41 protein-coding genes, 12 pseudogenes and 1 riboswitch (1 of these 54 cut by a window edge) are annotated in these 57671 nt (G+C 66.6%); of the genes and pseudogenes, 34 read left to right on the forward strand and 19 right to left on the reverse strand.

Features of this window, described 5'->3' with window-relative positions; genetic code table 11:
• Positions 1-36 precede the first annotated feature (36 nt).
• Positions 37-1242, forward strand: coding sequence for a TonB-dependent receptor (locus ACSJDS_RS19360; protein WP_473035084.1), 1206 nt, complete (start codon positions 37-39; stop codon positions 1240-1242).
• Positions 1243-1275: 33 nt separating this feature from the next.
• Here ACSJDS_RS19360 and lhgO read toward each other — a convergent pair.
• From lhgO to ACSJDS_RS19380, 4 genes and pseudogenes are all read right to left on the reverse strand, one after another.
• Positions 1276-2471 (reverse strand): annotated as a pseudogene (lhgO, locus tag ACSJDS_RS19365) (L-2-hydroxyglutarate oxidase).
• A gap of 110 nt (positions 2472-2581) precedes the next feature.
• A complete protein-coding gene (gene glaH, locus ACSJDS_RS19370; protein WP_473034650.1) occupies positions 2582-3562 on the reverse strand; it encodes a glutarate dioxygenase GlaH in 981 nt (326 codons plus the stop codon).
• A 202-nt stretch (positions 3563-3764) separates the two neighbouring features.
• A pseudogene (gene gabT, locus ACSJDS_RS19375) lies at positions 3765-5049 on the reverse strand (4-aminobutyrate--2-oxoglutarate transaminase).
• Between the two features lie 37 nt (positions 5050-5086).
• A pseudogene (locus tag ACSJDS_RS19380) lies at positions 5087-6539 on the reverse strand (NAD-dependent succinate-semialdehyde dehydrogenase).
• A 140-nt stretch (positions 6540-6679) separates the two neighbouring features.
• Between ACSJDS_RS19380 and ACSJDS_RS19385 the strand changes: the two are divergent.
• The 7 genes and pseudogenes from ACSJDS_RS19385 to ACSJDS_RS19415 all read left to right on the forward strand — a co-directional run.
• Positions 6680-6841 (forward strand): annotated as a pseudogene (locus tag ACSJDS_RS19385) (aminotransferase-like domain-containing protein); the annotation flags it as partial.
• Between the two features lie 206 nt (positions 6842-7047).
• Positions 7048-8103: an aminotransferase-like domain-containing protein gene (locus ACSJDS_RS19390; RefSeq protein WP_473034651.1), complete on the forward strand. Its 1056-nt coding sequence runs from the start codon at positions 7048-7050 to the stop codon at positions 8101-8103.
• A 397-nt stretch (positions 8104-8500) separates the two neighbouring features.
• Positions 8501-9520 (forward strand): TRAP transporter substrate-binding protein DctP, encoded by a 1020-nt coding sequence (gene dctP / locus ACSJDS_RS19395; protein WP_473034652.1) that lies wholly within the window; start codon positions 8501-8503, stop codon positions 9518-9520.
• The gene (locus ACSJDS_RS19400) at positions 9513-10058 is read left to right on the forward strand and encodes a TRAP transporter small permease subunit (RefSeq protein WP_473034653.1); all 546 of its coding nucleotides are present in this window, start codon (positions 9513-9515) and stop codon (positions 10056-10058) included. The genes dctP and ACSJDS_RS19400 overlap by 8 nt, the downstream gene beginning before the upstream one ends.
• Before the next feature lie 79 nt (positions 10059-10137).
• Positions 10138-11457, forward strand: a complete 1320-nt coding sequence (locus tag ACSJDS_RS19405) for a TRAP transporter large permease (protein ID WP_473034654.1) — start codon at positions 10138-10140, stop codon at positions 11455-11457.
• Between the two features lie 144 nt (positions 11458-11601).
• Positions 11602-11880 (forward strand): XRE family transcriptional regulator, encoded by a 279-nt coding sequence (locus ACSJDS_RS19410; protein ID WP_473034655.1) that lies wholly within the window; start codon positions 11602-11604, stop codon positions 11878-11880.
• A 244-nt stretch (positions 11881-12124) separates the two neighbouring features.
• Positions 12125-12387 (forward strand): annotated as a pseudogene (locus ACSJDS_RS19415) (DUF5362 family protein).
• 106 nt (positions 12388-12493) lie between these two features.
• Here ACSJDS_RS19415 and ACSJDS_RS19420 read toward each other — a convergent pair.
• Positions 12494-14512, reverse strand: a complete 2019-nt coding sequence (locus ACSJDS_RS19420; RefSeq protein WP_473034657.1) for a diguanylate cyclase — start codon at positions 14510-14512, stop codon at positions 12494-12496.
• A gap of 107 nt (positions 14513-14619) precedes the next feature.
• Positions 14620-14781: pseudogene (locus ACSJDS_RS19425) on the reverse strand (hypothetical protein); the annotation flags it as partial.
• A 308-nt stretch (positions 14782-15089) separates the two neighbouring features.
• On the opposite strand from ACSJDS_RS19425, the gene dsrO reads away from it, so the two are divergent.
• Genes dsrO through ACSJDS_RS19450 form a run of 5 tightly spaced genes read left to right on the forward strand, consistent with a single transcriptional unit; the run spans position 15090 to position 20161 of the window.
• A complete protein-coding gene (dsrO, locus tag ACSJDS_RS19430) occupies positions 15090-15869 on the forward strand; it encodes a sulfate reduction electron transfer complex DsrMKJOP subunit DsrO (protein ID WP_473034658.1) in 780 nt (259 codons plus the stop codon).
• Complete coding sequence (nrfD, locus tag ACSJDS_RS19435; protein WP_473034659.1) at positions 15850-17076, forward strand: NrfD/PsrC family molybdoenzyme membrane anchor subunit; 1227 nt, start codon at positions 15850-15852, stop codon at positions 17074-17076. The genes dsrO and nrfD overlap by 20 nt, the downstream gene beginning before the upstream one ends.
• A gap of 30 nt (positions 17077-17106) precedes the next feature.
• The gene (locus ACSJDS_RS19440) at positions 17107-17190 is read left to right on the forward strand and encodes a hypothetical protein (RefSeq protein ID WP_473035085.1); all 84 of its coding nucleotides are present in this window, start codon (positions 17107-17109) and stop codon (positions 17188-17190) included.
• Positions 17175-19997 carry a molybdopterin dinucleotide binding domain-containing protein gene (locus tag ACSJDS_RS19445; protein WP_473034660.1) on the forward strand — a complete coding sequence of 941 codons (2823 nt, stop codon included), beginning with the start codon at positions 17175-17177 and terminating at the stop codon, positions 19995-19997. Before ACSJDS_RS19440 ends, ACSJDS_RS19445 begins: the two co-directional genes overlap by 16 nt.
• A 23-nt stretch (positions 19998-20020) precedes the next feature.
• Positions 20021-20161: a hypothetical protein gene (locus tag ACSJDS_RS19450; protein ID WP_473034661.1), complete on the forward strand. Its 141-nt coding sequence runs from the start codon at positions 20021-20023 to the stop codon at positions 20159-20161.
• A gap of 109 nt (positions 20162-20270) precedes the next feature.
• On the opposite strand, the pseudogene ilvD reads toward ACSJDS_RS19450, so the two are convergent.
• Positions 20271-21877 (reverse strand): annotated as a pseudogene (ilvD, locus tag ACSJDS_RS19455) (dihydroxy-acid dehydratase).
• Positions 21878-22213: 336 nt separating this feature from the next.
• Between ilvD and ACSJDS_RS19460 the strand changes: the two are divergent.
• From ACSJDS_RS19460 to ACSJDS_RS19500, 9 genes are all read left to right on the forward strand, one after another.
• On the forward strand, positions 22214-22642 hold the full coding sequence (locus tag ACSJDS_RS19460) for a hypothetical protein (protein ID WP_473034662.1): 429 nt from the start codon (positions 22214-22216) through the stop codon (positions 22640-22642).
• 82 nt (positions 22643-22724) lie between these two features.
• Positions 22725-23117, forward strand: coding sequence for a hypothetical protein (locus ACSJDS_RS19465; protein WP_473034663.1), 393 nt, complete (start codon positions 22725-22727; stop codon positions 23115-23117).
• 149 nt (positions 23118-23266) lie between these two features.
• Positions 23267-25042 (forward strand): hypothetical protein, encoded by a 1776-nt coding sequence (locus ACSJDS_RS19470; RefSeq protein ID WP_473034665.1) that lies wholly within the window; start codon positions 23267-23269, stop codon positions 25040-25042.
• A 569-nt stretch (positions 25043-25611) separates the two neighbouring features.
• Positions 25612-25854 carry a hypothetical protein gene (locus ACSJDS_RS19475; RefSeq protein WP_473034666.1) on the forward strand — a complete coding sequence of 81 codons (243 nt, stop codon included), beginning with the start codon at positions 25612-25614 and terminating at the stop codon, positions 25852-25854.
• A gap of 498 nt (positions 25855-26352) precedes the next feature.
• Entirely contained in the window at positions 26353-26535 is a 183-nt protein-coding gene (locus tag ACSJDS_RS19480) for a hypothetical protein (RefSeq protein WP_473034667.1), read from the forward strand.
• Positions 26536-26550: 15 nt separating this feature from the next.
• Positions 26551-27108: a sigma-70 family RNA polymerase sigma factor gene (locus ACSJDS_RS19485; protein ID WP_473034668.1), complete on the forward strand. Its 558-nt coding sequence runs from the start codon at positions 26551-26553 to the stop codon at positions 27106-27108.
• A gap of 268 nt (positions 27109-27376) precedes the next feature.
• Positions 27377-27667, forward strand: coding sequence for a hypothetical protein (locus ACSJDS_RS19490; RefSeq protein WP_473034669.1), 291 nt, complete (start codon positions 27377-27379; stop codon positions 27665-27667).
• Between the two features lie 210 nt (positions 27668-27877).
• Positions 27878-28456, forward strand: coding sequence for an anti-sigma factor family protein (locus tag ACSJDS_RS19495; protein WP_473034670.1), 579 nt, complete (start codon positions 27878-27880; stop codon positions 28454-28456).
• A gap of 457 nt (positions 28457-28913) precedes the next feature.
• Positions 28914-29933 carry a S8 family serine peptidase gene (locus ACSJDS_RS19500; RefSeq protein ID WP_473034671.1) on the forward strand — a complete coding sequence of 340 codons (1020 nt, stop codon included), beginning with the start codon at positions 28914-28916 and terminating at the stop codon, positions 29931-29933.
• An 86-nt stretch (positions 29934-30019) separates the two neighbouring features.
• Here the strand turns inward: ACSJDS_RS19500 and ACSJDS_RS19505 are convergent, their stop codons facing one another.
• The gene (locus ACSJDS_RS19505; RefSeq protein WP_473034672.1) at positions 30020-30715 is read right to left on the reverse strand and encodes a TenA family protein; all 696 of its coding nucleotides are present in this window, start codon (positions 30713-30715) and stop codon (positions 30020-30022) included.
• A gap of 46 nt (positions 30716-30761) precedes the next feature.
• A pseudogene (locus tag ACSJDS_RS19510) lies at positions 30762-32118 on the reverse strand (sodium:solute symporter family transporter); the annotation flags it as partial.
• Positions 32108-32225: riboswitch (TPP riboswitch) on the reverse strand. Its footprint overlaps the pseudogene before it by 11 nt.
• Before the next feature lie 149 nt (positions 32226-32374).
• Between ACSJDS_RS19510 and ACSJDS_RS19515 the strand changes: the two are divergent.
• Entirely contained in the window at positions 32375-33052 is a 678-nt protein-coding gene (locus tag ACSJDS_RS19515) for a hypothetical protein (RefSeq protein ID WP_473034673.1), read from the forward strand.
• Between the two features lie 9 nt (positions 33053-33061).
• On the opposite strand, the gene ACSJDS_RS19520 is transcribed toward ACSJDS_RS19515, so the two are convergent.
• Both ACSJDS_RS19520 and ACSJDS_RS19525 read right to left on the reverse strand, forming a co-directional pair.
• Positions 33062-33649 (reverse strand): peroxidase-related enzyme, encoded by a 588-nt coding sequence (locus ACSJDS_RS19520; protein ID WP_473034674.1) that lies wholly within the window; start codon positions 33647-33649, stop codon positions 33062-33064.
• Between the two features lie 279 nt (positions 33650-33928).
• Positions 33929-35428: a CoA-acylating methylmalonate-semialdehyde dehydrogenase gene (locus ACSJDS_RS19525; RefSeq protein ID WP_473034675.1), complete on the reverse strand. Its 1500-nt coding sequence runs from the start codon at positions 35426-35428 to the stop codon at positions 33929-33931.
• A 207-nt stretch (positions 35429-35635) separates the two neighbouring features.
• Between ACSJDS_RS19525 and ACSJDS_RS19530 the strand changes: the two genes are divergently transcribed.
• A complete protein-coding gene (locus ACSJDS_RS19530) occupies positions 35636-36577 on the forward strand; it encodes a LysR family transcriptional regulator (protein WP_473034676.1) in 942 nt (313 codons plus the stop codon).
• Positions 36578-36821: 244 nt separating this feature from the next.
• Complete coding sequence (gene katG / locus ACSJDS_RS19535) at positions 36822-39002, forward strand: catalase/peroxidase HPI (RefSeq protein ID WP_473034677.1); 2181 nt, start codon at positions 36822-36824, stop codon at positions 39000-39002.
• A 128-nt stretch (positions 39003-39130) separates the two neighbouring features.
• Here katG and ACSJDS_RS19540 read toward each other — a convergent pair whose 3' ends face one another.
• The 5 genes and pseudogenes from ACSJDS_RS19540 to ACSJDS_RS19560 all read right to left on the reverse strand — a co-directional run bounded on the left by ACSJDS_RS19540 (position 39131) and on the right by ACSJDS_RS19560 (position 43584).
• Positions 39131-39376: a hypothetical protein gene (locus ACSJDS_RS19540; protein ID WP_473034678.1), complete on the reverse strand. Its 246-nt coding sequence runs from the start codon at positions 39374-39376 to the stop codon at positions 39131-39133.
• Positions 39310-40605 (reverse strand): protein adenylyltransferase SelO, encoded by a 1296-nt coding sequence (locus ACSJDS_RS19545; RefSeq protein WP_473034679.1) that lies wholly within the window; start codon positions 40603-40605, stop codon positions 39310-39312. Before ACSJDS_RS19545 ends, ACSJDS_RS19540 begins: the two co-directional genes overlap by 67 nt.
• A 152-nt stretch (positions 40606-40757) precedes the next feature.
• Positions 40758-42022: pseudogene (locus ACSJDS_RS19550) on the reverse strand (TRAP transporter large permease).
• Positions 42019-42585, reverse strand: coding sequence for a TRAP transporter small permease (locus ACSJDS_RS19555; RefSeq protein ID WP_473034680.1), 567 nt, complete (start codon positions 42583-42585; stop codon positions 42019-42021). Before ACSJDS_RS19555 ends, ACSJDS_RS19550 begins: the two are co-directional and overlap by 4 nt.
• A gap of 15 nt (positions 42586-42600) precedes the next feature.
• Entirely contained in the window at positions 42601-43584 is a 984-nt protein-coding gene (locus ACSJDS_RS19560; RefSeq protein WP_473034681.1) for a TRAP transporter substrate-binding protein, read from the reverse strand.
• Between the two features lie 219 nt (positions 43585-43803).
• Here ACSJDS_RS19560 and ACSJDS_RS19565 point away from each other — a divergent pair.
• Both ACSJDS_RS19565 and ACSJDS_RS19570 read left to right on the forward strand, forming a co-directional pair.
• Positions 43804-44387 (forward strand): annotated as a pseudogene (locus ACSJDS_RS19565) (siderophore-interacting protein); the annotation flags it as partial.
• Between the two features lie 22 nt (positions 44388-44409).
• On the forward strand, positions 44410-44991 hold the full coding sequence (locus ACSJDS_RS19570) for a cytochrome b (protein WP_473034682.1): 582 nt from the start codon (positions 44410-44412) through the stop codon (positions 44989-44991).
• Here ACSJDS_RS19570 and ACSJDS_RS19575 read toward each other — a convergent pair.
• On the reverse strand, positions 44988-45113 hold the full coding sequence (locus ACSJDS_RS19575; protein WP_473034683.1) for a hypothetical protein: 126 nt from the start codon (positions 45111-45113) through the stop codon (positions 44988-44990). The genes ACSJDS_RS19570 and ACSJDS_RS19575 overlap by 4 nt on opposite strands.
• A 193-nt stretch (positions 45114-45306) precedes the next feature.
• On the opposite strand from ACSJDS_RS19575, the gene ACSJDS_RS19580 reads away from it, so the two are divergent.
• The gene (locus ACSJDS_RS19580) at positions 45307-45723 is read left to right on the forward strand and encodes an NUDIX hydrolase (RefSeq protein WP_473034684.1); all 417 of its coding nucleotides are present in this window, start codon (positions 45307-45309) and stop codon (positions 45721-45723) included.
• Between the two features lie 26 nt (positions 45724-45749).
• Here the strand turns inward: ACSJDS_RS19580 and ACSJDS_RS19585 are convergent.
• Positions 45750-46357: pseudogene (locus ACSJDS_RS19585) on the reverse strand (biliverdin-producing heme oxygenase).
• Between the two features lie 330 nt (positions 46358-46687).
• Between ACSJDS_RS19585 and ACSJDS_RS19590 the strand changes: the two are divergent.
• The 6 genes and pseudogenes from ACSJDS_RS19590 to recD all read left to right on the forward strand — a co-directional run.
• Positions 46688-47059 (forward strand): annotated as a pseudogene (locus ACSJDS_RS19590) (exodeoxyribonuclease V subunit gamma); the annotation flags it as partial.
• Between the two features lie 140 nt (positions 47060-47199).
• Positions 47200-47319: a hypothetical protein gene (locus ACSJDS_RS19595; RefSeq protein ID WP_473035086.1), complete on the forward strand. Its 120-nt coding sequence runs from the start codon at positions 47200-47202 to the stop codon at positions 47317-47319.
• A complete protein-coding gene (recC, locus tag ACSJDS_RS19600; RefSeq protein ID WP_473034685.1) occupies positions 47319-50321 on the forward strand; it encodes an exodeoxyribonuclease V subunit gamma in 3003 nt (1000 codons plus the stop codon). Before ACSJDS_RS19595 ends, recC begins: the two co-directional genes overlap by 1 nt.
• Before the next feature lie 19 nt (positions 50322-50340).
• Positions 50341-52290, forward strand: coding sequence for a UvrD-helicase domain-containing protein (locus tag ACSJDS_RS19605; protein ID WP_473034686.1), 1950 nt, complete (start codon positions 50341-50343; stop codon positions 52288-52290).
• A gap of 288 nt (positions 52291-52578) precedes the next feature.
• Positions 52579-54519: a 3'-5' exonuclease gene (locus tag ACSJDS_RS19610; RefSeq protein ID WP_473034687.1), complete on the forward strand. Its 1941-nt coding sequence runs from the start codon at positions 52579-52581 to the stop codon at positions 54517-54519.
• Complete coding sequence (gene recD / locus ACSJDS_RS19615; protein ID WP_473034688.1) at positions 54516-57026, forward strand: exodeoxyribonuclease V subunit alpha; 2511 nt, start codon at positions 54516-54518, stop codon at positions 57024-57026. Before ACSJDS_RS19610 ends, recD begins: the two co-directional genes overlap by 4 nt.
• 147 nt (positions 57027-57173) lie before the next feature.
• On the opposite strand, the gene ACSJDS_RS19620 is transcribed toward recD, so the two are convergent.
• Positions 57174-57671 carry the 3' portion of a hypothetical protein gene (locus ACSJDS_RS19620; RefSeq protein WP_473034689.1) on the reverse strand. 747 nt of this gene lie beyond the right edge of the window, so only the last 498 of its 1245 coding nucleotides appear in the window; the start codon falls outside the window, past its right edge; its stop codon occupies positions 57174-57176.

Consider the following 57671-nt stretch of genomic DNA (forward strand, 5'->3'; position numbering starts at 1 on the left):
GAGCTGAGCTACCAGGGCGAGGTCGGCCCCGGCACCCTGGAGGCGAGCCTCTACCGCCAGGAGGTGTTCCGCCAGATTCGCGCCTGGTCGAGCGGCCTGGAGCGCAACCAGGTACGCAACGATGTCACCTTCACCACCGACGGTCTTCGCACCCAGTACCGCCTGCCGCTAGGCGAGCGCCACCTGCTGACCCTGGGGGCCGAGACCTGGGAGATGACCGGCGACCCCCAGCGCTTCCGCTTCCAGGGGGCGAGCAATGATGAGGTTGCCAGCTCGCCCTTCCGCAACGGCAGCATCGAGAGCCGCGGGCTCTTCGTACAGGACGAGGTGATGTTCGATGACTGGACGCTGATGCTGGGTGGGCGCTACGACAGCGTGACCGGCGACGCCGATCTCAAGGGCAGCGGGCCCAACGCCACCACCGAGGGGTTGAAGAACACCAGCGACACCCTTTCCTGGTCGCTGGGCGCCATCTACAACGCCTCGCCGCTGCTCAACCCCTACGTCAGCCTGGGCTCCGCCTACCGCGCCCCGGACATGCGCGAGCGCTTCGAAGACGCCGAGCGCGGCGACGGCTACTTTCATATCGGCAACCCGCAGCTCGACCCCGAACGCTCCACCAGCCTGGAGGTCGGCCTGAAGGGGCGCAGCGAGCGCGGCGAATACCACCTGGCGGCCTTCCATACCCGCATCGATGACTATATCGCCGGGCGCATCACCGGCATGACCAACCCGCAGGGCACGCCGATCAAGCGCACCGAGAATCTGGACCGGGTGGAGATCCAGGGCGTGGAGGCGGGCTTCGCCCTGCCGCTCGACGCCTGGGTCGACGGCCGGGACTGGGCGCTGGATGGCAGCCTGACCTGGCTGCGCGGCACCAACAAGCAGGACAACGAGCCGCTCTTCCAGATGCCGGCCCCGGAGGCGACGCTGGGCATCGGCCAGCGCCCCGAGCTGGGCTTTCACTGGCATGCCCAGGTGCGCGCCGTGGCTCGCCAGGACCGCACCGCCGACGTCTTCTCGGGAGGCACCGAGCCCTCCACCCCCGGCTTCGCCACGGCCGATCTCAGCCTTGGCTGGCGCTTCGGCGATACCGGCGGGCTGTCGTCACTGGCGGTGGGTCTGGAGGTGAACAACCTCTTCGACCGCGGCTATCGCGAGCACCTCACCGACCAGCCGGCCGGCGGCGACCTGCTGGCCCCGGGCCGCGGCGCCGTGCTCACCCTGCGCGGGCGCTTCTGAGGCCTGGTCCCGGCGCCGCGGGCCCTGGTGCCATCAGACCTCCGCCATCGCCTTCACCTGCTCGACGATATGGGCGCCGATGGGGATGGCGGAGGTCGCCGCGGGCGACGGCGCGTTGCCCACGTTGAGGGTGCGCCGCGTCTTGACGAACAGGAAGTCGTCCACCAGCTTGCCGTCCCGGGAGACCGCCTGGGCGCGCACGCCCGCCGGATAGGGCTCGAGATCCTCCAGGGCCAGGCTCGGGCAGTACTTGCGCACCAGCTCCAGATAGCCGCGCTTGTAGAGGGAGTTCTTCATCTCGAAGAGCCCGGGACGCAGGTTCCTGGCCAGCACTTTGAGGATGCCCGGGTTAGTGGCCATCTGCGCCAGATCGGCGAGCGAGACGTCACGCTTGCGGTAGCCCTCGCGCTTGAAGGCGAGCACCGCGTTGGGCCCCACGGTGACGCTGCCGTCGATCATCCGCGTCAGGTGCACCCCGAGGAAGGGCATGGAGGGGTCGGGAATCGGGTAGATCAGGTGGTTGACGATGCGGTTGTGCTTCTCCGGCAGGCGGTAGTATTCGCCGCGGAAGGGACAGATGGTGAAGCCCGGGTCCTGGCCCAGCAGGCGGATCACCCGGTCGGCCATCAGCCCCGAGCAGGTCACCAGATGGCGGCCGGTGAACTCGCCGCCGCGACTCTTCACCACCACCTCCTGACGACGCTCCTCCAGGCCCGTCACCTCGCAGCCGTAGCGGATCTCGCCGCCCATGCGCTCGAACTCGGCGGCCATGGCCCGGGTCACCGCGGCGTAGTCGACGATGCCGCTGGAGGGCACGAAGATGCCGCCAAGGCCGGTGATGTTGGGCTCGCGCTCGGCCAGCGCGCTGCCGGAGAGCCACTCCCGCTCCAGGCCGTTGGCCTCGGTGCGCTCCCAGAGCGCCTTCATGCGCTCCATCTCCAGGTCGTTGGTGGCCACCAGCAGCTTGCCGCAGGTGTCGTAGGGAATGCCGTGGGCCTCGCAGAACTCGACGGTGGCCCGGTTGCCGGCCAGGCAGAAGCGCGCCTTGAGGCTGCCCGGGGTGTAGTAGACCCCGGCGTGGATCACGCCGCTGTTGTGGCCGGTCTGGTGCATGGCCGGCGCGGCCTCTTCTCCAGCAGCAGCATGCGCCGGTCGGGATAGGCCTGCTTGAGCTGCATGGCGGTGGACATGCCCAGGATACCGCCGCCGATGATGATGAAGTCGTGCATCTTGTCTCTCCCGCTGAATGCGCTCGCTGGACACGCGAAAGCCACGCCGCGAAGGCGTGGCAGGGTTCATAGCATGACAACCGCCGGGGCTGCCGTCACCTCTGACGCCATCACACCTGGCGGGGGTTGCGCAGGGTCTTGGCGTGGGTGAAGTAGCCGCGCTGGCGCATCAGCTCGCGGCGCAGATCGGGGTGCGGCGTGAAGCGGTCGCGGCCGTGCAGCCAGAAGTGGTTGTTGATCAGCAGGAAGCTGCCGACCGGGTTGGGCAGGGAGACGATGGCCGGGCTGTTCTCCAGCGACTCGGAGAGATCGGTCAGCCAGTTGCCCTCTTCATAGTCCTTGGGCTGCACGAACTGGTCGATGTAGGCCATGACCGGACGCCCTTCGCAGTCCACGTCGAACACCGGGTGGAAGACGTCGCGGGCAACGTTCTTGCTGGGCGGCGCGGTCCAGCGCATCGGGCGATGGGCCAGCGGATGGGCGAAGAACTGCTCCAGGCCTTCCCAGTCGTCCAGGTGCAGCAGCAGGGAGTTGCCACCCGCCATGTTCTGCTCGTCGATCTTCATCATCAGCACGTAGTCAGTGTCCTGCTCGACGAAGGTGCCGTCGTTGTGCAGCTCCATGACCCGGTGCGGCTGGCGCAGGTAGGAGTCGGAGTTGTCGACGTTCTTGACCACGAAGCGCGCATAGTACTGGCCGCTCATGGCGTCGTAGTTGGAGCGTCCCATCAGGTGGGCCACGGCGGTGGACACCTTGACCATCTCCTCGGCCTGCTCCACGGAGTCGAGCCCCTCCATCACCACCTGGAAGCCGCCGGTGGCGCGATCCACCAGGGTGTTGACCAGCACCGGCTGCAGGGTGTTGTCGCACAGGTCGTCGAGGATCTTCGCCACGCGGAAGCGCAGCATCGACTTGTACTCCAGCGCCTGCACCGGCCACTCGGCCACGGCCTCCAGGAAAGCGCTGACCACCTCGCCGGAGAGCGTCAGCTGCAGCAGGCGCGGCGAGGCGGCAGACGGCGCCAGGGTGAAGCCGCGGATGTCGGTGGGCAGCGGCATGGCGGTATCGGGAAGCTGGGTGAGAACGGTCATGTCAGGAGCTCCGGGTTGTTATGGGGGACGAGGACTGCCTCTTAAAAATATCTACATTCTTCATTTTTGTCAAAGATACTGCATTGTGTAGATTGACCGCCCAAAGAAAAAAGCCGAGACCCGGCGTGGGTCTCGGCAAAGCATGTCGCCTCCTGTCGGAGGCGCTCACTCACTCGACAGACGAGAGGCGGGTCATGGGGCCTCAGGCCGAGAGGGCATCCAGCGAGCTCTCGATGATGCCAAGCCCCTCCTCCAGCACCTCGGAGGGGGCGGTGATCGGCACCAGGATGCGGACGGTATTGCCGTAGAAGCCGCAGGAGAGCAGGATCAGGCCCTGCTCACGAGCCTTGGCGCACAGCGCCTGGGCCTTGGCGGGGTCGGGCCTGCCATCGGCGTCAAGCAGCTCGAAGGCCGCCATGGCGCCGAGGTTGCGGGCGTTGCCGACGCTGGCAAAGCGCGCCTCCCATACCGCGAAGCGCTCGGCCAGCAGGCGGCCCATCTGAGCGCTCCGCTCCAGGATGTTCTCCTCCTCGATGGCATCGAGTACGGCCAGTGCCGCGGCACAGGAGAGCGGGTTGCCGCTGTAGGTGCCGCCCAGGGAGCCGGGGCCGGAGGCGTCCATCACCTTGGCGGTGCCCACCACCGCCGACAGCGGCATGCCGTTGGCCAGGGACTTGGCGGTGGTCAGCATGTCCGCCTCGATGCCGCTGTGCTCCAGCGCGAACAGCTTGCCGGTGCGGGCGAAGCCCGACTGCACCTCGTCGACGATCAGCAGGATGCCGTGGCGGTCGCACAGCGCACGCAGCGCCTTGAGGTACTCAGGAGAGGCGATGTAGAAGCCCCCTCCCCCTGCACCGGCTCGATGACGATGGCCGCGACCCGATGGGCGGGGATGTCGGTCTTGAAGAGCTTCTCCAGACCCGCGAGCGCCGCCTCCTCGCTAATGCCGTGCAGCGGGTTGGGATAGGGGGCGCGATAGACATCCCCGGCATGGGGCCGAAGTCATTCTTGTAGGGAAGCACCTTGCCGGTCATGGTCAGGGTCATCATGGTGCGGCCGTGGAAGGCGCCGTCGAAGGTGATCACCCCGCTGCGTCCGGTGGCGGCCCGGGCGATCTTGACGGCGTTTTCCAGGGCCTCGGCGCCGGTGTTGACCAGCATCGCCTTGCGCTCGGGGCCCTTGACCGGGGCCACCTCGCACAGGCGCTGGCACAGCTGGATATAGGGGGCGTAGGAGATCACCGCCGAGCAGGTGTGCATGACGCGCTCGAGCTGATCCTGCACGGCCTTGACGATGCGCGGGTGACGGTGGCCCAGGTTGAGCACGCCGATGCCGCCGGCGAAATCGATCCAGCGACGACCGTCTTCGTCCCACAGCTCGGCGTTCTCGGCCCGGGCCACGAACTGCTCGGTGGGAGTGGCGGCCCCATTGGCCACGAAGCGCTGCTTGAGGGCGTTGAGTTCGGCGTTGGTGAAGGTCTGAGTCATGTCGAGATCCTGATGGTGAATGAGTGGCGCGCCGGGCTCAGAGACCGCCCACGCAGACGTACTTGAGCTCGGTGAACTCCTCGAGGCCGTGGCGCGAGCCCTCACGGCCGAGGCCGGACTCCTTGACGCCGCCGAAGGGGCAAGCTCGGTGGAGATGATGCCCTCGTTGACCCCGACCATGCCGTACTCGAGCCCCTCCATGACGCGCCAGATGCGGCGGTAGTCCCGGGCGTAGAAGTAGGCGGCCAGGCCGAAGGGGGTATCGTTGGCCATGGCGATCGCCTCTTCCTCGTCGCGGAAGCGGAACACCGGCGCCAGCGGGCCGAAGGTCTCCTCGCTGGCCACCTCCATCGCCGGGGTGGCATCGGCAATCACGGTAGGCGCATAGAAGCTCTGCCCCAGCGCATGGGCGTGCCGCCGCACAGCAGGCGGCCGCCCTTGGCCACGGCGTCGTCCACGTGGCGCTGCACCTTGTCGACGGCGGCCTGGTTGATCAGCGGGCCGATCATCACGCCGGGCTCGCGGCCGTCGCCCACCGGCATCGCCGCGACCTTCTCGGCCAGCGCCTCGACGAAGGCGTCGTAGACCCCGTCCTGAACCAAAAAGCGGTTGGTGCAAACACAGGTCTGGCCGGCATTGCGGTACTTGGAGGCGATGGCCCCGGCCACGGCAGCGTCGATGTCGGCGTCATCGAAGACAATGAAGGGGGCGTTGCCGCCAAGCTCCATGGCGGCCTTCTTGACGGTGCTGGCGCACTGGGCCAGCAGCCGCTTGCCCACCGGGGTGGAGCCGGTGAAGGAGACCTTGCGCACCCGTGGGTCGGTGGTCAGCACCTCACCCACCGCCGCCGGGCTCGCCGCGGTGACCACGTTGATTACGCCGGCCGGGATGCCGACCTCCCGGGCCAGGCGCGCCAGGGCCAGGGCGGTGAGCGGGGTCGCCTCGGCGGGCTTGATCACCACCGTGCAGCCGGCGGCCAGGGCCGGGGCGCACTTGCGGGTGATCATCGCCATGGGGAAGTTCCAGGGTGTGATGGCGGCCACCACCCCGACCGGCTCGCGCAGCACCAGCAGGCGCTTGTCGGCGGCATGGGTCGGCAGGGTCTCGCCGGCCATGCGCTTGGCCTCCTCGGCGAAGTACTCGATGAAGCTGGCACCGTAGGCCACCTCGCCCCGGGACTCGGTCAGCGGCTTGCCCTGCTCCAGGGTCATCAGCTCGGCCAGCCCCTCGGCCTCCTCCTGGATACGCACGAACCAGGCGCGCAGCAGAGCGGCGCGCTCCTTGGCGGTGACCTTCTTCCAGGCGGCGCCGGCCGCCTCGGCGGCGGCCACCGCCTCGCGGGCTTCTTCCGCACCCAGGTCGGCTACCTGGGCCAGCCGCTCTCCGGTGGCCGGGTTGGTCACGGGGAAGCTGGCACTGCCGGTCTGCCACGCCTCACCTACCAGGGCGGCGGCCGTGCCATCGATCAACAGCGAGTCGATCAGCGTCATGGGGGGCTCCTCTGTTGATATCGAACGGCACGCTAGCAGCAAGGCGCACCGCGACCTATGGACCATTTTCCCCTCCGGGTGGACCAATGCGCTCCGGGGCGAGATAATCGCTGCACTTTCACGCTGCCGGTCTGCCCGACATGCCCTGTAACGCCTCCCTCGACTCGCTGATTGCACGCTTCGGCCAGCAGCCGGAACGCCTGGGCAAGAGCGTGCGCATCGAGCAGGCCCTGCGCCTGGCGATTCTGTACGACTGGCCCACGGGCAGCCGCCTGCCGGCGCACCGCCAGCTGTGCCGGGAGCTGGGCGTGGCGCGTGACACCCTGGCCCAGGCCATGCGCCGCCTGGACGAAGAGGGTATATCGTCACCGGACAGGGCCAGGGCACCTGGACCCGCCGCCCGGGCACGTCCCATCCGGCACCGTCCGACGCCGCCCCGCGCCTCTCGGCACGCGCTAGCTCCATCCTCGATGCCCCCAGCGCCAGCGCCATCCAGAGCGGGGCCTTCATGCCCGGCATCCCCGACATCACCCAGTTCCCCATGGCCAAGTGGCGGGAGCTCTACGCCAGCGTCACCGTGCCGCGCAACGCCCTGCTGCTCTCCTACTCCAGCGGCGGCTATGGCCCGCTCAAGCGCGCCATCCGCGACTTCCTCTGGCGCTGGCGACAGCTGGAGTGCGAGACCGATCAGATCATCATCACCGAGGGCACCCACAACGGCATCGAGCTGTGCGCCCTCGCCCTCACCGATGTCGGCGACCGGGTGCTCAGTGGAGTCCCCTGCTACTGGGGCGCCCGCAACGTCTTCACCGCGGCGGGCACCAGGGTCGATCAGCTGGCCTGGTCTCCCGAGGGGGGCCATGCCCAGGGTGACCGCACGGCCCCCGTGCGGCTGGCCTACTTCACCGGCTCACACCACTACCCGCTCAGCGTGTCCACCTCCCGCACACACCGGCAGGCACTCTGCGCCCGCCTCAAGCCCGATTTCGTGCTGGAGGACGACTATGAGTTCACCGGTGAGGACGGCGCCAACCTGATGTTCGATGGCCGCTCGGCCCGGCACCTGCTGGTGGGCTCGTTCTCGAAGCTGATGTTTCCCGGCCTGCGTCTGGGCTATCTGGTGGCTCCCCGCGCGATGGTGGCGCCGCTCAACCAGCTGCGCAGCGAGGTGTTCCGCGAAGGGCGCCTGCTGGACCAGGCCGCCCTGGCCCAGTTCATCGCCGAGGGCGAGCTGGACACCTGGTACCGACGCATCCAGCGCGACTACCTGGCCCGCCAGCAGGTGATGCACGACCGGCTGACGCAGGTGCCCGGCGTGATCCACGTCTCGCCGCCCAGCCACTCCATCAGCCTCTGCGTGCAGTTTGCGCCGGGAGTCGATGACAAGCGCATTGTCAACCGGCTGCTGCAGTCGCATCTCATCGCGCGTCCGCTCAGCACGACCTGCGCAGAACACGATCCCCGCAGCGGCCTGATCCTGGGAATCGGGATGCTCTCCGGCAACACCCTGGCGAGCGAGGCGGAGCGCCTTCGCCATGTGCTGACACGCTGCCTCGATGGCTGATGTCCAGGGGCTGGCATCCCCCGCGACCAAAGTCCCATCTCCCCCATGTCGCCCGGGATACTCATCGGGCTCACGTCAAAGCCGGGTACCAAACCGGCACAGGACAATTGGTCCATTTTTCGCAGGCACTGGTCCATAGGCAGCCCTTGCCTTTGCTGCTAGCGTTCTCTCGACGCCTGAGGTGCACGGCAAGCGGTGGGCTGCGGCTCGAGCGCCATTCGAGCGAGTCGTTGCAGGGAAATCGCGCCGCCGAAAATATAGACATAATGCGGAAATTTGTATGATCTCAATTTCTGTCTTATGCTCAAATCGAATCGCCGATGCACACTCGGCATCATGGCTAGGGCCAATATCCAGACAACGAACAATCCGACAACCCGATCATGAAGAGGCCTCAATGAAGCTTTCCACTCTGTTCAAAGGCACCCTGAGCACCACCATCGCGGCATCCCTGGTCGCCAGCCAGCTAGCGTATGCCGACAATGTCCGCCTGCGGATGCACACCTTCTACGGCACCGAGGTCGATTCCATCGCCGCCGACCTGCGCGACCGCGTCAGCGAGGCCAGCGACGGCTCCATTCGCATCCAGTTCTTCCGCGGTGGCGAACTGGTCGACAGCGACCAGTTCGTTGACGCCGTGGCTCGCGGCACCATCGATATCGCCCACGGTGTCGGCAGCTACTGGCCGGGGCGCGTCGGCATCGGCATCGTCGAGGGCGGCCTGCCGGGCGCCTGGGTCAACGCCGACGAGGCCCGCGACATCTTCGCCAACCAGGGGCTCGACGAGCTGATCGCGGAAGCCTACGAGGAGCAGGGCGTCAAGCTGATCGGCCGCGGCTTCGGCAGCGACTACGGCCTGCTGACCCGCGAACCGGTCTCGAGCCTCGAGGATCTGCGCTCCATGCGCATCCGCGCGACGAGCTCGATCGCCACCGTGCTGGAAGCCTTCGACATCCCCACCGTCTTCCTGCCCGGCGAAGAGCTCTACGTGGCCCTCTCCACCGGCGTCATCGACGGGGCCGTCTACGGCGGACCGGTAGAGTACGAGCAGCTCAAGCTGCACGAAGTCGCCGAGCACTATACCGACATCAATCTGCTCAACCCCGGCTGGACCGAAAACGCCCTGATCAACCCGCGCACCTGGGAAGGCCTCAGCGAGGAGCAGCAGAGCATCCTGACCGAGGCCATCGACCAGTACCTGCTGGACGTGCATAACTGGCTGGAAGAGGGCAACCAGCGCATCATCGACGAAGGGGAGCTCTTCGAGTTCGCCACGCTTCCGGAAGACGACTCCCGGCGCCTGGCCGAGGCCTCACTGCCCATCTGGGAAGCGGAAGCCGAGAAGTCCGAGCGCAACGCGCGTGCCGTCGAGATCCTGATCAACAACGCTATCGAGCAAGGACGTTTGAGTGAGTAAAGTCACCCGCTACCTGAGGGTGCAGGATGGCCTTTCCGACTGGGTCGGAAGGGCCGTCTCCTGGCTGACGCTGGGCATCATCGGGGTGCTGATCTATGAGGTCGTGGCTCGCTACCTGCTCAACTCCCCCACCATCTGGGGACATGAGCTGTCGACCATGTTCTTCGGCGCCCTGAGCATCCTGGCGGGAAGCTACACCCTTCGCCATCACGGCCACGTGCGCAGCGACGTCATCTATCGCCTGCTTCCGTTCCGTGTCCAGGCCTTCTGCGATGTGGTGATCTTCAGCCTGGCGCTGGTGGTACTGGCGGTGGTCCTCCATATGGCGGTGGATTTCGCCTATCACTCCTGGCGCATCGGTGAGTTTTCCAACCGCAGCGTGTGGCGTCCTCCCCTGTGGCCGATCAAGGCGACCATTCCCCTGGCCGTGGCCCTGATGATGCTGCAGTGCCTGGCCGAGCTGGTACGGGCGGCCCTTCGCCTGGCGGGCTTCGCCTATCAGGACCCCCGCGACGACCAGGAAGACGCCGCTCTCTAGCCAACACCTCCTGAGCGCCGCTTCCCATACGCTTCACGACAGACACGCTCGACCGGCGTGTCTCACATAGAGCTTGCTTATGGCTGAACTAGAGCCCCTGACAATCACCGCCATCATGTTTCTCTCCATGCTGGTGCTCATGGCGATGGGGGCCCCGCTGGCCCTGGCGCTGATGATCTCCGGGATGGGCAGCGCCTACCTGATGTTCGGTCCCGGCGGTCTGGACCTGCTGCTGGCCTCCGCCTATAGCGCCATGGACAACTTCCTGCTGGTGTCCCTGCCGCTGTTCATCTTCATGGGCCTGGTACTCGAACGATCCGGGATCACCGACGCCCTCTTCGACATGATCCACAAGCTGATGGGCAGCATCCCCGGCGGGCTCGGCGTTGGCACGGTACTGATCTGCGCGCTGATCGCCGCCATGGCCGGCGTTTCCGGCGCGGCGACCGTCAGCCTGGGAATCATCGCCCTGCCGGCCATGCTCAAGCGTGGCTATCACAAGCGCCTGGTCACCGGCACCATCATGGCCGGCGGCGCCCTGGGCTTTCTGATCCCGCCCAGCGTGCTGATGATCGTCTACGCCTTCCTGGCCCGTGAATCGGTAGGCAAGCTGTTCGCGGCGGGGCTGATGCCCGGCCTGATGCTGGCCGCCATCTACATGGCGTTCATCCTGATCCGCTGCCGTCTCAATCCCGAGCTAGGGCCCGCCGCCCCCGCCGAAGAGCGCTTCACCGCCAAGGAGAAGCTCCAGTCGCTGCGCCACATCATCGCACCGGGCCTGCTGGTGGTGACGGTACTCGGCTGCATCATCGGTGGCGTGACCTCTCCTTCCGAGGCTTCTGCCGTGGGGGCCGGCGGTGCCCTGCTGATCGCGGCCATGCGCGGCAAGCTGAGCTGGAAGCTGCTGCGCTACGTGATGCTCAATACCACCAAGATCACCGGGATGCTGATCTGGATCGCCATTGCCGCGGTTTTCTTCAGCCGCATCTATATGGGCCTGGGCGCGGGCATGATCATCAGCGACATCGTTCACGACTTCGCCCTGTCGCCCTATACCGTGATCATCTTCATGCTGCTCAGCTTCTTCCTGCTCGGCATGTTCCTGGATGATTTTGCGATCCTCTTCATCACGGTTCCCCTCTACGTGCCCATCGTGCGGGAGCTTGGCTTCGACACCACCTGGTTTGCGGTGCTGTTCATCCTCAGTATGCAGTCCGCCTACCTGACGCCACCCTTCGGCTACAACCTCTTCTATATGAGGTCGGTCACGCCCAAGTCGATCACCATCGTCGACATCTACCGCTCGGCCCTGCCCTTCGTGGCGTTGCAGATCCTCGGCCTGGCGCTGATCGTCGCCTTCCCGAGCATCGCCCTGTGGCTGCCCGAACGACTCTTCTAAGCCTCACCGCGGGGGCCAGCCAGACCCCCGCGCCCTCCACCGGCGCCTCCTTCCCGCTGCCACCAACGCATCAGCGAATCGACACTGGCAAAATTCCTGAAAAGCCCCCATGATGGGGATGTCGAAATCGCCCAATGGAGCATCATGAGCACGGCACGCCATACCATCAGCGCGGAGCGCAACGAACCTCCGCCTAGATGCCCTGACCTCGACGTCAGGGACCTGGAAAAACGTACACGCCTCATGCGCATCGTGACTCGGCTGATCGCCGTGTCCGATCTCGGTAGTAGAGAGATCGCCCGTCGAGCCGGGCTGCCGGCCCAGAAGATCAGCGACCTGCTGGCCGGACGGCTGGAACACCTCTCGGTAGATGAGCTGCGCCTCGTGCATCGCACCATCGACCCGGAGGGTGGCTCCCACTAGCCCTTACGCTCACGCCCTCATACCCTCGCCTCGTCACGACGGGGCGCCTTGCACTCCCCCTTCATAGGCAGGGGACGCACAGCGCCGCGGCTGCTAGAGTCGCGGGCGTCAAGGCAATCACAACAGGGAGCGTTACATGGAATCCAACACCCCCCAAGAGCCACTTCGCGACCTTATCGAGCCCCTCTACCGGGGCAAGTTCTGGATGCAGCTTACCGGTGTGATGCTGATTCTCTCGGGACTGATGACCGCGCTGTCGATTGTCGGCCTGATCGTCGCCTGGATTCCGATCTGGGGGGCTGGGTGCTGATGCAGGCCGCCGGCGCCACCGGACGGGTCTATGAGAGTGGCGACCATCTCGAGATGAAGCACGCCATGCGCAAGCTCAAGACCTACTTCACCATCTTCGGCGTGCTGATCCTGATCTACCTGGTCATCGCCGTGGTTGGCCTGCTGTTCGGCGCCATCGGCATGGGCGGCATGATGGGAGGCATGGGCGGCATGTAAGCCTTCTCCGCCCAACTCCAGCTCTACGACATCGCCCCTGGCGGGGATCCGCCAGGGGCGCTGTCGTCGTTGGCTCAGCGATCAGTCCGGCAGCCCCGCCGCCCGGTCAGGCATAGCCGCGCCGGCCTGGTGCGTGCCAGCGACCCGGTACCGGCGGAGTAGCGGTTGACGCCGGCTCGGCGCTGCAGAGGCGGTTTCGGCCCTCAGCCTTGGCCCGATACAGGGCGGCATCGAGGCGCTTCAGCCAGCGCGACTCCGGCTCATCCGGGGCAATCTCCGCCACGCCGAAGCTGCTGGTCACGCGGGGAACGGGGTCGAAATCTGCCGTCTCGATCGCCTGGCGCAGTCGCTCCCCCAGGATCATGGCGCCCGACAAGTCCGTATCCGGCAGCAGAAGCATGAACTCCTCGCCGCCCCAGCGCGCCAACACATCCGCCTCGCGCAGGTGCTCCTTGCAGATCGCCACCAGCTTGCGCAGCACCTCGTCGCCGATGCTGTGCCCGAAGCCATCGTTGACCCATTTGAAATGGTCCAGATCCAGCATGACCAGGCTCAGCGGGCGCCCGCTCCGGCGCACCATGACACGCTCACGCTCCAGCAGGGAGAGAAAGCGCCCGCGGTTGACCGCACCGGTGAGGGGATCGTGGCCGGCGAGATGCTCCAGCTCGGCCTGATAGTGCTTGGTCTGGCTGATATCGCGCATGATGGTGGCGATGCTGTCCGGCTCGCCATGCTCATCGCGCCTGGCCACGATCAGCTGCGACACCGGCAGTTCTCCCCGAGACGTCAGCAGCGCCGTCTCCGCGTACCAGTAGCCATGGCGCTGGGCGAAGGGGATGCCCTGCTCCTCGATCAGCCGCTGCGCCCACTCCGGGTGCGCCACCGAGAGGGCCTCGGGCAGGCGATCGGGCAGTTCCCCCAGCAGACGCTGTCCCGCCTTGTTGAGGTAGACCACCCGCTGCTTGGCGTCGGTGATGGAGACGAAGTCCGGGGAGGCATCCAGCAGGTGGGTCAGACGCTCCGTCAGCACCTGTGCCTCCTTGCGCGCGGTCACGTCCTCCATGACGCCATCGAACACCAGGCTGCCATCCGGCTCGGTCCGCGCCCGCGCGGTCACTTCGACCCAGATCGGCCGACCCTTCAGCGAACGCAGCTGCAGCGGCCAGCGGTTGACCGCCCCTTCGCGCAGCAGTGTCTCGCTGAAAGCCTCACGCTGATCGGGCGCGTCATACAGCCGGGCAATGGGCACCGCCAGGAGCTCCCCCTGGGACTCGGCCTCGAAGATCGAAAGCATGGCCCGGTTGACGGTGATGAAGCGTCCCTCGGGCCCCGGGGTGTTGCGGTAGACGCCCACCGGCAGGTGGCAAAACAGTTCGTGATCCACCTCCAGCTCGGCCTGATAGCGCTTTTCGGCGGTGACATCGACGATGATGGAGTGCAGATAGTGGCGCTTCCCCACCGTGACCGGTCCGGAGTAGACATGCACGTCGCGCCGCTCGCCCGAGGCAGTTCGGTGGCAAAACTCGAAGAACAGCTGATGGCAGGCCCGCGCTTCGGCCATTCGTGCCCGTATCTCATCGGGGCCAAGGCAGTTGATCTCGGCGATGTTCATCCGCTTGAGCTCGGCAAGCGAGTAGCCATAGAAGGCCGCCGCCGCCGGGTTGGCATCGACGATGCGCCCGTCGAGGGGATCGACCAGCAGCTTCACCGCCGAGTTGGTGCTGAACATCTCCCGGTAGAGCGAGACCTGATCGACTTCGTCTCGCCAGAGCGGCGCGAGCAGCGTCAGCTGAATGGCCGGACTGCCCTGCCAGGCCAGGCGGCTGGCACGCACCTCGGCGAACGTCTGGCCGGTCAGGGTGGTAAAGGGACCCTGAGAGTGATCCTCAGGCCCGCCTTCGCCTAGCGCCGACCAGCCCTCGCGAATAGTTCGGCAGTCCGCAGCGCTCCACAGCTGCGCCAGGCTCGCCCGCTCACCGGTCATCGCTGGCTCGAAAAGCCCCAGCGCCGCCTCGTTGGCAAACTGGATGTCGCCTTCACCATCCACCACCAACACCGGCACGGGTAGTCCCCTCACCAGGGATTCGAACGGGCCGGCATCAGGGGCGGCGCCAGGGTCTATCATTGATTTTCCTTTCCCAAACGGATTATATCGACATTATTACAAATAATAACACGACCTCACATTTGGGTCACTCATGGGCTCGACGACGCCACCGGCCTGCCTACTCCTCACGGCTGCCAATCGGTCACCGCCCCCGTCGAGGCGGAGCTGACCTGAGCGGCGTACTTGGCCAGCACCCCGCGGGTATAGCGCGGGGCGGGCTGCTGCCAGGCGGCGCGGCGGCGCATCAGCTCCTCGTCGGTGAGGTCGACGTCGATGGTGATCAGCTCCACCGAGCCCCTCAACCAACGGCCCACTGACATCGACGCATCCCATGCCACCCCCTGCCGGACCACCGGCGGGGGTGATGCTTTCTGAACCTCAGGAATACTTGCGGCTCACTTTCCATCTCTTTTTCTCTCCACTTTCCCTTACCTATCATACGCTTACTAAAACATTATGTGAATATTAAGAGCTTGCTAATGATTTCTTGATGCATATCAATCCTATCGACCTTGGTCGCAGGTAGGCTTTCCTTTGTCACCCTCTTTCCCGCCGCGGGGCGATCCCCCGCGACACCCAGGCCACCGGAGGCGCCATGGACCCCCTTCGCCGCTCCCTTCTCGGCCAGCTCGCTCGCCTCAGCGCGGGTGCCGCCCTGATACCGCTTTCGAGCGTTGCCAGCGCCGGCATCAACAGCCAGCCGCCCCGCCGAGAAGGCGACCCCACCAAGCGCTACGGCATGCTCATCGACCTGCGCCAGTGCATCGGCTGCCAGGCCTGCACCGTGTCGTGCCATATCGAGAACGACGCCCCCATGGGCAAGTTCCGCACCACCGTCTCCCAGTACGAGGTGGAGCATCAGGAGACCGGAGAGCTTGCCACCTTCATGCTGCCGCGCCTATGCAACCACTGCGAGAACCCGCCCTGCGTGCCGGTCTGCCCGGTCCAGGCGACCTACCAGCAGCAGGACGGCATCGTGGTGGTGGACAGCGACCGCTGCGTGGGCTGCGCCTACTGCGTCAACGCCTGCCCCTACGACGCCCGCTTCATCAACGACAAGACCCAGACCGCCGACAAGTGCACCTTCTGCGCCCACCGCCTGGAAGCCGGCCTGCTGCCGGCCTGCGTTGAGAGCTGCGTGGGCGGCGCGCGGATCATCGGCGACATGCGCGACCCGGAAAGCCAGATCAGCCGCATGATCGCGGAGCACCGCGACGAGCTGATGGTGCTGCAGCCCGAAAAGAACACCCTGCCCCAGGTCTTCTACCTCGGCATGGACGAGCGCTTCATCACGCGCCCGCTCGCCGAGCCGGTGGCCCTGGAAGTCCTCGACCCCCACGGCAAGGAGATGGGTTATGAATTCCATGGCCATTGAGCTGCTCGCGCCCCGCTACGCCATCGCCTGGTACCCCTGGGCGGTGCAGTACTTCTTCCTGATCGCGCTCTCCTACGCCACCCTGTGGCTGGCGGCCCCGGCGCTGGTGTTCGGCAAGCAGCGCTGGCTGCCCACCGCGCGCCTGGCCATGCTGGCCTGCCTGACCACCACCCTGGTCGCCCCGGTGGCGCTGCTCGCCGACCTGCACCAGCCGCTGCGCTTCTGGCACTTCTACGCCTACGCCACCTCGAGCTCCTGGATGTCCATCGGCAGCCTGCTGCTGCCGCTCTACGTGGTGGGCGTGCTGCTGCTCGCCTGGCTGGCCTGGCGCCCGGCGCTGCAGGCCAATCGCCAGGCCTCCGGCCTGCCGGGCCTCGCCGCCCGCCTGCTGTCGTTCGGTGCCGCCCCCACCCCGCGCGCGGCGCTGGTGCTGGCGGGCCTGGGCACCCTGGCGCTCTCCACCGGCATCATGCTCTACACCGGCGCCGAGCTCGCCGTGGTCAAGGCGCGCCCGCTGTGGAACACCGTCTGGCTGCCGCCGATGCTGGTCGCCACCGGCTTCATCGCCGCCGCCGGCCTGCTCCTGGTGCTCAACCGGGTGAGCGGCCTGCGTGACCAGGCCACCATCGGCCAGATGCTCAGGGTGCTGCTGGGCGCCTGCCTGGTGGCGGGCCTGGTCGCCGGCAGCTGGTTCCTGGACGGCATCAACGCCAACGTCGGCTCGGTGGCCGCGGCGCTCGACTCGGTGCGCGCAAGCCCCTCCTGGCGCAGCACCGCCCTCTGGGGCGGCCTGACCGGGGTGGCGCTGTTCGGTGCCGTGCTCTATCTGCTCACCCGCCCCGCCGCCCACCGCCCGGCCCTCTTCGCCTGGGCCTGGGTGCTGGGCCTGGTGGCCATCCACATGGGCTGGATGTTCCGCTGGGTGGTGCTGATGGACGTGCAGCACGTGGCCCGCAACAGCGCCGGCTTCCACCACTACGGCATCCCCGCCGGCTCCTCCGGCATCCTCGGCATCGTCGGCACCTTCGGCCTGTGGCTCGCCGCCGCCCTCGTGATCGACCTGCTGATCCCCTGGCGCCAGGCGCGCCAGGGCGGCAGCGCCGCCGACGTCTCACTCTCGGATAGCACTGCGTCAGCCGACAGCACCGCACAGTCCGACGCCCAACGCGCTGCACAGAACATAGAAGGAGCGCCCCGCCATGGCTAAGTCCCCGTCGACACCTCACGCCGCCGTTTCATGAAGGGTGCCGTCGCCGCCGGCGGTGCCGCCACCTTCGTCGCCGGCTACTCGGACCCCTGGCCAAGATGGCCAAGGGCGTGACCGGCAGCGCCGGCGAGACGCCGAAGCACCCGATCCACGGCAACTCCCTGGCGCCGGAGTATCGGGTCGATCTCGACAGCGGCGAGCTGACCCTCAACCCGGACCAGCGCACCGCCTTCACCATCTGCTACGGCTGCACCACCCAGTGCGGCGTGCGGGTGCGCGTCGACAACAAGAGCGACCGGGTACTGCGCGTCTCCGGCAACCCCTACCACCCGCTCTCCGCCGACGATCACCTGCCCATGCGCACCCCGGTGGCCGAGGCGCTGCGCCACGTCAGCGCCTATGGCGGCCAGGGCCAGGTCAACCGCTCCACCGCCTGCGCCCGCGGCAACGCCATGATGAGCCAGCTGGAGAGCCCCTTCCGCATCGACCACTGCCTCAAGCGGGTGGGCGAGCGGGGCGAGCGCCGCTGGCAGAAGATCTCCTTCGAGCAGCTGATCGAGGAGGTCTGCGAGGGCGGCGACCTGTTCGGCGAGGGCCACGTGGACGGCCTTCGCGCCATCCATGACCACGACACCCTAATCGACCCGGAGAACCCGGAGTACGGCCCGAAGGCCAACCAGCTGATGGTGATGGAGGCCACCGACTATGGCCGCTCCGAGCTGCTCAAGCGCTTCACGCTGAACGCCTTCGCCACCCGCAACTACGGCCACCACGGCGCCTACTGCGGCCTGGCCTTCCGCATGGGCTCGGGGGCGGTGATGAACGACCTGGGCGCCAACGCCCACGTCAAGCCGGACATCCAGAACGCCCGCTTCATCATGTACATCGGCTGCGCGCCGAGCCAGGCCGGCAACCCCTTCAAGCGCCAGGGCCGGCTGATCGCCCAGGCCCGGGCCGCCGGCACCCTGGAGTACGTGGTGGTGGACCCGGCGCTGAACGCCGCCGCCTCCCACGCCGCCGAGCACAACCGCTGGGTGCCGATCCGCCCCGGCACCGACAGCGCCTTCGCCATGGCCATCATCCGCTGGCTGCTCGACAACGAGGGCTATGCCGCGGAGTTCCTGGCACTACCGGGCAAGGCCGCCGCGGAAGCCGCCGGCGAGGCCACCCACTCCAACGCCAGCCACTTGGTGATCGACACCGCGGACCACCAGCGCCGTGGCCACTTCCTGCGCGCCAGCGACCTGGGCCTGGCGGAGGCCGACAGCGACGACGACGCCCCCCTGGTGGTGGTCGACGGCGAGCTGACCCACGGCGAAGAGGCGATGGCCGCCGAGCTCTTCGTCGACCGCGAGGTGGAACTCGCCGATGGCGCCACCGTGCGCGTGAAGAGCAGCATGACCCTGCTGCAGGAGTCGGCCCACGAGTTTGATCTGGCCGAGTACGCCGAGCACTGTGGCATCCCCGAGGCCACCATCGTCGAGCTGGCAGAACGCTACGCCAGCCACGGCCGCCGCGCCGTGGTCAACTGCCACGGCGGCATGATGTCCGGCAACGGCTTCTATTCCGCCTTCGCCGTGCAGATGCTCAACCTGCTGGCCGGCAACTACAACATGAAGGGCGGCAGCGCCGTGGGCGGCGGCACCTTCAGCGGTACCGGCACCGGCCCGCGCTACGACCTGGCCAACTTCCCCGGCAAGCGCGGCCCCCAGGGGGTCTTCCTCTCCCGGTCGCGGTTTCCCTACGAGCGCTCCTCGGAATACCGCCGCAAGGTGGAGGCCGGCGAGAACCCCTACCCGGCCAGGGCGCCGTGGCGCTCCTTCGCCCCGCCCACCCTCACCGAGCACCTGCCCTCAGCGCTGGACGGCTACCCCTATCCGATCAAGGCGGTGATCGGCTGCATGGCCAACCCCATCTACGGCCAGGCCGGGCTCGAGGCGATGATCGCCGACAAACTCAAGGACCCGAAGCGCCTGGGGCTCTTCGTGGCGGTGGACGGCTTCATCAACGAGACCAACCGCTACGCCGACTACATCGTGCCCGACTCGGTGATGTACGAGGTGTGGGGCTTCACCGGCGCCTGGAAGGGCGCGCTGGGCAAGCTGACTACCGCCTGCTGGCCGGTGGTGGAGCCACGCCAGCAGAAGACCGCCGAGGGCGAGCCGGTCTCCATGGACAGCTTCTTCATCGCCGTGGCCAGACGCCTGGGCCTTTCCGGCTTCGGCGACGAGGCGATCCCCGACGCCGACGGCAAGCTGCACCCGCTCAATCGCGCCGAGGACTACTACCTGCGCGCCGCGGCCAACATCGCCTTCCAGGACGAGCCACTGCCCGAAGCCGACGAGAGCGACATCGCCCACGGCGGCATCGCTCCGCTGCTGCCGCGCCTCGAGCGCACCCTCAAGGACGATGAGCGCGGCCGGGTGGCCTACCTCTACGCCCGCGGCGGGCGCTTCCAGGACGCCAGCGACCATTTCCGGGGCGAGCGGCTGACCAACGCCTGGCGGCGCACTCTGTGCGTCTACAACGAGGTGGTAGGCACCAGCATCGACACCATGAGCGGCGAGCCCAACCGCGGCGTGCCCGGCCACAGCCTGCCGCTGCTGGCCAACAAGCAGGCCATGCGCGAGGTGTTTCCCGAGGAGAAGTGGCCGCTGCTCGCCTTCTCCTTCAAGTCCAACCTGATGAACTCCTACGCCATCGGCAACGAGCGGTTGCGCATGATCAAGCCCTACAACCCGGTGCAGATGCACCGCCAGGACGCCGAACGATTCGGCATTGCCCACGGCGACACCATCCGCATCGAGAGCCCCGGCGGCAGCGTGGTGGGCCTGGCGCTGATCAGCGAGAGCGTGATGCCGGGGTCGCTCGGCATCGAGCACGGCTACGGCCACCGGGATCTCGGCGCCACCCCCATGTGATCGACGGGGAGTCCCAGCCGGACATGCCCTGGCTGAGGGCCGGCATCAACATCAACGACCTGGGCTTCCGGGACCCGACCCGCAACGTGGACGGCACCTGGCTCGAGCCCATCAGCGGCGCCAGCGTGCGCCAGGGCCTGCCGGTGAGGGTCCACAAGGCCTGAACCAGCCGCGCCTGAGTCAGCGCGCCCGAGTCAGCCACTGAAAGGCAGAGCGCCCCGCCGGGAAACCGGCGGGGCGCTGTCGTTGGCGACCCTGTCAGTCGCCGGGGGCTCAGTCGAAGACGTCGGTGACCGCCCCGGTGCTGGCGGAGCTGACCTGAGCGGCGTACTTGGCCAGCACCCCGCGGGTATAGCGCGGGGCGGGCTGCTGCCAGGCGGCGCGGCGGCGCATCAGCTCCTCGTCGGTGAGGTCGACGTCGATGGTATCGGCCTCGGCGTCGATGGTGATCACATCGCCATCCTCCACCAGCGCCAGGGGGCCGCCGTCGAAGGCCTCCGGGGTCACGTGGCCCACCACGAAGCCGTGGCTGCCGCCGGAGAAGCGCCCGTCGGTGATCAGCGCCACCTCGCTGCCGAGCCCCCGGCCCATGATCGCCGAGGTCGGCGTGAGCATCTCGCGCATGCCGGGCCCGCCCCTGGCCCCTCGTAGCGGATCACCACCACGTCGCCGGCCACCACGGTGCCGTCGTTGATGCGCGCCTGGGCCTCCTCCTCGGAGCCGAACACCCGGGCGGTGCCGGAGAAGCGCGTGCCCTCCTTGCCGGTGATCTTGGCCACCGCCCCCTCGGGGGCCAGGTTGCCGTGCAGGATGCGCAGGTGGCTCTCGGCCTTCACCGGACGATCCAGAGCCGCGATGATCTGCTGGTCGTCGGGATAGGGGGTGACGCTCGCCAGGTTCTCGGCCAGGGTCCTGCCGGTCACCGTCAGGCAGTCGCCGTGGAGCAGGCCGGCGTCGAGCAGGGTCTTCATCAGCGGCTGGATGCCGCCGATGGCCACCAGCTCGCTCATCATGTAGTGGCCGCTGGGGCGCAGGTCCGCCACCACCGGCACGCGCTTGCCGATGCGGGTGAAGTCCTCGAGGGCGAGTTCCACCCCGACGGTGCGAGCCATGCCGATCAGGTGCAGCACCGCGTTGGTGGAGCCGCCCAGCGCGATCACCACGGTGATGGCATTCTCGAAGGCCTCCCGGGTCATGATGTCCGAGGGCTTGAGGTCACGTTCGAGCAGCTCGAGCACCGCGGCCCCCGCCGCCTCGCAGTCCTCCCGCTTGTCGTTGGAGACGGCGTTCTGCGCCGAGCTGCCCGGCAGGCTCATGCCCAGCGCCTCGATGGCCGAGGCCATGGTATTGGCGGTGTACATGCCGCCGCAGGAGCCGGGGCCGGGGATCGCCGTCTCCTCGATCTGCTTGAGCGCGATCTGGTCGATATCGCCGCGGCTGTGGGCGCCCATGGCCTCGAACACCGAGACGATATCGGTGTGGCCCTTGCCGGGCAGGATAGTGCCGCCGTAGACGAAGACGCTGGGCCGGTCGAGGCGCGCCAGCCCCATCAGACAGCCCGGCATGTTCTTGTCGCAGCCGCCGATGGCCACCAGGCCGTCGAAGCCCTCGCAGCCCGCCACCGTCTCGATGGAATCGGCGATCACCTCCCGCGACACCAGGGAGTACTTCATCCCCTCGGTGCCGTTGGCGATGCCGTCGGAGATGGTGATGGTGTTGAAGATCACCCCCTTGCCGCCGGCGGCGTCGGCGCCGTCCCGGGCGTGCTCGGCCAGCTCGCCGATATGGCTGTTGCAGGGCGTGACCATGCTCCAGGTGGAGGCGATGCCCACCTGGGGCTTGGCGAAGTCCTCGTCGGTGAAGCCCACCGCACGCAGCATGGCACGGCTGGCCGCCTTGCCGGGGCCATCCACCACGGTGGAGGAGTGACGGCGGCGGGAATCTTTCGGGGTATCGCTCATGGGAGGGCTCCTCTGAAGATAGCGTGACCCTCAGAGGGTGGACCGCCCCACCTCTTCTGACAACAGCCCGGACCACTCCCTCGTCGATGCCACGATGACACCAGACCGAAGCCACTGGTGTTCCCTGATACTGGCGCTAAGCTGAAAACATGAGGTGACGATCATTAACAATGAGTGAACCTTTTGATCCCCCGAACGACCCACCTGCGAACCCGCAAGGTTCATGAATCGAAGAACAAAGCCCCGGAGGTCACCATGAAAGCCATTTTCACCAAGGCTCGTCTCGCCGCTGCCGCCATTACCCTGGCCGCCAGCTCCCTAACGATATCCTCTGCTTCCGCCTATACGGTCTATCAACTTGAACCCGGTCTTTACGCCATCATCTGTCAGGATGGTCACATTTTCTCATACTCCGGCGGACCGGAAGGAATCGGTATCGTCGGCGAAGCCCTCTGCGAGGGCCATGGTGGCGTGGTCGGCGGCGGTGGAGGTGGCATCGACGTGCTTCCCGCCGACCGCCAGTTGGCCCGCAGCGTTGAAAGTTGCCAGCGCGGTCGTGGCGAGCAGGTCGAGCGCAACGTCATGAGGTGTGCGGACAAGGCAAGCCCTCGGCTGCTTCGTCAAGCCAGAGGCGGGGGCGGCGGAAAGGTCAACGTACAGGATATGGAAAGAGCCCGCGACTGATACCAAGCAGGCCGGTAGCCGTGTCATATAGCCAGTTCATGGCTGCCGGCTCCTTGCCCGCCAGGAAATACCGGAGATGCCCATGACATCCACGTTCAATGGATCCCGACTGGTTGCCGTCGCTGCCGCCCTGGCGGCCGTGATCCTGTTGGTCCCTGCCGCCTCTGCATATACCATCCACCAGCTGGGATCCCTACATTACGCCATCGTCTGCGAAGATGGCACCCAGTTCTCCATACACTCCAACCTGGATGGCGCGGTCACCAATGCACCACTGTTCTGCGCGGGACATGGAGGCATTGCGGGCGGCAACGACGAGGACGTCAATGTAGTCCGTGCCTCCAGGGAGATGACCCGCAACATGGAGGCCTGCCAGCGATCCGGCGGTGAGAGGGTGAGGCGCGACGTGATGCGCTGCCCGGCATCGGACAGCCTCTCCCGGCAGCGCAGCGCAAGCCCCCAACGCTCGGAATAAGAGGTTTGCCGGCCGCGTCATGGCCTTTCATCTCTTGCAAGGGAAATCTCGTCGGAACAGGGAGGTTACGGCGACATCCAGGGAAGCCCTCCGGCTGAGAACGGGCTGAAAAGAAGAACAATGCTTCACGCATCAAGGCGGTACCTACCATGACCCACCTGGCTCGCTTCTTGACGCCACTACTGCTGTTACCCTCCTTCATTGTTGGGGCGGCCCCTCTACCCGAGCTGCGGGGAGCTGCATCGCTGGTCGCCCCAGAGGCGCGGAGCTTCTACTTGCCGGGCGATGCGCTCGAGCTCAGGTTCACGGATGCCATCGCTCCACAGTGGCAGCCCATGATCCGACTGGAGCTCGACAGTATCGACGTTACCGAGATGGTGGAGTGGACCCACCGCCGCCTGCACTATCAGCCGGTCAGTGCCATGTCCGCCGGAAAGCATGAACTGCGCCTGATGTACTATGGCGATGACGGCTCGGTAGAGGAGTTTGGCTACTGGACCTTCGAGGTGCGTCAGACCGCCACCTTCAAGACCATCACCATCGAGGGTAATAGTGAAGTGACCGTCAACCAGCGTCTCGCCGAGCACCATATGTCGGGCCCTGACGACTTCAACGCCGACGGCTACAGTCAATGGTTCACCGAACTACAGTCCGAGCAGGTGCGTATCGAAGCCAGCGGCGAGCTGGCGTATGCCGATCGCCCCGAGCGGAGCATTACCGGTCGGCGCCTGGACATACCCCAGTTCTCCCTTCTCGCCGAAACCAAGCGAACCAGCGTAACCGCAGGCGACCAGCGCATGGGGCAGCAAAGCCTGGTGATGGACGGCTACCAGCAGCGCGGCCTTCAGGGGGAACTGTCACTGGACACCTTCGACACCACCTTCCAGCTGTTCGGCATGAGCGGGAACCGCGAGCTGGGCATCGACGATGGCCTGGGGCTCAACGACCCCGACAACCGCATCATCGGCGCCCGCTGGCAGAGCCAGTGGCAACCGGGAGACACCCATGAGGTGCAGCTTTCCGCCACTTACCTTTCCGGGGGCATCAGCCAGCCCGATGCCGGCAGTTGGAGCGCCACACCGCCAACCCGCGTCAACGACGGCCATGCCTGGAATGCCGTGCTGGATGGTTTCTTTCTGGAACGCAGGCTGAGGATGCGCTGGGAGCATGCCACCAGTCGCTACGACTTCGATGGGCGTGGTTTCGGCTTTGATCCCGTCATCGATTCTGCCTGGTCAGCCCTGGTATCCCTGGACCCGACCCCACCCGCTGGGAGACGCCACTCGACTGGCAAATTGGTGTCGAGGCGCAAAAGGTTGGCCCTTTCTATCGCAGCCTGGCCCACAGCAACCTTCCTGCCGATCTCTACCTGCGCCGATTTTTCGCTTCAGCCGACCGCGATAAATGGTACTGGGACGCCAGCCTTGCCGTTGAAGAGGACAACCTCGACAACTTCGCCGCCTACGCCACCACGCAAACACGCCGATGGCACATGCTGCTGGGCTATGACGAGTACGATCCTGCCCCGCCGGGCAGCCTGTTCGACCGGCTGGGACAACCCAGTATTTCCCTGTCACTGGACCGTGACGAGCATAAGGACAAGCGCACACCCAGCGGATTTCTCCCTAACGATACGCGCGTCCAGGGCATACAAGCTAGCGCTGCCTTCCGCCAGGACGACTGGCACTGGTCGGTCGATGTCGGCACGGAACGTTTCACGGACCACACCGGTTGGCAACCGGATAGCGACACCCACAACCTGGGGTGGCAGCTCGGCCTGGAGCTCTCCGAGGACTACCGGATCAATCTGGGCTGGCAGGGCAGCCAGACACGCTATCGGGTTGGCGGAGAGCGGATCGACCAGCAGATCGTCTCGCTGGGAGGCAACGCCCAGTTCATACCCGACCGGCTTTCGGGGGTTCTGAACCTGAGCCTCAACAGGAACAATGCCCAGGACGACCCCTTCTTTCCGCAGCGAGATGAATCCCTCTTCGTCAGCGGCCAACTGGACTGGCGCATCCGCCAACCCGAGCGCAACCGTGCCGGACTGCACCTATCCGTGAGTTACAGCGGCAACACCCTGCGTGACCGGCTATACGGTCAAGGTACCTCGAACCGGGACCAGGCCTGGCTGGAACTGCGAACCACGCTACCTACGGCCTATCCGGGAGGCATGCAATGAAAGTCCTTCGCCCATGTCTCCTGGTGCTGCTGATGTCACTGGCTCCTAATGCCTTGGCTCAGATCACCGCCCTGTGCGATGCCCGCTTTGCCTGCACCAGCAATCCGAGCGCCACCGTCGGCGTGGACAGTCGCATCAACCTGACCTGGCGGGGACAGGCACGCCCCCACACCCAGCTGACCCAGTCGCTGACGTCGAATCAGGGGTTTTCTCCTGGGCGATCCGGTCAGCGGACAGCGTCTTGGCGTATCCCCCACCCCGCTGGTTCAGCCCCTCGGGCCGGCGACGGATGAGCGCGATTTCGAGTTCCGCGTGACCGAGTCGCTTCGGGTGCCGGCGGCCATCAGCCAGCAGGCTGCCAGCCTGGGCGAACGACAAATCTTCTATGTTCGTCAGTTCGCCCTGGAGGGATCCGAGCCAATGACCGGGGTGCAGGTGGTCACCCTCCAGCAGGGCATTCCGGGTCGCAGCGGCCCCATCCCCGAGGACGCTGCCCCCTCGGCCACCGGCGTGACCATTCAGCGCGTCAGCCTCTTTTCGATCGCGGCAGCCTGACCGAGACCCTGCGGCCGGATGAGCCGCTCCAGGCGACTGCCCGCATACGCTATCAGGGGGCCGGCATCGTCAATGCCATCTGGGAGGTGGCAACGCCTGCCAGCACGCGCGGGCAACCTCTCTATGCCCCGCTGGCCCATGTCCGCCAGTACCTGGGAGGCGGTCGAGAGATGATACTGACCTCGCCCCCACTACCCAGCGATACCCCTGGCATACACCGGGTCAGGCTGCGTTTTCTCCCCCACCGAGATAGAGGGATTGCCCACGCTGAGCTATCGCGTCAGCGAGGGAGCTCTGCAGAGAGGGGCGGGTTCCCACCCTGAACGCCTTCCCCCGGAATCTGCCAATCCGCTGGATACGCAGACCCGATTTCGCTGGCACCCGGTAGTGGGTAGCCATGCCTATCAGCTTGAGTTCTACGACCGCTGGCCAAAGGCCATGGGAGTCGATGTATTCCCCGAGGGCCGTGCCGGAGACAGCCGATTCCAGCCGGTATACTTGGATCTCGCCCCCGTCACCGGCCAGGTCGTCGATGGCAGACGCAACTTGACCTCTCCGAGCCGATCCCTCCTCAGCCACCTGGAGCCCGACAAGCGCTACTACTGGCGGCTGATCGCCCTGGATGCGCAAGGCCGGGTGGTGGCCGCAAGCCCTCTCGAGGCCATTCTTCACGCCCCCTGACACCCCGAGGTTGCCATGGATGACCGCCCGGATAGTGAGCTGATCGCCGCCATCGCCGACCAGGACATGCCGGCTCTGAGCGAGTTTTACCGACGTCATCAGAAGCGCGTTTATCACTTCCTTCTGTCGAAATTGAACGACCCCTTCACGGCCAGCGACCTGCTCAATGACACCATGCTGGATGTCTGGCGCTCTGCCGGCCGTTTCGAGAAGCGGGCCAGAGTCACGACCTGGCTACTGGGCATCGCCAACCACAAGGTACTGGATCTTTGGCGCCAGCAGGGGCGTCGACGGACCACCGAGCTGGAAGAGACCATGATCGATGACTCCCCGGGGGCCGATATCGAAGCCCTGACCCTGGCTGCCCGGGACAGGCAGCGCCTGGCAAGGGGCATGGCCAGGTTGTCGCCCGAGCATAGGGAAATCCTTCATCTGGTCTTTTTCGAGGAACTCAACTACGAGGAGATCAGCCGGATCATCGATATCCCCGAGGGGACAGTGAAATCCCGCGTCTATCATGCCAAGAAGCTGATCAAGCAGCATCTGGCTAGCGCCGAAACGGGAGTGGAATGAAGGCCATGGACAGCCATGCCGGCAAATCGCCAACTCCGCTCCCGTATATCCGAGGCTGCTGGGCGTAACCTGCTCCATGTCACCTGTTGGGGATATCCCATTCACCAGGACGAGGGGGGGTGAGGTCAATTTTCCCTTTTGTTGGAACGCGTGGAGTTGTAGTCCTGGGCATCTACCGGATCATCCGTATAACCACCGCCCGGGCGGCCCCCCAGAACATTTCGCTCGAGCTCAACGGGGGCAACGGTTCCCGGCCGGATCGGGGATTATGCCCACCACCAATGCCGCCACCGCCCCCCTTGACGCCACCGTGATCGTCGCACAGTTCAGGATGAAGCAGTCCACCCTGAAGCGCGTAGATCCGAGTACCGTCAGCGCATTCCATATACAAGTCGGCCAAGTGCCTACGCTCCTTGTCGACCTCGACCGTCGGGGCGGCATGGGCACCCAGCGATGCCGCCAGAAGCCATCCAGCAGTCAGACAGGTAAAGGCGCCGCTTTTCATGGAAAGGAGTTTCATGATGTGATCCTCATTGTTTGTGGGTGGTACATGCCTTGAGTCGTCGCTTCCCGCGAAACGGTTCAAACCCGACGCAACCGACCACCCGACATTGAACGTCCCTTTCACTGCCAGCGACCTACTCAGTAACACCTTGCTGAACGTTGCGTGAAGTGGGCCAGGGCCAGGGTCTGGCCACCAACCACAAGGTATTCTGGGTCTGTGGTGTCACCACAGGCGCCCACAAGCCATCTAGCGGGAATGAAGGCCATGGACAGAAACACTGTCGAAGAAAAATTGCCCCTCTACGTGAATGGCCGCCTCTCCGACGAGGAGCGCCGCCAAGTGGAGCGGGCGCTGTCGGAAGACCCCGACTTGGCGAAGGAGGTCGAGTGGCTGGAGGCCCTGCAAATGAGCCTGCAGCAGACGAGCGACTCGCCTCCGGTATCACTCGGCTTGGCCCGACTGAAGAGGGACGTTCGCCGCGAGGCCGCTGCGAGCCAACCTACGGTTGCCGGCAGTCGACGCTACTGGAAACCCTTGGCCCTGACGGCCTGCCTGCTGCTGGCCGTCCAGACCGGCTTTCAGTTGAGCACGCCCTCGGGAAGCGACTGGGCTCCGCTCTCCGGTGATCCCCTCCATGAGGGGCCGCGCTTGCGGATCGCCTTTCACGATAGCGCCACCGCCGAACAGATCCGCGACAGCCTGGGCTCACGAGAGGCACGCATCATCGATGGTCCCGGTGCCCTGGGCCTCTATACCATTCTGCTGCCAACGCATAGCGATAGTGACACCCTGAAACAAGAACTCCAGGCGCTGCCCTTTGTCGAGGAGGTGAGCGAACCGTGAGCCACCCTGACAGCGCCGATTCGGCACACTCTTGGCTCAGTCCGGGTCCTGCAGCCTGGCTGATGGCAGGCGCCCTGCTGCTGATGGCCGGGGTTGCCCAGGGCCAGGATAGCAATCCCGAGCGCCGCGACATGGCACGTCCCCTGCTCGAGAACGTGGTGACCGAGACTCGCCAAGAGGCGTCCGACTCCGCGGTCAGCCGCCGAGCCGACCAGGAAACCGAACGGCGAGAGGCCGACCCGGAGCCCGCGATACGGCCGCCACCCGACCCCGTACCACCACCCCGGGAAACCCAGCCTGACCGCCCGCGAGTGGAGCGCGGCGGCAGCTTGGTGGGCCAGGGCCCTTCCACCCTGATACCCCCGCCCGGCCCTCCGTCGTGGACACGGAGCCGATGGCCGTTACCGGCCTGGTCCCGGCAAGCGAGAGTCTCGATTTCGAGCCTGGGGAGCTGGTTATGATCAGCCATGACATGCCCGGGGCCATGGCAGGGGCTCGCGAACTGGCGGGCTACCAGTTGCGAATCAAGAGCCGCCAGGCACTGGAACGGCTGGGGCTAGTGGTAAGTGTCTTCCGCCTGCCAGCCGGAGCGGACACCCTGATGCTGCTAGCAGAAATTCAGCGAGAGTTCCCAGACTTGCAACTGGACCTCAACCACCGCTATCGGCTGATGGCCGGCCCTCGGCAACGCTATGGGCAGGCGATGATCGGCCTGTCGACGGGAGCCACGGCTTGCCTTGCCAATGTCCGAGTCGGCCTGCTGGATACCGCCGTGAACCTCGCACATCCTGCCTTAGCGGGGCGCTCGATCGACATGACGCAACTCGCTGGCCCGACACCCGCACCCGGCGACCACGGCACGGCGATCGCTAGCCTCTGGGTCGGCGACCCGGACCAGGGATTTACGCCCATGATGCGGGAAGCCGCGATTTCCGTCGCCGCCGTCTTTCGCCAGCGGGGCAACGACATTGAGACCACCACCGACACCCTCGCCAGGGGAATGGACTGGCTTATGGGTCAGCAAGTTGACGCCATCAACCTTAGCCTGGGCGGGCGGGAAAACCGTATCCTCGACGAGATACTCCAGCGACTGCTCGCCGAGGACATTCTGCTGGTGGCGGCCGCCGGCAACCTCGGCCCGGAAGGTCCCGCCGTTTACCCGGCGGCCTTTCCGGGCGTGGTCGCGGCCACCGCCGTGGATGCGAACGGACGCCCTTACCGGCGCGCCAACCACGGCGCCTATATCGACTTTTCCGCCCCCGGCGTGGACATCTGGGTGGCCTCTGCGAACGGCACCGCCTACCGATCCGGCACCTCCCTTGCGACCCCCTTCGTGCTTGCCTCGCTGCTGGCCGCACAGCAACTGGGCGACAACTGGCTGGAACATGCACGTGAATCGGCAATCGATCTCGGCCCTCCAGGAAAGGACACCCGATACGGCTGGGGCCTGATACGCTGGCCAAGCGAATGCGGATGACTCAGGTGATGCACTGCCAGTTCAAGACGCTGTGGCATCCAGCATGTGCGCCATCTGGCGCTTGAGCTGCACGCTGTAGAAACGACTCAGCGCGGCATCACGGCGTCATGGAAGGCGCGTTCCTTCGCCACGGTCTCGCGGAAGCATTCGGCCATGCGGCTGAAAGCGGCGTCATCGAGCGCCTCCGCTTCCTCGTCCAGGCGGCGGCGCAGCCAGGCCACGAAGTCCTGAAAGGCGGGGTTGTCGTGCAGGTCGATCCACTCCCCCACCAGCGGGTGCAGCCCCTCGGCTCGGGTGACCCGCAGCGCCCACTCCAGGTAGATCCACTCGGTGACCACCAGGGCGGCCAGTATCTCCGCGTAGTCGCCGGTGCGGCCGGTCTCGCGCAGCAGCGCCTGGAAGTCCCGGGTCTCGGGCAGGTGGTCCGGCGCCTCGCGCTGGGACTCGGGCACCTCGAAGGCCTCGAAGGTGCGCTGGAAGGTGTTGTTCTCGTCGCTGGTCAGCATGCCCATGAACTGTCCCAGCACCACCCGGTCCGACATGCTCGGCGCGCGGCCGATGGCGAAGCCGATCAGGGCGGTGAAGGGGTCGACGAAGCCGTAGTCCTGCACCATATAGGCGGCAAAATCGTCACCGGAAAGGCGCCCCTCGGCCATCGCATCGAAGAGCGGGTGGTTCACGGTGGCGGACCAGTCGGGCTCGCTGAGCTCGCGCAGCCAGTCGGTGATTCGCGGCGCTGCCTGTTGCGCCGCCCAGGCATTCCAGTCGGAGCGTGTCGTCACAGGGCATCTCCCTTGAGGGTGGTTCGAATCTCGCCCCCGGACGCCGCCAGGCGACCAGCAGGCTGACCAGCGTGGAGGCGACCAGCGCGCCGAGGAAAGGCGCCAGGGTCGGGATGCTGTCCGGAAAGGTGGCGGCGAGCACGCCGGCGGAGAGGCTGCCCAGGCTGATCCAGCCAGGCACGATCGCGCCTAGTCAGGCCCGCCACGCCGCCGGCTACCGCCGCCAGCGGCGACATGCGCCGCCACAGGCCCAGCAGCACCGGCAGCAGGATGGCCGCACACAGCAGGTCGGCGATCAGGAAGAGACGCAGCACCGAGAAGCCCTGCAGGGCCACCCACACCACCGGCAGCATCAGCGCCACCGTGGCCAGCCGCGCCGCCCGCACCGAGAGCCCGCGCCGGCCGGAGCTGGCCACCGCCATGGAGGCGATGGCGTTCTGCAGGGTATCGACGCTGGAGGCCACCAGGGTGACCGCCAGCACCAGGGCCGGAACACCCAGCCAGGCCGGCGCGGCGGAGAGCAGCGCGAAGAAGGGAATCGGCGGCTCACCCAAGGGGAGCGCATGCATGGCCGCCAGCATACCCAGGCCGCCGATAGCCATCACCACCAGCAGGGTGCTTGCCCCGCCCAGCAGGGCCCCGCGGGCCAGGGCGCGGTCATCCTCGGCCGCCCACACCCGCTGCCAGTAGCCCTGGTGGAAGAGGTTGGCCGCGGTGACGGCGATCACCAGGGTCAGCGCCACGGAGAGCGCGTTACCGGTAGGAATGGTTGGCATCACCGCCCCGGCGGGCATGGGCGGCAGCCACCACCAGGCCACACCGCCCACCACCAGCAGCAAGGCCAGCAGCAGCCAGGCCTGCCAGCGGTCGGTGGCAAGGCTCGCCCGCAGCCCGCCCAGGGTGGTGTAGACCAGGGTGACCACTGCCACCCCGAGGATCACCAGCGCCGGGGACACGTCCGAGAGCAGCGCGGCGATGGCACCGATGGCGGTGAGCTCGGCGGCCAGGAAGATCGCCATGTAGGCCACCGAGACGAAGGAGACCCATCGCCGCACTCCGGCACCGTAGCAGGACTCGGCGAATTCGCCGATACTGCGCCCTTTCGGCAGATGGCGGCGGATCGCCGGGCCGTAGAGCCCCAGCACCAGGAACGGCAACGACGAGCCGATGGCGTAGCCGGCCAGCGCCACCGGCCCCACGAAGGCGCCGATCTCCGGCGGCGCGAAGAGGATCCAGGCCCCCATGCTGGAGGCCAGGAACGACAGCCCGATGGCCTGGGCGCCCTGGGAGTTGCGGGCGGTGACGTAGTCATCGAGCAGGCCGTCGGCCCGGCGGGCCCGCAGGCCCAGGAATGCAAAGCACAAGAGCGCCGCGCCGAGCACGGCAGACGTCAGGTAGGGCATGTCGCGCTTCCTCCGCCGGTATGAACCGGATCAGGTTCCAGGGTCGGCGCTTGGCCCTCTCAGCCCCCAGTGCCGAAGCAGCTGGCGGGACTCCCCTGGCGACAGAATATTCGTGGATTGAGCCCGGTCTATGCCGGAACGTCATCATCGACCCTCAGATGCCGACTGTAAAGCCGTCGTGGCCTTCCATCGGCAGGCGCGAATGCTCATACTGGCGGCCGATGCCCGCCGTCCTGCCCCGACACGAGACACGCCCATGCCCTACCGTGAAGCCAAGGAACACGCCACCTGCCGCCTGCACGCCATCTTTGCCGACCCCTACAGCGCCTTCGAGAATCCGGTCATCGAGCGGCTACTGCATCTGCGGGTCGCCATCCAAGCGCTGGTGCTGGCCCCCATGACGAACGGCAACTTGACGCTGCGAGTCATTCACGGCTGGGAAAACGGCGGCTTCGAGCCCGCCGACCTGAAGCACAGCGATCACCCCATCGGCTCGCTCGGCGACATGCAGCAGGTGGCCGAGCGCTATCGGCAGGCCTTTCAGGCCCAGCAGCCGCTGCCCTACGATGCCGCCTCCCTGCTGGCCGCCCCGCTGGATGAGGCCATCGCACGGGCCGAAGCCGGCGGCCAGTCCCTGGACGAGGAGACCCGCACCATCCCCGCCCGCTGGCCCGCCTTTCCCCAAGGGCTGTACCTCTACACCTTCTTCAAGGTCTACCACCGCCTCATCTATGGCGAGGACGACACCTACCGCTCCATCCACTGCGAGACCCCGGACGGCCCGCGCGAGATCCACGAGTTCCATCTGGAAGAGGGCGAATTCGCCGTGGTTGCGCCCGTCGAGGGAGAAAGCGGCGCGACCGTGCTGGTGCTGCACGAAAGCCAGCTGGCGCCGGCGCTACAGCTGCTCAAGGAAGCGATCGCCAAGGCCTGATCACCCGCACTACCGCTCCCGCGGCACTCGGCCCATCAGGTAGAACTCGTCGTTGGGCGGGGTGCCGGCCAGGGTGACCAGGCGGTTGGACATGCCGAAGAAGGCGGCAATGGCGCCGATGTCCCAGATGTCGTCGAGGGTGAACCCCGCGTCGATCAGGCGGGTCTGCCAGTCATCGGTCAGCTCGCCCACCTCCAGCCCGCTATGAAAGGCAAAATCGAGCATCAGCCGGTGGCGCTCGCTCAGGCCCGCGACCCGATGATTGATGGCCACCTGGTCGGCCAGCAGCGGGTCCTTGCTGTAGATCCGCACCAGGGCGCCATGGGCCACCACGCAGTAGAGGCAGCGATTCTGGGCGCTGGTGGCCACCACGATCATCTCCTTCTCGGCCTTGGTCAGGGTGTCGGATTCCCGCTCCATCAGCGCATCGTGGTAGGCGAAGAAGGCGCGGAACTCCGCCGGCCGGTGGGCCAGCATGAGAAAGACGTTGGGCACGAATCCCGCCTTCTCCTGCACCGCCAGCATGGCGTCGCGGATGTCCTCGGGCAGGTCGTCGATGGATTCGGGTATCGGAAAGCGGCTGATGGGGGCGGTCATGGTGGCTCCTGACTGGACGATTGTTCTTGGAAACTTCCAGTTAACGTCAACGTCACCATGCTGTCCATACGATTTCCGTCTCAGGCGTACCCGAAAGGCATGGCGGCCAGCCTGACCGTTGGCGGCCACCGCAGGGGACCTGCGGCCTCCATCCGTCGAAGCGTCGAACCGCCGGCAGAGCCGGCCTCCCACAGAAAGACTGCCACGGAAGTCATGGACCGAAACGCACGCGGCCCCGCCTCTTGCGAGGCGGGGCCGCGATGCCACCGAGCGGCAGGATCAGCTCAGCGAGATGGTGCTGTTGATGCCGCTGGAGACGTTCTCCGGCTCGAACCAGCGGGCCGTGACGGTCTTGGTCTGGGTCCAGAAGGCGATGGCCTGCTTGCCGTTGGGGCCCAGGTCGCCCAGCTTCGAGCCCCGCGAGCCGGTGAAACTGAAGTAGGCCACCGGCACCGGGATCGGCACGTTGATGCCCACCTGGCCCACGTCGATGTCGGTCTCGAAGCGACGCGCCACCCAGCCGGAGTTGGTGAAGATGGAGGTGCCGTTGCCGTTGGGGTTGGCGTTGATGAACTCGATCGCCTCGTCCAGGGTGTCGACGGTCACCACGCAGAGCACCGGGCCGAAGATCTCCTCGCGATAGATGGTCATCTCCGGCTTGACGTCGGCAAAGACGGTGGGCCCGACGAAGTTGCCGTGCTCGTAGCCCGACACCTCATAGCCGCGGCCGTCCACCAGCAGCTTGGCGCCCTCCTGCTCGCCGGCGTCGATCAGGCGCACTACGCGGTCGCGGGCGGCCGGCGAGACCAGCGGCCCCAGGTCGGCGTCGCGCTGGGTGCCAGGGCCCACCTTCATGTTGCGGGCACCGTCGACGATATCGTCGAGCCACGCCTTGGCCTCGCCCACCAGCACCACCACGGAGTTGGCCATGCAGCGCTGGCCGGCGGCACCGAAGGCGGAGCCCAGCAGGTTGTTGATCGCCTGGCTGCGGTTGGCGTCGGGCATGACCACGCAGTGGTTCTTGGCGCCCATCATCGACTGCATGCGCTTGCCGGCGGCGGCGGCACGGTTGTAGAGCAGCGTGCCAACGTGGCTAGAGCCGATGAACGACAGCGCCTTGATATCGGTGTGATCGGCGATCTGGTTGGCCACGTCCGGGCCGCCGTGCACCACGTTGAGCACCCCGGCGGGAATGCCCGCCTCGTGGGCCAGCTCGACCAAGCGCATGGTGGAGCTCGGATCCTGCTCGGAGGGCTTCAGCACGAAGGTGTTGCCGGTGGCGATGGCCAGCGGGAACATGAAGCAGGGCAGCATGATCGGGAAGTTGAAGGCGGTGATGCCGGCGCCCACGCCCAGCGGCTGATTGAGGGTATAGACGTCCACCTCGCTGGCGGCGTTCTCGGCCAGCTCGCCCAGCTGCAGGGAGGTGATCGAGCAGGCGTGCTCTACCACTTCCAGGCCGCGGCCCACCTCGCCCTCGGCGTCGGGCAGGGTCTTGCCGTGCTCCTCGGTGATCAGCGCGGCCAGCTCGGCGGTGTTCTCGCGAATCAGCGCCTGCAGCTTGAGCATGATGCGCATGCGTTTGCCCAGCGGCACCTTGCGCCACTCCTTGAAGGCCGCCTTGGCACTGGCAACGGCCTGCTCCACTTCATCTGCCGTGCAAAACGGCACCCGCGCCACCACTTCCTGGGTCGCCGGGTTGACCACGTCGCGCCACTCCTGGCTCTGGGACTGGACGGGCTGGCCGTCGATGTACATGGGGATTTCGCGAACGGACATGGTGTCGTGCTCCTCTGTGGTTGGCGTGTCGGCTGTCTGGCGATGAATTGGCATTGTGGTAGTGGTCGCACCGACATTAGACTTTATGTGTATAAAAACACGAAGTACGGTGCCAACGAGTCTAGCCACTCGCCGGATACCGTGACAACGGGCACGCGGGCACATTGTTTGTGCAATAATGCACAGCCAACCGCTTCGGGAGGCACCATGCTCGACTGGCAAGATATCCAGATCTTCCTGGAGGTAGCGCGCAGCCAGCGCCTCACCGATGCCGCCCGGCGCCTGGGGGTGGATCACTCCACCCTGTCAAGGCGCACCCGCCGCTTCGAGCAGCGGCTCAACACCCAGCTGTTCGAACGCAGCACCCACGGCTACCACCTCACCGAGGCCGGCCAGCAGCTGCTCGCCCACGCCGAGGAGATGGCTCGCCACGCCTTCGAGGCCGGGGAGAGCCTCACCGACAAGAACCATCAGGTCAGCGGCCAGATCCGTCTCGGCGTGACCGAGGGCTTCGGCACCTGGGTCATCGCCCCCTTGCTCTCGGCCTTCTGCCGCCGCCACCCCGGCATCACCCTGGACCTGCTGGCCCTGCCCCGGGTGGTCAACCTCAGCCGCCATGAGGCGGACCTAGCCATCACCGTGGAGCGCCCGGCGAGCCCGGGACTGGTGATCTCGCGGCTGTGCGACTACCGGCTACGGCTCTACGGCAGCCACGACTACCTGGCCCGCCAGGGCATTCCCGACACCCTGGCCGGGCTGGGCGAGCATCGCCTGATCGGCTACGTGGACGACCTGATCTTCAGCGAGCAGCTCAGCTATCTGGAGCCGCTGCTCGACCCCGCCGTGGTGGGCCATCCCGGCCCCCACTTCTCGATCCGCAGCACCAGCGTCACCACCCAGCACGCCGCCGCCCTTCATGGCGCCGGCCTGGCGGTGCTGCCCTGCTTCATGGCCGAGCCCACGGCGGGACTCGCGCCGGTGCTGAGCGATGAGGTCGCCATCACCCGCCAGTTCTGGATCACCTCGCGCCAGGAGCAGCGCCGCCTGGCCCGGGTGCGGCTGCTGTGGGACTTCCTGCGCGAAGCGCTGGAGGCCAACCGTGCCTTCCTGATGGGCGAGGCGCGGGAGCTTCGCCTTCCCGAAGACTGAACGCCAATCGCCAGACACGGCGGACCGCTACGCCGGCTGATGATAAAGATTCGCTATCAGCACGGTCGGCAATCTCGTTTTGTGCTAATGGACACATCCCGCGTAGGTTGAGGGTTACAGGACGCAAAGCCGCAACCGTGGGCAGTTGATGACCATAGGTTGATAAGGCTCATTGCTACCCCAAACCGCCATCGACTATACAGAGGTGGCAGCTACACCAACGCAGCCATGAGTGGAGAGCGATATGGGTGATCAGCAGAACATTGGCAAGTGCCCGGTCATGCACGGCGGCAACACCGCCTCGGGCCATTCGAACATGGACTGGTGGCCGGAAGCCCTGAACCTGGACATCCTTCACCAGCACGACCGCAAGACCGACCCGATGGGCGAGGACTTCGACTATCGCGAAGAGGTCAAGAAGCTCGACTTCGAGGCGCTGAAGCAGGACATGCACGCCCTGATGACCGACAGCCAGGCGTGGTGGCCGGCCGACTGGGGCCGCTACGGCGGCCTGATGATCCGCATGTCCTGGCACGCGGCGGGCACCTACCGGATCGCCGATGGCCGCGGCGGCGGCGGCACCGGTAACCAGCGCTTCGCCCCGATCAACAGCTGGCCCGACAACGCCAGCCTGGACAAGGCGCGCCGCCTGCTGTGGCCGATCAAGAAGAAGTACGGCAACAAGATCAGCTGGGCCGACCTGATCATCCTGGCCGGCAACGTGGCCTACGAGTCCATGGGCCTGAAGACCTTCGGCTTCTCCTTTGGCCGCGAAGACATCTGGCATCCCGAGAAGGATATCTACTGGGGGGCGGAGAAGGAGTGGCTGGAGCCCTCCGATACGCGCTACGGCAACGTCGAGAAGCCGGACACCCTGGAGAATCCGCTGGCCGCAGTGCAAATGGGCCTGATCTACGTCAACCCGGAAGGCGTGAACGGCAACCCCGACCCGCTCAAGACCGCCGAGCAGGTGCGCATGACCTTCAAGCGGATGGCGATGAACGACGAGGAGACCGCGGCGCTGACCGCCGGGGGCCACACCGTCGGCAAATGCCACGGCAACGGCGACGCCGAGGCCCTGGGCCCGGAGCCCGAGGCCGCCGACGTCGAGGAGCAGGGGTTTGGCTGGACCAACCCCCACATGCAGGGCAAGGCCGCCAAGGCGGTGACCTCGGGCATCGAAGGCGCCTGGACCAAGGAGCCGACGAAGTTCGACATGGGCTACTTCGAAATGCTCCTCGACCACGAATGGGAGCTGAAGAAGAGCCCCGCGGGCGCCAACCAGTGGGAGCCCGTCGACGTCAAGGAGGAAGACAAGCCGGTCGACGCCAGCGACCCCTCCATTCGCCACAATCCCATCATGACCGACGCCGACATGGCGATGAAGATGGATCCCAGCTACCGGAAGTACATGGAGGCGTTCCGCAAGGACCCTGCCTACTTCCAGGACGCCTTCGCACGGGCCTGGTTCAAGCTGATCCACCGCGACATGGGGCCGAAGTCGCGCTACATCGGCCCGGATGCACCGGAAGAGGACCTGATCTGGCAGGATCCGGTACCGGCAGGCAATACCGACTACTCCGTCGAGGCGGTCAAACAGAAGATCGCCGATAGCGGCCTCCCCATTGCCGAGCTGGTCGCCACCGCCTGGGACAGCGCCCGCACCTTCCGCGGCTCCGACATGCGCGGCGGCGCCAACGGCGCGCGCATCCGCCTGGCCCCGCAGAAGGACTGGGAGGGCAACGAGCCGCAGCGCCTGGCAAAGGTGCTCAAGGTCTACGAGCGGCTTTCCAGCGAGACCGGCGCCAGCGTGGCCGACCTGATCGTGCTGGGCGGCAGCCTGGGCATCGAGCAGGCCGCCAAGGCCGCGGGCCACGATATCCTGGTGCCCTTCATTCCGGGCCGCGGCGACGCCACCGAGGCGATGACCGACGCCGAGTCCTTCGAGCCCCTGGAGCCGCTCGCCGATGGCTTCCGCAACTGGCAGAAGAAGGAGTACGTGGTCAAGCCGGAGGAGATGCTGCTCGATCGCGCCCAGCTGATGGGGCTGACCGCGCCGGAGATGACCGTGCTGATCGGCGGCATGCGCGTGCTGGGCACCAACCATGGCGGCACCCAGCACGGGGTGTTCACCGACCGGGAGGGGCAGCTGACGAATGACTTCTTCGTCAACCTGACCGACATGAACAATGCCTGGAAGCCGGCGGGCAACAATCTCTATGAGATCCGCGACCGCAAGAGCGATCAGGTGAAGTGGACCGCCAGCCGTATCGACCTGGTGTTCGGCTCCAACTCCATCCTGCGCTCCTATGCCGAGGTCTATGCCCAGGACGACAACCAGGCGAAGTTCGTCAAGGACTTCGTCAAGGCCTGGACCAAGGTGATGAACGCCGACCGCTTCGACGTGGAGAAACTCCAGAAGTGATGGTGGCTTAAGCCAGGCACTCACCCTGGCTTGCTGACAGAGACGCCCGGGCTCCCCGGGCGTCTTTTTTCGGTTCATCGCTGGCTTGCGCCTCCCTTCGCCCGGCAGAGCCGGCCTCCCACGGCGTTTCAGGTCCCGCAGAAGGTGCGAAACACCCGCTCGGCCGGTTCGGCCGGACGGGCATACGCCTCGCGACCGGGCTGCTCGACAAAGGGCTCGGCCAGCACCTCGCGCAGCGTCTCGAAGGGGGCGAAGTCGTCCCGCTCGGCGGCACTGATGGCTTCCTGCACCCGATGATTGCGGGGAATCACCGCCGGGTTGGCACGGCGCATGCGCCGGGCCCGCGCCTCCGGGGCCTGCGGCTCCTGGGCCAATCGCTCGCGCCAGCGCGCGAGCCATGTCTCGATGGCATCCGCCCGCTCGAACAGCGCCACCAGCGCCTCATCAGCCCGGGAGGATCGGCGGCGTCACAGAGGCGACGAAAGGTCAGGGTGAAGTCGGCGCGTCCCCGCTGCATGGCCTCGAGCAGCCCCTCGGCGAGCCCCCTGTCACCCGTCTGCGCTTCCTCGAGCCCCAGCTTGGCACGCATCACGGCCAGCCACTCCGCCTCGTACTGCTCGGGGTAGGCCTGGATCAGGGCGGTGGCCTGCTCCACGGCCCGCGTCTGTTCCTCATCGATCAGCGGCAGCAGCGTCTCGGCAAAGCGCGCCAGGTTCCACTGGGCGATCCACGGCTGGTTACGATAGGCATAGCGGCCCAGCTCATCGATGGAGCTGAACACCGTCTCGGGATCATAGGCCTCCATGAAGGCGCAGGGCCCGTAGTCGAGGGTCTCACCGCTGATCGTGGTGTTGTCGGTGTTCATGACGCCATGGATGAAGCCCACCCCCATCCACTTCGCCACCAGCGCCGCCTGGCGCACCTGTACCGCTTCGATCAGCGCCAGGTAACGCTCCCCCTGAGCCAGGCGCCGCAGGTCGGGATAGTGGCGCTCGATGGCCAGGTCGGCCAGGGTGCGCAGGGCCTCGACGTCGCCGCGGGCGGCAAAGTACTGGAAGGTGCCCACCCGGAGATGGCTGGCTGCCACCCGGGTGAGGATGGCGCCAGGCTCGGGCAGCCCGCGGAACACCGGCTCACCGGTGGTCACCGCGGCCAGGGCCCGGGTGGTGGGAATGCCCAGTGCGTGCATGCCCTCGCTGACCAGGTACTCGCGCAGCACGGGGCCCAACGGCGACCGGCCATCCGCCCCCCGCGAGAAGGGCGTCATCCCGGCCCCCTTGAGCTGAATGTCGCGCAGCTGCCCGTCACGGTCGGTGACTTCGCCGAGTAGCACCGCCCGGCCGTCACCCAGCCGCGGCACGAAGTTGCCGAACTGGTGGCCGGCGTAGGCCTGGGCCAGCGGCTCGGCGCCAGGGGGCACCGCGTTGCCAGCGAACCATACCGCCGCCTCTTCGGCGTCGAAGTCCGCCAGGTCGAAGCCCAGCGCCTCGGCCAGGGGCCGATTGAAGGCCACCAGCCGCGGCGCCTTCACCGGCACCGGGTCGAAGCGTTCGAAGAAGCGCGCCGGCAGGCGAGCATAGCGCAGGGTGAATCTTGGAAACATGGCGACTCCGGGCGAGGGCTGGGGCTCAGCCGGTGAATAAATACCCGAGTATAACGCTAGGAATTGTTGCTATCGAGCCGCAGGCGGCTCGCAGGAGCCCCCTTCGGGGTCAGACCATTAAGGGATTAAAGGGTCTGACCCCGAGGGGAGCTTCAGCGCCCGATCAGGGCGGTGGTGAGCCAGGGCTGCCAGGCCAGCAGCACCAGGGTGGCTAGGCTCGCCAGCAGGAAGGGGAGCAGCGAGCGGAAGATGCGCATGGGCGAGGCGCCGGTCATCGAGGAGGCGATATAGAGCCCCGCCCCTACCGGCGGCGTCAGCAGCCCCAGCACCAGGGTCAGGCAGACCACCACCCCGAACTGGTAGGGGCTGATGCCAAACTGCTGGGTGGCGATGGGCAGCAGGATGGGCACCACCAGGATCAGGGCGGCGATGCCGTCGATGATCATCCCCACCACCAGCAGCACCGCGATCATCAGCAGCAGGAAGAGGAAGGGGTCGGTGGTCATGGCAGCGATCCAGGCCGCGGCCATCTGCGGCAGCCGCTCGTAGACGATCACCCAGCCGAACACCCCGGCGGCGGCGATCAGCATGATGACGAGCCCCGCGTTCACCGCGGTGCGCTTGAGCACCGTGGGCAGCATGGCGAAGCGCAGATCGCCGTAGAGGAAGCGCCCCAGCAGCAGGGCGGCCAGCGACGCCAGGGCCGCCGACTCCGTGGGCGTGGCCAGCCCTAGCAGAATGCCGCCGATAATGATCAGCGGAATGGCCAGCGCCGGCAGCCCCATCATCAGCGCCCGCCTGGCCTCGCCGCGGCTGGGCCAGTCGCCCTTGGGGTACTGCTTGACCAGCCCCACCACAGCGATGGCCAGGAAGAAGGTAAAGCCTAGCAGCAGCCCCGGCAGGATGCCGGCGATGAACATCTCGGCAATGGGCACCTGGGCCATCACCCCAAACAGCACGAACAGCATCGACGGCGGGATGATCGGCGAGAGCAGCCCTCCGGCGGCGGTGATCGCCGCGCTGTAGGGCTTGTCGTAGCCCTCCCGCTCCATGGCCGGCACCATGGCGCGGGACATGATGGCGATCTGGGAGGCCGCCGAGCCGACGATGGCCGCCATCATCATATTGGCCACCAGGTTGATATAGGCTAGCCCGCCACGGAAGCCCCCACCAGCAGCCTTGCCAGGTCGATCAGACGGCGGGTCACGCCTCCCTCGTTCATCAGCTCGCCGGCCAGCATGAAGAGCGGGATCGCCAGCAGGCCATAGCTCTCTATCGCCCCAAAGAGCTGCTGGGGGTAGGACTCGAACAGCACGCTGTTGCCCGAGGTCTGGATATAGACCATGGCCGTGAGCGCCAGCACCAGGGCGATGGGCACGGCACCGAGCAGCAGCAGGACAAAGACCGCCACCGTCATGGCGTCGCCTCCGGTGGCGGAGGCGCCTGGCCCGGGTCACGCAGGCCACGCAGGGCCTCGGTCAGGTTCACCAGCCCGTGGAAGGTGAGCGAGAGCGACAGCCAGGGCGCGCAGAGCCACACCCAGAACTTGGGGATACCCAGCGTCGAGGTGCGCTCGGCATAGATGAAGTTGAATGTCTCTCCCTGGAAGGCCTGCACGTCGAAGCCGGCCTGAGCCAGCGCCAGCGGCTGGTACCAGCGCCAGCACAGCCACGCCAGCAGCACTGCGAACACCAGCACGGCAAGGTCCACGCCGGCCATCAGCAACCGACGCGAAAACCCCGGCAGCAGGTCGCTGATCAGGGTCACGGCAATTCCCTGGCGCCGCTTGAGAACGGCGCTGGCGATCAGGAAAGTCATCCAGATCATGGCGTAAATGGCCAGCTCGCTGATCCAGTAGAGCGGGCTGCCTGCAGCGCGAAAGGCCACGTTGACGAGGATCAGCAAGGTAACCGCCGCCGCGAGCGCCGCGGCGGCGGCCTCCTCCAGGCGTGCCAGGCGATCGGAGAGGCGGGAGAGCATCGGCGCGGAGACTCCTTACTGACGCAGCCGCTCGGCTTCCTCGCGCAGCGCCTCGAGCATGGGCGCCTTCTCGGCCCAGATGCCCTCCCACTCGGCGATGGCCTCGCTGAAGAACTCGGCGTCGGCCTCGACGATATTGATATCCAGCTCGCGGATCTCTTGCTCCTGGGCGGCATCCATCTCCTGGAAGCCGGTCAGGACCTGGTCGAGGTGCTCGGCCATGGTGGTCTCGATCAGCTCGCGGTCGGCCTCGTCGAGCTCGCGCCATACCCGCCCCGACACCACGCCCACCATGGGGAACATCATGTGGTTGGAAATCAGCAGATTGTCGGCCTGCTCGTAGAATTTGAGGATCAGGATCGAATCGAAGTCCATGTCGATGGCGTCCACCTGGCCGTTGGCCAGGGCGTCATAGACCTCGAGCAACGGCATCGGCGCCGGCGCCGCCCCGGTGGCGGTATAGAAGTCACGGATCGGCTCGAAGGGGGTGATGCGCAGGCGCTGGCCACGCATGTCTTCCATGCTCTCGATGGGGCCGCGGCTGAGCACCTGTCGCATGCCCACCATGCCGTAGCCGAGGCCCATCAGGCCCACGCCCTGGGGCATCAGCTCGAGCAGCTCGGCAGCGGTGTCGGAGCGCAGCAGCGCCGCGGCGTGATCCACGTCGTCTACCAGATAGGGCGCATCGAGGGCCCCAAAGTCGGGAATCCGGTTGGAGATCTCGGCGATGGTCAGAAACGCCATGTCCAGCGCGCCGGTCTGCAGCTGCTGAACCATCTGCGCCTCGTTGCCGAGCTGCTGGGCAGGAAAGACGCTGACGCTATGCTCGCCGCCGGAGCGCTCGTGCAGGTCCTCGGCAAAGGCCTCGGCCTGCTGCGACCAGAGGTGCTGGGGCGGGGTGATCAGCCCCAGGCGAAAATCCCGCGCCTGTGCGGTGAGAGAAGAAGTGGCCAGGGCAGCCGCGGCCACGGCCAGGGTCAGCGTCTTGATGCGGTTCATGGAAAGCCTCGTGTCGGTCCAGCCGGGGCAGGCGCCAGGGCCTGCCGTTCTCGTTATCGGCTGAAAAGAGTACCGCAGACAGGGCGTTGATGGCAGCCGACACGATGCAACACTAGAACAGTAACGCCGACGGCAGGGTGATGCTGATCATCTGCACGAACAGCACCCACACTGCCAGGCCCACCAACGGCGGCACGATCAACAGCCCCTTGAGGCCGACGTTGGGCGATGCGCACCCGCCCCGGCGACCGCCTGGCGATGACCGCCCCGCTGGCCAATGCCGGGGGCGAAAAGCTCGGCTATGAGTGGAAGCCACCGCGGGGTGTACGGCGCATCCTAATTATCGCCGACGAGACCGCCCTGCCGGCGGCCGCCGGCATCTTCGAAACACTCGACGACCTGCCTCTCGCCCCACGGGTAGAGGCCTTGATCGAAGTGCCGCGTAGCGATGATATCCAGCCCCTCTCTCCCCCGCCAAGCTGCGCTGGTTGAACCGCGATAGCGAGCCGGATTGCCACCACGGCGACCTGCTGATGCGGGCCGTCCGCGACATCGACCTGCACCAGGAGATCCGCGCCCTGGGCGGCCAACCGCATGGTGGCGCCGCCGAGGGGCTAGACGAAGACGACGCCGCCCTGTGGGAGCCCGCGAGTCTCGACGACAATGCGCCCTTCTATGCCTGGGTGGCGGCCGAAACCAAGGTCACCCGACATATTCGCCACTATCTGGTCAATGAGTGCGGCCTGCCCAAGCAGTGCGTCACCAGCATGGGCTATTGGCGCCTGGGCAAGGCGGACAGCTGAACATCGCGTGGACCCCTGAGTCATGACAACACCGGCCAATCGCTGGCGAGACACCCCTGATCGCTATGGTCTCATCAGCCGTCTCCTTCACTGGCTGACGGCGGCGCAAGTGATACTGCTATTCGGCGTACTGCTGGCCTGGAAGGGATTCGGTGAGCACCCCGTCACCCTGCTGTTGGCAAGGATCGGCCCTCATGGCTCACTGGGCGCCATGCTGCTGGTGACGACGCTGCTGCGCGCCATCTGGGCCTACCGCCAGCGCCATCACCGACCGCCCCGCCCACCAGGCTTGGGGGGATTGCTGGCTCGGAGCGTGCACCTGGCCTTCTATGTGCTGTTGATCCTGATACCGACGCTGGCCATCCTGCGCCAGTATGGCCGGGGCGGCCACCTGTTCTTCTATGGCATGGAACTGCTGCCGGAAGCGGAGCGCGAGATTGCCTGGATGATGGCACCTGCCGATCTGCTGCACAGCACCCTGGCCTGGCTGCTGCTGGCACTGATCGCTGGCCATGTGGCGATGGCACTGGCCCATCGCCTGTGGCTCAAGGATGGCGTCCTGGCGCGCATGCTGGGCTCACCCCGGGCCACGCGCGACGCTTAACCAAGCCGCGCGCTAACCTGCACCGAAAGCCCCGCCACCCGTTCGATATCGCCCTTATCGAGTACTCCCGCCTGCCAGCGCAGCGAGAGCCAGGCGAGCAGGTAGTCGCGCTGGGTAGCCACCGCGCTATTCGTACTGCATGTAGGGTCCCCCTCCGCACTGCAATTTATGAATGATTGCGCTTCTCATTAAAATAACGCCCGAGGCCGGGGGGGCCTCAACGATTCTCGCAACATGGGCTGAAATAGTGGCACAACGGGGAGCGCGTCGGCGTTACGCTAGGGGTAGGTTTGGCTCGGGGTGGTTCGAGCATCGATGGAGGACAGTGTGCCAAGAACGATACAAGCGGCTTGCGCGGTCATTCAGCGCGAGGATGGCGCCATCCTGATGGTGAAACGTCTTAACCCGCCCGAAGCGGGCTTATGGTCGGTGCCCGGTGGCAAGGTCGATCCAGGAGAGAGTTTGCGTGACGCCGCCGCCCGCGAGGCGTTCGAGGAGACGGGCTTGCGCGTCGAGGTTGGTCAGCGGCTGTGGACGGCACAGCTAGCCTGGGATGACGGCATCGTTTACGAACTGCATGACTTCGCCGCTAGCCCCATCGGCGGTGTGCTGCAAGCCGGCGATGACGCCGCCGAGGTGCACTGGGTGCCTGCCGATCAGATAAGCAGCATGCCGCTGGTCGCAGAACTGCTCGATCACCTACGCGCTGCGGGGTTGGCTCCCCGACTGTAGCGATCTCGCCCGAGCGGGTTGAACGTTCAGCGCGCCAGCGAACGTGCTTGCGTTTCGACATAGGCGAAAGCCTCCTTGGCCCCAGCGACCGCCTGGGCGATGTCTGCCTCGCTTAGCGCTATCGCATCCAGCTGCTGGGTGAAGTGTCGCCAGTGCAGGCCGCGGCCATCGTCGCTGTGCGCCAGGTGGCGCGCCCCGTAGCGGGCAGATAGCCCAGCTCGGCGGCACGCTTGAACAGAAAGGCCGCCCCCAGATTGGAGCCCTCGTTCACGTACAGCCAGCCCAGCAGATTGGACGCCGTCTCACTTGTCGGCGCTGCCAACGGCTTCGCCTTTGCCTGCCGTTCGACGTCGACGTTCAAATCCTGGCAGTCGCGTATTACGGCGGCGTATCGGCAGCGCGGGCCCAGGTCGGTGATCCAGTCGGCCAGCTGCGGATGGCGATAGCAGGGCAGGCAGCGCTGTTGAAAGCCGTATTGCACCCGCAAGAAGCGCGCATAGCCTTCCAGGTCGTCAAAAGGGCGCAGCGTCATGATCGCGTGATCGACCCGCTCATGCTGCTCTCGGGTGGCATGCTTTAGGCGCTTGCTGAGTGGCTGAAGGGTGGTCTGCTCTGGCGGGGTTACGGTTTCCATGAGGGCCTCGTTATAGGGAAGGGACAGAAGGAGCGCGTCGGCTCATGGGTCACATCCACCCACAGGAGGCCGCTGCGTTCGACCGGGAGGCGCATGGCAACGCCCACCGCTGACGCCCTGGCGATGCCATTCCGCACCCGGCTGGCACTGTATAACTACAACACTGCAAAACTGCAAAACTGCAAAAGCGCATTTATGGCACCATGACCCTTCGCCATCGCGAAGGAACCGCATCATGCCCCGGCCACCCACGACGCTGTCCTCACCCCCGGCTTCATGGTCGTTCACGGCAACCGCCTGGAGGACCTGCGCGGCGTGGCGGTAGAGTGGATGAAGCGTCACCCGCTGGCGCCGCTGGAGAACGAGACGATCCTGGTGCAGAGCAACGGCATCGGCCAGTGGATGAAGCTGGCGCTGGCCGCCGACGAGGTCGACGGCGGCAGCGGTATCGCCGCCGCGCTGGACGTCACCCTGCCGGCGCGCTTCCTGTGGCAGGCCTACCGTGCGGTGCTCAACCATGTGGAGGGCGACCCCAACGCAGTGCCGGCCACCTCGCCCTTCGACAAGTCGCGCCTGCTGTGGCGGCTACTGCGCCTGCTGCCGGAACTGATGCCGCGCGACGAGTTCGCCCCGCTGCACCGCTTCCTCGAAGGCGACGGCGACCTGCGCAAGCACCACCAGCTCGCCGAGCGCCTGGCCGACCTGTTCGACCAGTACCAGGTATACCGCGCCGACTGGCTCGAGGCCTGGGCCCGGGGCGAGGACGTGCTGATCGCCCCCGCGGCCACGCCCAGACGCTTTCCGACACCCAGCGCTGGCAGCCGGCCCTGTGGCGAGCGCTCATCGCCGACGTGGGCGACGACGGCGTGGCCTCCAGCCGTGCCATGGTGCACCGGCGCTTTCTCGCCGCCGCCCGGGAGCTTCACGGCAGCGACTGCCCCCCGGCCTGCCGCGCCGGGTGATGGTGTTCGGCATCTCCTCGCTGCCCCAGCAGGCGCTGGAGGCCCTGGCCGCCGTGGCCCGCTGCTGCCAGGTGGTGCTGTGCGTGCACAACCCCTGCCAGCACTACTGGGCCGATATCATCGAACACAAGGACCTGCTTCGTGCCCAGCGCTACCGCCAACACCGCAAGGCCGGCATGCCGGATCGGCTCGACGTACTCGGCGATGGAGATGGCGAAGAGAGCCTGCACCTGCACGCCCAGCCGCTGCTGGCCGCCTGGGGCAAGCAGGGTCGTGACTACCTGCGCCTGCTCGACGAGCACGACGATGCCCAGCAGTACGAGCCGCTGTTCCAGGCCGACTCGCTGCGCATCGACCTCTTCGAGCCCTTCGTGCGCGAAGGCAACGGCCGGCTGCTGCAGCAGCTGCAGGACGACATCCGCGAGCTGCGCCCGCTGCACGAGACCCGCGAGACCTGGCCGGCGGTGGACCCAAGCCTCGACGACTCCATCGTCTTCCACGCCGCCCACAGCCCCCAGCGCGAAGTGGAGATCCTCCACGACCAGCTGCTCGCCGCCTTCAGCGCCGACCCGAGCCTCAAGCCCCGCGACGTGATCGTGATGGTGCCGGACATCGACCACTACGCGCCCCACGTGCAGGCCGTCTTTGGTCAATATGCGAGGGGCCAAATCGAACACGACGACCCGCGCTATATCCCCTTCACCCTCTCCGACCAAGGCAGCCGCCACCGCCTGCCGCTGCTGATCGCGCTGGAGAAACTGCTGCGCCTGCCGGAGCTGCGCCTCTCGGTGAGCGACCTGCTCGACCTGCTCGACGTCCCCGCCCTGCGCGCCCGCTTCGGTATTCAGGAGCAGGACGTGCCCACCCTGCGCCGCTGGATCGAGGGCGCCGGCATCCGCTGGGGGCTCGACGCCGGCCAGCGCGGCAGCCTCGACCTGCCCGCCGGCATGGAGCAGAACACCTGGGCCTTCGGCCTGCGCCGGCTGCTGCTGGGCTACGCCGTGGGCGAGGCCGCCAGCGGCCCGTGGCAGGGCATCGAGCCCTTCGACGACATCGGCGGGCTGGAAGCGGCACTGGCCGGCCCGCTGGCCGCGCTGCTGGAAACCCTGGAGCAGCAGTGGCGCCGCCTGCGCGAGCCCACCGACGTGGCCGGCTGGGTGCAGCGCCTGCGCGCCCTGCTGGAGGCGGGCTTTCTCGCCGACACGCCCGAAGACAGCCTGATGCTGGCCCAGCTCGAACAGGCGCTGCAGAGCTGGCAGGAGAGCGCCGAAGAGGCCGGGCTGACCCGGCAGCTGCCGCTCTCGGTGGTGCGTGAACACTGGCTGGCCCAGATCGACGAGCCGAGCCTGTCGCAGCGCTTCCTGGCCGGGGCGGTCAACTTCGCCACCCTGATGCCGATGCGCGCCATCCCCTTCAAACGCGTCTGCCTGCTGGGCATGAACGACGGCGACTACCCCCGCAGCCACCCGCCGCTGGACTTCGACCTGATGAACAGCGACTACCGCCCCGGCGACCGCTCGCGCCGCGAGGACGACCGCTACCTGTTCCTGGAAGCCTTACTCTCCGCCCGGGAGCAGCTCTACGTGAGCTGGGTGGCCAGCAGCATCGTCGACAACAGCGAGAAGCCGCCCTCGGTGCTGGTCGGCCAGCTGCGCGATCATCTTGAAGCGGGATGGCAAACCACCGACGGAAGCGACCTGCTCGCCGCCCTCACCACCGCGCACCCGCTGCAGCCCTTCAGCCGCCGCTACTTCCCCACCGAGGCGCAGCAGGCCGAGCGCAGCGTGTCGGCCCGAAGGCTATTCACCTACGCCCACGAGTGGCGCGAGGTGCACGGCGAGACAGCACCGGAAGCGGCGCCTCTCGAGCTTGAAGCGTTCACGCAAGACACGCCGCTGACCTTGGTCCAACTCGGGAGCTTTTTGAGAGACCCGGCCCGCGCCTTCTTTACCACCCGCCTCAAGGTGTTTCTGGAGCGCGAAGACATCGTCAGCCTCGACCACGAACCCTTCGACCTGGACGGGCTCGCCAACTGGCAGCTGCAGGACCTGCTGATCCGCGAGCAGCGCCGCGCCGTGGACGAAGGCCGCGAGCGCCTGCCCGTCCTGCTCGACACCCTCGACCGCCTTCAGGGCCAAGGGGTGCTGGCCATGGGCGCCTTCGGCGAGCGCATGCGCGAACAGCTCAGCGAACCGATGGACGCGCTGTTCGAAGCCTATGAACAGGCCCTGGACGCCTGGCCCCGCTCACTGGACGACCCCGAGCCGGTGCAGCTCAGCGTACCCGGCGCCCCGCCCCTGGAGGATTGGCTCGACGAACTGCGTGAGAGCGAGTCGGGCGAGCGCTGCCGCCTGGTGCTCGCCAGCAGCAGCCTGGTGAAGAAGGGCAAGTACCGCTGGTCGCAGATCCTGCGCCACTGGGTCGCGCACCTGGCCGGCCACCTGAACGACCGGCCCATGACCACCCTGCTGCTCTCCAAGGCCGGCGAAGTCACCCTGCCGCCCCTCGATCCGGAAGCGGCCCGCCAGCAGCTGCGCGAGATCGTCCGCACCTGGCAGGCCGGCATGCAGACGCCCCTACCGCTGGCCTGCGACACCGCCTTCGTGTGGCTGAGCAAGCTGGGCTCTTCACAACACCCACCGGAGAGCGAGCGAGTCAGCGACGCCTGGCGCGCCGCCGCCAGCGCCTACAACGGCGATGACTTCAACGCTGGCGAGGCGGGCCGCAACCCCTACCTCGCCCACCGCTGGTCCAGCTTCACCGCGCTCTATGAGGCACGCCAGGACCGACTCGGCTTCGCCGAACTCACCGAGCGGCTGCTCGCCCCGGTGCATCTGGCCGTAAAAGGGGATAAGAAAGGGGGCGACAAGAAGAGAGCGACAAGAAAGAGAGAGGGAAGAAGGCAACGAAGCAAGCGGGGAGCCAGCCATGAGCGACGGAACCCGCAACTCGGCGAGCGACATGAAGCACAAGGCGCACGGAGCGCAGGAGACGAGACATAACTTGGGGTTAGGCGAGTCTATGAGCACCGCGCAACGCAGTGATTCGGTCGCGCAGCCAGTTGCGCTGAATCCGCTTGAGTTTCCGCTTCACGGCAGCCGCCTCATCGAGGCCAGCGCCGGCACGGGCAAGACCTTCACCATCGCCCTGCTCTACGTGCGCCTGGTGCTCGGCGCCCGCTCGGCCGACGACGCTGCCGCCTTCGAATGCCCGCTCACGCCGCCCGAGATTCTCGTCGTCACCTTCACCAACGCCGCCACCCAGGAGCTGCGCGAGCGGATTCGCGCGCGGCTGGTGGAAGCCGCTGGTGTATTTTTGCAAACACCCGAAACTACATCCGACATTGCCGAAGCTTCGGGAGCAGAACAGAGCGGAGGTCCTATGCCAGGGGTGAGGAGCACTGCTCCGAACGGGCTGGCCATGGATGGCCAGCACCGGACCTGCCAGCGAAGCGGGACGCGAGAGCGCAGCAGGGCATCGGTAGCGCCCAGGGATGGGTTCACAGCGCCTCCGCAAAATCCTGCTGACGAATCGGCTGACCAAGGGGCGCCGGGGACAGGACGTAGCGAGGGTCTTGATCCACTTCTCATCTCTCTTCGCAACCAATACGCCCCCGCCACCTGGCCCGCCTGCGCCCGGCGCCTGCAGCTCGCCGCCGAATGGATGGACGAGGCCGCCGTCTCCACCATCCATAGCTGGTGCTACCGCATGCTGCGCGAGCACGCCTTCGACAGCGGCAGCCTGTTCTCGCTCAACCTGGAAAACGACCAGACCGAGCTGGAGCTCGAGGTGGTGCGCGACTACTGGCGAAGCTTCTACTACCCGCTGAGCGTCGACGAGCTGGCCACCGTGGTGCCGCACTGGAAAACACCCGAAGCGCTGCACCAGGCGGTGCGCGACCTGATGCCCCACAGCGAAGCGCTGAGTGAGCCCGAGGCGCTGAACAAGAACGCCCCGCCCCCGGCCGAGACCATCGCCAACGCCAGCCGCGAAACCGCCGAGCGCCTGGCCCGGCTCAAGGCCCCCTGGCCCCAGTGGTTGGACGAGTGCGAAGCACTGTTCGAAGAGGCCGCCCAGCAGAAGGCCTTCAAGGGCCAGAGCTTCAACGCTAGGAGCCGCGCCAACTGGTTCGGCAAGCTGCGTGAATGGTGCCAAGGGGAGGCCACCTGGCCCGGCCTGACCGAGGCTGCCTGGAAGCGCCTCACGCCCCAGGGCATGGCCGATATCTGGCTCAAGGGCGAGCCGCCGGATCACCCGGCGCTGGCCGCGCTGGAAGCGCTGCCGGACGAGCTCAACGCCCTGCCCGATCCCTACGCCGACCTGCTCACCCACGCCGTGCACTGGTGCCGGGCGCGGCTCGACCGCGAGCAGGAGCGCCGCGCCGAGATGGGTCCCAACGAGCTGCTCACCCATCTCGACCGGGCGCTCACCGGCCCCGACGGCGAGGCGCTGGGCGCCCAGATCCGCCGCCAGTTCCCGGTCGCCCTGGTCGACGAGTTCCAGGACACCGACCCGGTGCAGTACCGCATCTTCGACTGCGTGTACCGCATCCGCGAGAATGGCCCAGCGTGTGGCGTGTTCCTGATCGGCGACCCCAAGCAGGCGATCTACGCCTTCCGCGGCGCCGACATCCACACCTACCTGCGCGCCCGCCGCGACACCCAAGGCCGCCACGTCACCCTGGGCACCAACTTCCGCTCCAGCCGCGCGATGGTCGAGGCGGTGAACCGCTGCTTCGCCTTCGCCGAGGCGCACCCGCCCGGCGCCTTTCTTTTCAATTCCCCCGAGGGGAACCCCGTTCCCTTCCTGCCCGTGGGGGCCAAAGGACGCAAGGACTCGACTCACCCGCGAGGGCCAGACTCTGCCGGCCATGACCCTATGGCAGCTCGACAGCGACGAACCGCTCTCCAAGACCGCCTACCAGCAGGAGATGGCCGAGCGCTGCGCCTCCACCATGGTGGAGCTGCTTAACGAGGGGCTAATCGGCCGCACCGGGTTTGCGGAGGGCGGCAGCGCCGGTTTTCAAGAAACGGCGGCGCTCAAGCCGCTTAAGCCTTCCGATATGGCGGTGCTGGTCAACGGCCTGGGCGAGGCGCGCTCGATCCGCCAGGCGCTGGCCCAGCGCGGAGTGAAGAGCGTCTACCTCTCCGACAAGGACAAGGTGTTCGCCTCGCCGGTTGCCCCCAGCTCGACGCCTGGCTGCGCGCCTGCGCGGCGCCCGACGATGACAGGCTGCTGCGTACCGCCCTGGCCACCCCGGTGCTGGGGCTCGATATCGCCACGCTGGATCGCCTCAACGAAGACGAACTGGCCTGGGAAGGCCATGTGCTGCAGTTCCGCGACTACCACCGGCTGTGGCAACGCCAGGGCGTGCTGCCGCTGGTGCGCAAGATCATCCACGACTTCGACGTGGCTCAGCGGCTCTTACAAAGCGGGCCTGCTCACGAATCGTCGAACGGGATGAAGCGCAAGGCGCTCGGCGCACAGGAAGCGAGACATAACGTGGGGTTAGGCGAGCTTACGAGCACCGAGCAACACAGCGATTCGCCCGTGCAGACATTCGTGGATGGTGAGCGATTGCTTACGGACCTTCTGCACCTGGGCGAACTGCTGCAGCACGCCAGCCAGGAGCTCGACGGGGAACACGCGCTGATCCGCTTTCTCGCCGAGGCCATCGCCAACCCCGAAGGCCACGGCGACACCCACAAGCTGCGCCTGGAGAGCGACGCCGACCTGGTGCAGGTCATCACCATCCACAAGTCCAAGGGCCTGGAGTACCCGCTGGTGTTCCTGCCCTTCATCTGCAACCACCGCGCCACCCGGAAGGACGACTCGCCGCTGCGCTGGCACGACGCCGAGGGCCGCCTGCGCATCAGCCTGGAAGCCGATGACGAGACCCTGGCCACCGTCGACCGCGAACGCCTGGGCGAGGACCTGCGCAAGCTCTACGTGGCGCTGACCCGCGCTCGCCACGCCACCTGGCTCGGCATGGCCCCGCTCAAGGGAGGCGAAGGCAGCGCCATCGGCCAGCTGCTGGCCAATGGCGAACCGCTGAGCCCGGCAGGATTCGCCAGCGCGCTCAAGGGGCTCAAGGGCGACTGCGGCGCCATCGAGCTCGCCCCGGCGCCGCCGGCCCACGGCCAAGTCGTCCGCCAGAGCGAGCGCGACGAGGCCCTGGGCGAAGCGCGCACCCCCGCACGCCCCGCCCGGGAGCACTGGTGGATCGCCAGCTACTCGGCGCTGCGCCTCTCCAGCGAGATGGTCAGCGTCGAAGCGGCCAGCGCCCCAGTCAGCGCTGACTTACCGACGCTGCCCGATGCCATGGGCGCTTCACAGGGCGACAGCCTGCCGGAGCCGGCCACCGCCATGGAGGCCACCGCGCTGGAGGTGCTGGAGGAGCCCCGTGACAGCGGCCAGGGCGAACCGCTGCCCTCGCTACACAGATTTCCCAGAGGGCCAGGGCCTGGCACCTTCCTCCACGGGATTTTGGAATGGGCGGGTGAGCAGGGCTTCGCTCGGGCGGCCCGCGACCCCGCCCTGCGCGAAGACGCCCTCGCCCGCCGTTGCCAGGTGCGCGGCTGGCAGTCGTGGCTTGCGCCCCTGAACGCCTGGTTCGGCACCCTGCTCGCCGCCCCGCTGCCGCTGCCCAACGGTGCGGGCAGCCTCAGGCTCGAGGCGCTCAGCCGCTATCAGGTGGAGATGGAGTTCTGGTTCGCCTCGCACCGGGTCGACACCCGCCGGCTGGACGCCCTCGTCAGTGCTTACACACTGCCGGGCACGCCCCGCCCCGGGCTGGACGCCGACACCCTCAACGGCATGCTCAAGGGCTTTATCGATCTGGTGTTCGAGCATGAGGGGCGCTACTACGTGGCCGACTGGAAATCGAACCACCTGGGGCCGGACGACAGCGCCTACAGCCAGGCGGCCATGCGCCAGGCGGTGGCCGCCAAGCGCTACGACCTGCAGTACGCGCTCTACCTGCTGGCCCTGCATCGGCTGCTCAAGGCGCGCCTGCCGGGCTACGATTACGACCGGCATATCGGCGGCTCGCTCACCGTCTTTCTCAGGGGTGCCAATGCGGAGAGCCGCGGCGTGCACGCCGAGCGCCCTCCCCGGGAGCTGATCGACGCGCTGGACGCGCTGTTCCAGGGCGATGCCCAGGCGGCAGGCACCCCCACCACCACGGAGGCGCCGGCATGAGCAAGCGCAGCAAGCCCCACGACGACGCCACCCCGGACCTGTTCGCAGATCTCGGTGAAGAATCAGCAGGCATCAGTCAGGCAGCCGACAAGGGCTTACCCGCCAAGCCGGAATCGCCCCAAGCCGCACAGGGCAACGTACAAGCCGCCCTCCACGACACCCAGGCGCTGTTCGCCCTGCTCGACCGCTGGGTGACGCGCGGCTGGCTGCGCGCTCTGGACCGGGCGCTGGCGGGTTTCCTGCACCGTGAAGTGAACGACGCCTCGCCCCTGCTGCTGCTCGCCGCGGCGCTGGCCAGTCATCAGCTCGGCCGCGGCCACGTCTGCCTCGACCTTGCCCAGACCCTGGCCGCCCCCGACCTGGCGCTCTCGCTGCCGCCGGAAGGCGACGATCTGAGCGACCCGCCGCCGCTGCCCAGCGAGCTGCTGGCCGAGCTGGAACTCGCCACCTGGCGCGCCGCCCTGGACAACCCGCTGCTGATCGCCGACGACAACGCCCCACCGGGCAACACCCCGCTGGTGCGCAGCGAGCGCGACGGCAACGTGCGGCTCTACCTGCGCCGCTACTGGCAGTACGAGCAGGACATTCGCCAACATATCTCGGCAAGACTGGGCACAAGCGACGACGCCTTACTCTCCAGCACAAGCGACGAAACCTGTAGGAGGAAGCTTCAGCTCACGACTGGCGCCGACAGGCGCCCGGATAGCGCCACTGACACTAACCGTTTCGCCACCGCTCTTGATTCCCTCTTCCCCACCACCGAACTGGACTGGCAAAAAACCGCCTGCGCTCTCGCCGCCCAGGCTCACTTCGCGGTGATCACCGGCGGCCCCGGCACCGGCAAGACCACCACCGTGGTCAAGCTGCTCGCCCTGCTGCAGGCGTTGGCCCTGGGGGAAACTGCACAACCCGGTGCCGGTACCCCTCGGCCGCTGCGTATTCGCCTGGCCGCCCCCACCGGCAAGGCCGCCGCACGGCTCAACGAATCCATCGCCAAGCAGGTGCAGAATCTCTCGCTGGTGGAGCTGGCCGCCGCCGTGGGCCAACAGGGTGTGGATATCTCAACCCTGCGCGACAGTATCCCCACCGAGGTGACCACCCTGCACCGCCTGCTGGGCTCGCGGCCGGATACTCGCCACTTCCGCCACCACGCCGGCAACCCGCTGGCGCTGGACGCCCTGGTGATCGACGAAGCCTCGATGGTGGATATCGAGATGATGGCCGCCGTGCTTACCGCCCTGCCGCCCAAGGCGCGGCTGATCCTGCTCGGCGACAAGGACCAGCTCGCCTCGGTGGAAGCCGGCGCCGTGCTCGGCGACCTGTGCCAGCGCGCCGAAGGCGGCCACTACACCCCGGCCACCTGTGACTGGCTGCAACGGGTGACCGGCACGCCGATTCCCGCGCAGTACCAGGATGCAGAAGGCCAGCCGCTGGACCAGGCCATCGCCATGCTGCGGGTGAGCCACCGCTTCGATGCCAAGAGCGGCATCGGGCAGCTCGCCGAGGCGGTCAACCGCCCGCACGGCCCCTGCCAGAATGAGAAAGCGGAGCAGAAAGAGAAGAAACGCGCGGTACGCGAGATCTTCCAGCATGGCTACGCCGATATCGCCCGCCTCGCCCTGGCGGACGCCGACGACCCGGCGCTGGAGCGGCTGGTGGTCAACGGTAACCCGACCGGATTCATCAATAGCGGCGAAGGTCGCCACGACCGCCGCGGCGAGCCCATCGCCCCGCCTCGGGGCTACGCCCACTACCTGGAGGTGATGCAGGCAACGCGCCCCGCTCAGCCCTACTTCGGCGAAGGCGAAGCGCGTCAGCCCTACGACGCCTGGGCCCGCCAGGTGCTCGCCGCCCACGGCCACTTCCAGCTGCTGTGCGCGCTGCGGAAAGGCCCCTGGGGGATAGAGGGGCTGAACCCGCGCATCGGCCGGGCGCTGCGCCGCGCCGGCTGGCTCAAGGCCAGCGACCTGGAGCTGGAACAGGGCTGGTTCGAGGGCCGTTCGGTGCTCGTCACCCGCAACGACTACGGCCTGGGGCTGATGAACGGCGATATCGGCATCACCCTCGCCGTACCCGAGGCCCGAAGCGCCACCGAATCACCCGGCCGCACCCTGCTGCGCGTCGCCTTCCCGGCAAGCGACGGCAGCGGCGACATCAAGTGGGTGCTACCCAGCCGCCTGCAGGCGGTGGAAACCGTCTTCGCCATGACGGTGCACAAATCCCAGGGCTCGGAATTCACCCACACCGCCCTGCTGCTCCCCGACGCCCCCAACCCCATCCTCACCCGGGAGCTGGTCTACACCGGCATCACCCGAGCGAGGGACTGGCTGACGCTGGTGGAGACGGGCCGTGGGATGCTGGACGAGGCGGTGACGAGGGAAGTGGTGAGGGTGAGTGGGTTGGGCGGATGTAGGAAAGCCGATATCACCCTTGCAGGTGAGGTCGGCTTTCGGCCAGAAGCGGCCATTGAGATTTTATTGATATACAACAACGACAAAGCCGCATAGCAGGCTTGTCGTACGACTGGAGCGACCTGTTAGGCACCTCGTCACTTGGTGCTCATGCCCAGCTCCATCAGAAAGCTTCTATGAGTGCGCTATATATTTCCTCCGGCAGGCTTAACGCAAGCCTGTTAATACAGCCAGAGGCTTAAATCACTCATAAGGAAATCTAAACGAAAACATAATGGCTATCATCACCAAGGCTATCTCTTCTAATTTTTCATATCTATTCTCATGTATGGCTTTTCTAACTTCAGGCAACACCATCTCTAAATCAGCAACATGAAAGTAGTGAACATCGCCGCCAACCTCCAAGACTGCCAACCTCGTTTCTATTGGCCATTTTTCAATTTCCTTTTCTTTAAACACACTACAAACTACATCGTCGTCAAATGAGTAAACAGCCCCTGCCGGAATATGAAATCTAGTTCGACGCTTAAGTTCCTGAGGCGGAATTTCTCTTTTATCAGATTTTAGTGAAGCAGACTCAAAAATTTCACGAAAAATCTTAGCGGCCTTAATTTCCTTTCTATTCGCATGTTCTTTAAATCTGTGGAATGAAGAAAACCTAGTGCTCACTGATGCAGGGTGAGAAACCAACGAGGGAATATGAATTTGAAACCAATAATTAAAAATTCTCCTCTTTATTCC

It is taken from the genome of Halomonas sp. SL18_1 (assembly GCF_055755715.1).

Bases quoted from the DNA above. Each gene is read 5' to 3' on its own strand.
- ACSJDS_RS19520 (WP_473034674.1), bottom strand. From the start codon at position 33,649: ATGACCGCCCCCATCAGCCGCTTTCCGATACCCGAATCCATCGACGAC.
- ACSJDS_RS19530 (WP_473034676.1), top strand. From the start codon at position 35,636: ATGCTCGACTGGCAAGATATCCAGATCTTCCTGGAGGTAGCGCGCAGC.
- dsrO (WP_473034658.1), top strand. From the start codon at position 15,090: ATGGACCCCCTTCGCCGCTCCCTTCTCGGCCAGCTCGCTCGCCTCAGC.
- ACSJDS_RS19410 (WP_473034655.1), top strand. From the start codon at position 11,602: ATGAGCACGGCACGCCATACCATCAGCGCGGAGCGCAACGAACCTCCG.
- ACSJDS_RS19515 (WP_473034673.1), top strand. From the start codon at position 32,375: ATGCCCTACCGTGAAGCCAAGGAACACGCCACCTGCCGCCTGCACGCC.
- recC (WP_473034685.1), top strand. From the start codon at position 47,319: ATGGTGTTCGGCATCTCCTCGCTGCCCCAGCAGGCGCTGGAGGCCCTG.
- ACSJDS_RS19525 (WP_473034675.1), bottom strand. From the start codon at position 35,428: ATGTCCGTTCGCGAAATCCCCATGTACATCGACGGCCAGCCCGTCCAG.
- ACSJDS_RS19580 (WP_473034684.1), top strand. From the start codon at position 45,307: ATGGAGGACAGTGTGCCAAGAACGATACAAGCGGCTTGCGCGGTCATT.
- glaH (WP_473034650.1), bottom strand. From the start codon at position 3,562: ATGACCGTTCTCACCCAGCTTCCCGATACCGCCATGCCGCTGCCCACC.
- ACSJDS_RS19445 (WP_473034660.1), top strand. From the start codon at position 17,175: ATGGCCAAGGGCGTGACCGGCAGCGCCGGCGAGACGCCGAAGCACCCG.
- ACSJDS_RS19470 (WP_473034665.1), top strand. From the start codon at position 23,267: ATGACCCACCTGGCTCGCTTCTTGACGCCACTACTGCTGTTACCCTCC.
- ACSJDS_RS19570 (WP_473034682.1), top strand. From the start codon at position 44,410: ATGACAACACCGGCCAATCGCTGGCGAGACACCCCTGATCGCTATGGT.
- ACSJDS_RS19420 (WP_473034657.1), bottom strand. From the start codon at position 14,512: ATGATAGACCCTGGCGCCGCCCCTGATGCCGGCCCGTTCGAATCCCTG.
- dctP (WP_473034652.1), top strand. From the start codon at position 8,501: ATGAAGCTTTCCACTCTGTTCAAAGGCACCCTGAGCACCACCATCGCG.
- ACSJDS_RS19605 (WP_473034686.1), top strand. From the start codon at position 50,341: ATGAGCACCGCGCAACGCAGTGATTCGGTCGCGCAGCCAGTTGCGCTG.
- ACSJDS_RS19500 (WP_473034671.1), top strand. From the start codon at position 28,914: ATGATCAGCCATGACATGCCCGGGGCCATGGCAGGGGCTCGCGAACTG.
- ACSJDS_RS19545 (WP_473034679.1), bottom strand. From the start codon at position 40,605: ATGTTTCCAAGATTCACCCTGCGCTATGCTCGCCTGCCGGCGCGCTTC.
- nrfD (WP_473034659.1), top strand. From the start codon at position 15,850: ATGAATTCCATGGCCATTGAGCTGCTCGCGCCCCGCTACGCCATCGCC.
- ACSJDS_RS19405 (WP_473034654.1), top strand. From the start codon at position 10,138: ATGGCTGAACTAGAGCCCCTGACAATCACCGCCATCATGTTTCTCTCC.
- ACSJDS_RS19490 (WP_473034669.1), top strand. From the start codon at position 27,377: ATGCCCACCACCAATGCCGCCACCGCCCCCCTTGACGCCACCGTGATC.
- ACSJDS_RS19440 (WP_473035085.1), top strand. From the start codon at position 17,107: ATGAAGGGTGCCGTCGCCGCCGGCGGTGCCGCCACCTTCGTCGCCGGC.
- ACSJDS_RS19390 (WP_473034651.1), top strand. From the start codon at position 7,048: ATGCCCGGCATCCCCGACATCACCCAGTTCCCCATGGCCAAGTGGCGG.
- ACSJDS_RS19495 (WP_473034670.1), top strand. From the start codon at position 27,878: ATGGACAGAAACACTGTCGAAGAAAAATTGCCCCTCTACGTGAATGGC.
- katG (WP_473034677.1), top strand. From the start codon at position 36,822: ATGGGTGATCAGCAGAACATTGGCAAGTGCCCGGTCATGCACGGCGGC.
- ACSJDS_RS19485 (WP_473034668.1), top strand. From the start codon at position 26,551: ATGGATGACCGCCCGGATAGTGAGCTGATCGCCGCCATCGCCGACCAG.
- ACSJDS_RS19560 (WP_473034681.1), bottom strand. From the start codon at position 43,584: ATGAACCGCATCAAGACGCTGACCCTGGCCGTGGCCGCGGCTGCCCTG.
- ACSJDS_RS19450 (WP_473034661.1), top strand. From the start codon at position 20,021: ATGCCCTGGCTGAGGGCCGGCATCAACATCAACGACCTGGGCTTCCGG.
- ACSJDS_RS19555 (WP_473034680.1), bottom strand. From the start codon at position 42,585: ATGCTCTCCCGCCTCTCCGATCGCCTGGCACGCCTGGAGGAGGCCGCC.
- ACSJDS_RS19465 (WP_473034663.1), top strand. From the start codon at position 22,725: ATGACATCCACGTTCAATGGATCCCGACTGGTTGCCGTCGCTGCCGCC.
- ACSJDS_RS19460 (WP_473034662.1), top strand. From the start codon at position 22,214: ATGAAAGCCATTTTCACCAAGGCTCGTCTCGCCGCTGCCGCCATTACC.
- recD (WP_473034688.1), top strand. From the start codon at position 54,516: ATGAGCAAGCGCAGCAAGCCCCACGACGACGCCACCCCGGACCTGTTC.